Source organism: Vagococcus zengguangii (assembly GCF_005145005.1).
GTDB classification, from domain to species: Bacteria; Bacillota; Bacilli; order Lactobacillales; family Vagococcaceae; genus Vagococcus_A; species Vagococcus_A zengguangii.
On sequence record NZ_CP039712.1, the window covers coordinates 1 to 57671 of the forward strand.

Here is a 57671-nt window from a genome sequence, read left to right on the forward strand (position 1 = left end):
ATGCCAAATATTGATTATATTTGGAAAGAATTAGAGGAAAGTTACCGAAAAATTTTAACTGTTCCTAGTTTCAACGCTTGGATCGACCAGGCAACACCGATTAGTTTGGTTAATAATCAATTAACAATCGAAGTTCCTTCCTCATTACATAAAGAATATTGGGAAAAAAACTTATCCACAAAAATAGTCGAAACTGGCTTTAAATTAACGGGTGAAGAGATTACACCTGTTTTTGTCATCCAAAATAATGAACCTATTATGGAGGATAAACCTAAAGAAGAAACGACTATTTTACCTGAACAAGCGATGAAAAATGGCAAAAAAGCGTATTTAAATCCTAAATACACTTTCGATACGTTTGTTATTGGAAAAGGAAATCAAATGGCACATGCTGCTGCGTTAGTAGTAGCCGAAGATCCAGGTGCTACATATAATCCTTTATTCTTTTATGGAGGCGTTGGGTTAGGAAAAACCCATTTAATGCATGCCATCGGTCACCAAATGTTAATGAATAACCCGGAAGCAAAAGTTAAATATGTCAGTAGCGAAAGTTTTGCCAATGACTTTATTAATTCCATTAAAAACGGAACATCAGAACAATTTAGACAAGATTATCGTAATGTTGATCTTCTATTAGTTGATGATATTCAATTTTTTGCGGAAAAAGAGGGAACACAGGAAGAATTTTTCCATACCTTTAATACTTTATACAATGAAGGTCGTCAGATTGTTCTGACCAGTGATCGTTTGCCAAATGAAATTCCTAAATTGCAAGAACGTTTAGTTTCACGCTTTGCTTGGGGACTTTCAGTCGACATTACACCACCTGATTTGGAAACCAGAATTGCGATTTTAAGGAAAAAAGCTGACGCAGAGCGTTTAGAAATTCCTGAAGATACGTTAAGTTACATTGCTGGACAAATTGATTCCAACATTCGTGAGTTAGAAGGAGCCTTAGTGCGAGTTCAAGCTTTTGCAACGATGAATAGCGAAGACATTACCACTAGTTTAGCAGCTGATTCGCTAAAAAGTTTGCGACCTATCTCACCTAAAAATCAATTATCGATTTTAGCGATTCAAGAAAAAGTTTGCGAATATTATCATATTGACTTGAAAGATTTGAAAGGTAAACGTCGTGTGAAATCAATTGTTTTACCACGCCAAATTGCGATGTATTTATCACGTGAACTAACGGATAATTCTCTACCAAAAATTGGCGCTGAATTTGGCGGCAAGGACCATACAACCGTGATTCATTCACATGAAAAGATCCAACAGCTACTAGAAACAGACATTAGTTTGCAAAAAGAAGTCAAAGACATCAAAGATTTATTAACAAATTAGTCGTGTGGAAAACACCCGCAAAAACCAAAAGTTATGCACAGGTTATTCACAAGTGGAAAACTCACGTCTGAAAAGATTTGAGAAAACTTTTCCACAGTATTAACAGCACCTACTACTACTATTATTTTTATTTATTATATATATTTATATATCAGAAAGGATTCATAAGCATATGAAATTTACAATGAATCGTGCAGTGTTTATCAATGAATTAAGCGTTGTGCAACGTGCTATTCCTTCAAAATCAACCATTCCCATTTTAAGTGGTTTAAAAATGGTCTTAACAGACGAAGGTTTAGCTTTAACAGGAAGCAATGGTGATATTTCAATTGAAACGTTCTTAAGTTCTCAAAATGAAAAAGCCGATATGACAATTGAATCAACGGGTTCTATCGTTTTACAAGCCAAATTCTTTGGTGAAATCGTTAGAAAATTACCTGATAACCACTTTAGTTTTGAAGTATTAGACAATTTACAAGTTAAAATTAATTCAGGAACAGCTGAATTCGTCGTGAATGGTTTAAGTTCTGATAATTATCCTCATTTACCAATTATTGAAGAACAAAACCAATTAAAATTACCAGCGCGTGTCTTAAATAAAATCATTAACGAAACAGTTTTCTCAGTTTCAATGCATGAAAGTCGCCCAATTTTAACTGGAGTACACTTCACTTTAGAAAATGGTGTCTTAACAGCTGTTGCAACCGATAGTCATCGTCTATCTCAACGTCAAATTATGATGCCAAGCTCTACTGAAAGCTTTGATATTGTGGTTCCTGGTAAGAGTTTGACTGAATTATCTAAATCATTTGCTGATGAAGAAGAGATGGTTGAAATTAATATCATGGAAAATCAAGTGTTATTCCGTACAGAAAACATGAATTTTTATTCACGTTTACTAGAAGGGAAATATCCTGATACTAAACGTTTGATTCCAACAGCTTTTGAAACAGAAGTCGAGTTCCATGTCCCGTCATTAATGGCTGCAATTGATCGTGCGTCATTATTGTCACATGAAGGTCGCAACAACATTGTTAAATTATCAGTTGAATCTGACAAAGTAACCATTTACGGTAACTCACCTGAAATCGGGAACGTTCAAGAAGACTTATCATTTAACAAGATTAGTGGTCAACCACTAGATATTTCATTCAATCCAGACTATATGAAAGCTGCGTTGAAAGCTTTTGGTGCGATTGATATTAATATTCGCTTTATTTCACCAATTCGTCCGTTCACGTTAGAACCAACGGATACAGAAATTTCATTTGTTCAACTGATTACACCAGTTCGTACAAGCTAATTGCGTCTTTTTAGAGAGTTCAGCCCCTAAAAATTGGAGGTTGAGCTCTTTTTTTGGGCCTATAATCGTTTTTTAGCCTTTTTAAGAGGAATAGATAAAAGACTTATTTTTTATATAAATCCCCTTAAATCTAATAATATGGGGGAATATTTCCTTTTATCTGAAAAAAATGGTATAATTAGGCTATTATCCACTAGGAAAAGAAGGTGAAGAGTTTGAAACAAAAGTTTCTTATTGATAAAGAATTTATTACGCTTGGACAATTTCTAAAAGAGGTTGATGAGATACCAAGTGGGGGTATGGCAAAGTGGTATTTACAAGAACATGTCGTACTTGTTGACGGTGAAGTTGAAAATCGTCGAGGGCGAAAATTACGTGCTGGCACAATGGTTGAGCTACCTGATGGGGGTATTTTTTTTATGGACCAAATGCCAGAGAAAAGCATCATTAATCAGGACGATTTAGATGAAACTGTCTAAGTTACAACTAGAAAACTATCGTAATTATCAAACGGTTGATTTAACATTTTCCCCTTCTTTGAATATTTTTTTGGGAGAGAACGCGCAAGGTAAGACGAATTTACTAGAAAGTATTTACGTCTTGGCCTTAACGCGCAGTCATCGCACGAATCAAGAAAAAGAATTTATTCGCTTTGGTAGTGAGTTTGCCAGATTAGTGGCCGAAGTTGAAAAAAATAACAGTACGTTCACGTTAGAGATGTCAATTTCATCTAAGGGCAAGAAAACCAAAATCAATCACTTAGAGCAACGCAAGCTAAGTGATTATATCGGCGAATTAAATGTGGTCTTGTTTGCGCCAGAAGATTTATTGTTGATTAAAGGTGCGCCGCAATTGCGTCGTCGCTTTATTGATATGGAATTAGGCCAGATAAATCCGCTCTATTTGTATCATCTAACGGTTTATCAAAAAGTCTTGAAACAGCGCAACAAGTATTTAAAAGAATTAGATAGTCAGCCTAACGAAGCGGCTTTAACTTTTTTAGATGTTTTAACAGATCAATTGGTTGAAGCGGGTAGTCAGGTGATTTTTATGCGCTTATCGTTTATTGAAAAATTAGAAAAATGGGCGCAAGAAACCCATCAAAAAATTAGTAATCATAAAGAATTATTGACGCTGACGTATGATGCGTCGTTTGAAATTGATTCAGGAGCCACCGTCCAAACAATTGGTCAACGTTTTAAAAACAGTTTAGACAAAAATAGAAAACGTGAATTGTTTAATCGTAGTACGAGTGTAGGACCGCATCGTGATGATTTGTTGTTTTTTATTAATGACAAAGAAGTCCAAACATTCGGTTCGCAAGGACAGCAACGAACAACCGCATTAAGTATTAAACTAGCGGAATTAGAGTTGATTCATGAGGAATTAAACGAGTATCCGATTTTGTTGCTAGATGATGTGATGAGTGAATTAGATGACGATCGTCAAATTCACTTATTAGAAACGATTGATGGCAAGGTTCAAACGTTTATTTCAACGACCACTTTAAAACATTTAAGTAATAAATTAACGACTGATCCTGAGATTTTTAAAGTCGATAATGGCACAGTCGCTCGTTCAGAACTGATTTAGTTCGATAGATAGTGAAAGGAATGGAAGAAACTATATGACGGAAGAAATAAATAATCAACAACATGAATATGATGCTAGTCAGATTCAAGTGTTGGAAGGTTTAGAAGCAGTTAGAAAACGTCCCGGAATGTACATTGGTTCAACAAGTGCACAAGGATTGCACCACTTAGTTTGGGAAATCGTCGATAACTCAATTGACGAAGCCTTAGCGGGTTATTGTGACGAAATTAATGTCATTATTGAAGCAGATGGTAGCTGTACGGTTGTCGATAACGGACGTGGTATACCAGTCGATATTCAAGCGAAAACAGGCCGTCCAGCGGTTGAGACAGTTTTTACCGTGCTACATGCAGGTGGTAAATTCGGCGGTGGCGGCTATAAAGTATCAGGAGGACTTCATGGCGTAGGTTCTTCAGTTGTTAATGCGTTATCAACGACGCTTGACGTAAAAGTTTATAAAGATGGTAAGATTCATTACCAAGAATTCCACCGTGGGAAAGTGCAAGATGACTTAAAAGTGATTGGCGAAACAGATCGTCGAGGAACAACGGTTCACTTTGTACCAGACCCAGAGATTTTCCAAGAAACAGTAGAATTTGAATTTGATAAATTAAGAACCCGTATGCGTGAATTAGCGTTCTTGAACCGTGGTCTTAAATTGACGATAGAGGACCTTAGAGAAGGCCAAGAGCAACGCAATGAATATCACTTCGAAGGTGGAATTCAAAGCTATGTCGAGTATTTAAACGCCACTAAGACGGTTTTATTTGATACACCGGTCTATATTGAAGGGGAACAAGACGATATCGTCATTGAAGTGGCTTTACAATATACAGATGGTTATCATTCAAATCTTTTAAGTTTTGCGAATAATATTCATACGTACGAAGGGGGAACCCATGAAGTTGGGTTCAAATCAGCGTTAACCCGTGCGATTAATGACTATGCGAAAAAACAAGGTACATTAAAAGAAAATGATGAAAAATTAACGGGTGAAGATGTACGTGAAGGGATTACGGCAGTTGTTTCCGTTAAACATCCAAATCCTCAGTTTGAAGGACAAACGAAAACCAAATTAGGTAACTCGGAAGTACGCGGGGTAACAGACCGTCTATTCTCTGAAGCCTTATCTAAATTCTTGATGGAAAACCCACCAGTTGCCCGTCAAATCGTTGAAAAAGGGATGTTAGCTTCCAAAGCTAGAATGGCTGCAAAACGAGCACGTGAGATGACACGTCGTAAAGGTGCGTTAGAAATCAGTAATTTACCTGGTAAATTAGCGGATTGCTCAAGTAAAGAACCTGAAAGATGTGAATTATTTATCGTCGAGGGAGATTCAGCCGGTGGTTCAGCTAAACAAGGACGTAGCCGTGAATTCCAAGCGATTTTACCAATTCGTGGGAAAATATTGAACGTTGAAAAAGCAACGATGGATAAAATTTTAGCCAACGAAGAAATTCGTTCATTATTTACTGCCATGGGAACTGGTTTTGGTTCAGAATTTGATGTAGCCAAAGCTCGCTATCATAAATTAGTTATCATGACTGATGCCGATGTCGATGGGGCGCATATTAGAACCTTACTGTTGACACTATTTTATCGTTACATGCGTCCACTTGTGGAAGCGGGTTACGTTTATATTGCGCAGCCACCACTTTACGGGGTAAAACAAGGCAAGAAAATTACCTATATCCAACCAGGTAAAGACGCTGACCAACGTTTAGCTGATACAATAGCCTCATTGCCAGCGACACCTAAACCATCAGTTCAGCGTTATAAAGGTCTGGGTGAGATGGACTTCCATCAACTATGGGAAACAACCATGGACCCAGAAAACCGTATGATGCTACGTGTAACAGTGGATGATGCGATTGCTGCTGATGCGATATTTGAAAGATTAATGGGTGACAAAGTGGAACCTCGTCGTGAATTTATCGAGAAAAATGCCCGTTACGTTGAAAACTTAGACGTTTAGAAATATAAAAAGTAGGGAGTAGAACTACATGTCAGAACAACAATTAAATGAAAACATCATAGACGTGAATTTGACTAGTGAGATGGAAAACTCATTCATCGATTACGCTATGAGTGTTATTGTAGCTCGTGCCTTACCTGATGTAAGAGATGGTTTAAAACCTGTACATCGCCGTATTTTATACGGGATGTATGATTTGGGTATTACACCAGATAAGCCACATAAAAAATCAGCCCGTATCGTTGGGGACGTTATGGGTAAATACCATCCCCATGGTGACAGTGCAATTTATGAATCAATGGTTCGTATGGCACAACCATTTAGCTATCGTCAAATGCTAGTGGATGGTCATGGTAACTTTGGTTCGGTCGATGGGGACGGTGCCGCTGCGATGCGTTACACCGAAGCCCGTATGAGTAAAATTGCGTTAGAATTATTGCGTGATTTAAACAAAAATACCGTCGATTTCCAAATGAACTACGACGAATCTGAAAAAGAACCAAGTGTTTTACCAGCGCGTTTCCCTAACCTATTAGTAAACGGAACAACTGGTATTGCGGTAGGGATGGCAACAAACATTCCGCCTCATAACTTAGAAGAGGTCATTGGTGCGATTAAAGTCTTGATGGACAATCCTGAAGCGACGACGATGGACTTGATGGAAGCTTTACCTGGTCCAGACTTCCCAACAGGTGGTTTAGTGATGGGGAAATCAGGTATTCGTAAAGCGTATGAAACGGGTAAAGGGTCAATCACTGTCCGTGCGCGTGTCGAAATTGAAAACATGCCAAACGGTAAAGAACGTATTATCGTAACTGAATTACCTTACATGGTGAATAAAGCGAAACTGATTGAACGTATTTCTGAGCTTCATCGTGACAAACGCGTGGAAGGAATTACCGACTTACGCGATGAGTCCAACCGCGAAGGGATGCGTATTGTGATTGAAGTTCGTCGTGACGTGAGTGCCTCAGTTATTTTAAATAACCTTTACAAGATGACAGCCTTACAAACATCATTTGGCTTCAACATGTTAGCGATTGTTAATGGCGAACCCAAAATCTTAAGCTTGAAACAAATTTTAGAGCATTACTTAGCCCATCAAGAAGACGTGATTCGTCGTCGTACCGCGTTTGATAAAAAACGTGCAGAAGACCGTGCACACATCTTAGAAGGGTTACGTATTGCCCTAGATCATATCGATGAAATCATTCGTATTATTCGTTCGTCTGATACAGATGACATTGCGAAAAACACGATGATGGAAAGATTTGCGTTATCAGATCGTCAAGCGCAAGCCATTTTAGACATGCGTCTACGCCGTTTAACTGGTTTGGAACGTGACAAGATTGAAAAAGAATATCAAGAATTGTTAGCAACGATTGAAGATTTAGCGGATATTTTAGCAAATCATCACCGTATTTTAGAAATTATTTCGACAGAATTAGAAGAAATTAAAGATAAATTTGGAGATGCACGTCGTACGGAATTATTAGTCGGTGAAGTCTTAAGTTTAGAAGATGAAGACTTAATCGAAGAAGAAGACGTGGTAATTACGTTAACTCACAACGGCTACATCAAACGTTTAGCAAGTACCGAATTCCGTAGTCAAAAACGTGGCGGTCGTGGCGTACAAGGTATGGGTGTCAACGACGATGACTTTGTCGAAACACTTGTGTCATGTTCAACGCATGATACGTTGTTATTCTTTACTAACACAGGTAAAGTTTACCGCGCGAAAGGTTACGAAATTCCTGAATACGGTCGTACGGCTAAGGGAATTCCAATTATTAACCTATTAGGTATTGATTCAGCTGAGAAAGTTCAAGCGATTATCAATGTTTCAGGTGGCGCTAAAGATGATGAATATCTATTCTTCACCACCCGTTTAGGTGTAGTGAAACGTACGAACTCTTCACACTTTGCGAACATCCGTAGTAATGGTTTAATAGCAATCGGTCTTAAAGATGGCGATGAGTTAATTAACGTGACGGTAACAAATGGTCAACAAAATATCATTATCGGAACGAATCAAGGTTACTCTGTCACATTTGATGAAAATACCGTGCGTGATATGGGTCGTACCGCAACGGGTGTCCGTGGTATTCGTTTACGTGATAAAGACTTCGTAGTTGGTATGGATGTGATTAACCCAGAAGATGAAGTCTTTATTATCACTGAGAACGGTTATGGTAAGCGTACAGCGGCTTCTGAATACCCAATCAAGGGTAGAGGAGGTAAAGGGATTAAAACGGCTAATATCACCTCTAAAAACGGTTCTCTGGTCGGCTTAACAACGGTCGATGGTTCAGAAGATATTTTAGTGATTACCAACCAAGGGGTTATCATCCGTTTTGCGGTCGAAACTGTTTCTCAAACCGGCCGTGCAACACAAGGAGTCCGTTTAATCCGTGTTGATGATGGTGCCAAAGTAGCCACAATGGCAAAAGTGGAAGCAGAATCTGAAGAAGATTTGGCAGAAAAACCCGAAACAACTGAATCAACAATTAATCAAGATATTAAAGTGACACCTCAAGCACCTGTTGAACCTAAGAGCGATTTAGTCGAAGTGGAAGACGGCATTCAAGTTTCAACTTTAGACGAGGAATACTTAGCCGAAGACGAAACGGAAGAAGAAGAAAACGACATTATCGATGATATCTTCGAAGACGTCTTGGACGAAGAAGAGGAATAAAAAGGTGATTGAGATGGCGATTAACTTTCGAGTAATAGACCTGGGGCGACGAAAATTATGTCACAATTTTTGAGAGTCACAATCTATTACCGAGAAAGTTGTCATCGAAATCCCGTAGATAAAAGTGATTGAGAGAGTGATAAACGTTCGAACAATCGATGTAATATATATTGAATTTGTTTAAAGTTTTTTCACTATTTTAATTAACAAAAGCGTAATTAAGAGGTAGGAGAGCTAATCAGCTTGTTCCTACCTTTTTTGTTGGATGAGACAGTACTTGCAAAAAAAACTAAAATGTTGTATTATACTTAGATGTGAGTAGTGTAAACTGCTCTTCCTTGCTCTAATGCATATTGGGGCCAGAGACCATAAGGAGGTGAAAATCAATGAACAAAGTTACGAATTATGAAATTACTTACATCATTCGTCCAAACATTGATGAAGAAGCTAAAGCTGCTTTAGTAGAACGTTTCGATGCTATTTTAAAAGACAACGGTACTGAGGTTTTAGAATCTAAAGATTGGGAAAAACGCCGTCTTGCTTACGAAATCAAAGATTTCCGCGAAGGCATTTACCGAATCGTTAAAGTTTCTTCTGAAAATGCTGACGGTATCAACGAGTTTGATCGTTTAGCGAAAATCAATGACGATATTTTACGTCATATGATTATCAAAGAAGAAAACTAAGAATGTTTCACGTGAAACATTTTTAAACGGAAGGGGCTGTAAATGTGATTAATAATGTTGTTCTTGTAGGACGATTAACGAAAGACCCTGACTTACGCTACACTAGTAGTGGACAAGCAACTGCCAACTTCACGTTAGCGGTGAACCGTTCATACAAAAATGCCAATGGTCAATATGACGCAGATTTCATTAATGTTGTTATTTGGCGTAAACCGGCTGAAACTTTAGCGCAATATGCGAAAAAAGGTACATTATTAGGTGTAACTGGACGTATCCAAACACGTAACTATGAAAATCAGCAAGGTCAACGCGTTTATGTAACAGAAGTTGTCTGTGAAAACTTCCAATTACTAGAGTCTCGTGCTTCTAGTGAAAGAAGACAAACTAATGATCAATCATTTGGTGGTGGCGGATTTAACGGTGGTCAATCATTTAATCAATCATTTAACCAATCTTCAACTCAAGCATCACAGAATTCGATGCCAGATTTTAGCCGAGATGCAGATCCGTTTGCATCATCAGCTCAAATTGACATTTCTGATGATGACTTACCATTCTAAGACTTAGGGAGGGAATACCATGGCTCAACAAAGAAGAGGCGGAAGAAAACCACGTCGTAAAGTGTGTTATTTCTGTGCTAACCATGTAGACCACGTTGATTACAAAAACGTTGATTTATTAAAAGCTAAATTTGTTTCTGAACGCGGTAAAATTTTACCACGTCGTGTAACAGGTACTTGTGCTAAACACCAACGTACTTTAACTGCAACAATCAAACGTGCTAGAATTATGGCTTTACTACCATTCGTAGCAGAAGACTAAAAAGTAAATTAAGAGGTCTGTCCTTTATGGGCAGACCTCTTTTTATGTTTTAAGACGGTTATGGTTATTTAGTTTATAGCCACTCGTATTTGTGTTAAAATAAAGAAATAAGAACTATATGAGAAAAGGTTGTGAATTTAAATGAAAGTAATTTTTTTATCAGATGTAAAAGGACAAGGTAAAAAAGGTGAAGTGAAAGAAGTCTCTTCAGGTTATGCTCAAAACTTTTTAATTAAGAAAGGTTTAGCAAAAGAGGCAACAAGCACTACCTTGTCTGAGTTGAAAGGGCAAGAAAAAGCTAAAGAAAAAGAAGAAGCAGCAAAAAAAGCTGAAGCAGAGGAGCTTAAAGCGACGTTTGAAGCAGAAGGATTTGTGGTTGAAATGAAAGCCAAAGCCGGTGAAGATAGCCGCTTGTTTGGTTCAATCACGTCTAAACAAATCGCAGAAGCCTTACAAAAACAGCATGGCTACAAAGTAGATAAACGAAAAATGGAATTAAATAATCCAATCCGTAATTTAGGCTACAAAAATGTGCCAATTAAATTACATCCAGAGGTAACCGCAACGTTACGTGTTCATGTCGTTAGCCAATAATTGGAATTAGAGGGAGTCAAATAATGAACGAGGTTTTACAAGAACGAATACCACCTCAAAATATCGAAGCGGAACAAGCCGTGTTAGGGTCGGTTTTCTTAGAAGCAGATGCGATTGTTGAAGCGATGGAGTATATTTCCGATCAGGATTTTTATCGTCGCAGTCATCAATTGATTTTCCAAACGATGTTAGCGTTGAATGAACGTAATGAAGCAATCGATGTCATTACCGTCAAAGACCAGTTGGAGTCGTTGAACTTATTAGAAGACATCGGTGGCCTAAATTATTTAACGGAGTTAGCCTTAGTTGTTCCGACGGCTGCTAATGTGGCGCACTATGCTAAAATTGTTGAGCAAAAGTCATTATTAAGAAACTTAATCACTACAGCAACCGATATCGTGACAAAAGGTTTTGAACAATCTGATAGTGTTGAAACGATTCTGGATGATGCAGAGAAACGTATCTTAGAAGTTTCAGAAAAACGTAATCGTTCTGGTTTCTTATCAATCTCAGATGTCTTAAATACATCCTTTGCTGAAATTGAGAGACTATCTCGAGTAGACGAAGCTATCACAGGTCTACCAACCGGCTATCATGCGCTTGATAAAATGACAGCTGGTTTACAACCTGAAGAGTTAATTATTTTAGCTGCTCGTCCTGCGGTAGGGAAAACAGCTTTTGCATTAAATATCGCGCAAAATGTTGGAACAAAAACCGATAAAGGTGTGGCTATCTTCAGTCTTGAAATGGGTGCCGAATCATTAGTGAACCGTATGTTGTGTGCGGAAGGAACGATTGAAGCAAGTCATTTAAGAACCGGACAATTAACCGAAGAAGAATGGTCGAATTTAATCATGGCGATGGGTAGCTTGTCAAAAGCGAACATTTACATTGATGACACCCCAGGGATTAAGATTACGGAGATTCGTGCGAAATGTCGTAAGTTAGCGCAAGAAAAAGGTAATTTAGGCTTAATCCTGATTGACTATTTACAGTTGATTGAAGGAACAGGCCGTGAGAACCGTCAACAAGAAGTGTCTGAAATCTCACGTCAATTGAAAAAACTGGCTAAAGAGTTAAAAGTTCCGGTTATCGCCTTGTCTCAGTTATCACGTGGAGTTGAACAGCGTCAAGACAAGCGTCCAGTTTTAAGTGATATTCGTGAATCTGGATCAATCGAGCAGGATGCTGATATTGTGGCTTTCTTATATCGTGATGATTATTATCAACGTGATAGTGATGAAGATGCCGATGAGCGTGAAGAAAATAATGTCATTGAAGTCATTATTGAAAAGAACCGTAGTGGGTCTCGTGGTACGGTAGAGCTGTTATTTATTAAAGAGTATAATAAGTTTTCTTCGATTACGAATCGCACGGAGTTTTAATTCGACTGAAGTCGCTATGATTAATGGATAATAAATGTTTTAATGTTCGTGTTTTATCTTTTTTATTTTTTTAAAAGAAATTAATGTTCGAATTTTATTGATTTATGAGTGGTAAATTGGTACTATAGTCAAGGATTTAAAATAATTTAAAGAGGTGTAATATTATGTCATCAGTAGTAGTAGTTGGTACACAATGGGGCGACGAAGGTAAAGGGAAAATCACGGACTTTTTAAGTGAGAACGCAGAAGTTATCGCTCGTTATCAAGGTGGCGATAATGCGGGGCATACCATTAAATTTGATGGTGTTACTTACAAGCTACATTTAATTCCTTCAGGTATTTTTTATAAAGAAAAAATCAGTGTTATCGGGAATGGTGTAGTCGTTAACCCTAAATCATTAGTTAAAGAACTTGCATACTTAGCAGAACATAATGTTTCAACTGACAACTTAAGAATTTCAGATCGTGCACATGTTATTTTACCTTACCACATCAAATTGGATCAATTACAAGAAGATGCTAAAGGTGAAAATAAAATCGGAACAACGATTAAAGGTATCGGACCAGCTTACATGGACAAAGCAGCACGTGTGGGAATCCGTATTGCCGACTTATTAGATAAAGAGATCTTTGCAGAACGTTTAAAAATTAATTTAGAAGAAAAAAATCGTCAATTCGTTAAAATGTTTGATGATACAGCGATTGAATTTGATGATATTTTTGAAGAGTACTATGAATATGGTCAACAAATCAAAAAATATGTTACCGATACTTCAGTTATCTTAAACGATGCATTAGATAACGGTAAACGCGTTTTATTTGAAGGTGCGCAAGGGGTTATGTTAGATATCGACCAAGGGACGTATCCATTTGTTACATCATCAAACCCTGTAGCTGGTGGGGTAACAATCGGTAGTGGTGTTGGTCCATCTAAAATCGATAAAGTTGTGGGTGTATGTAAAGCTTACACGTCTCGTGTAGGTGATGGTCCATTCCCAACTGAATTATTTGATGAAACAGGCGATCGCATTCGTGAAGTTGGCCGCGAGTACGGTACAACAACAGGTCGTCCACGTCGTGTGGGTTGGTTTGATACAGTAGTAATGCGTCATTCACGTCGCGTATCAGGTATCACAAACTTATCATTAAACTCAATTGACGTTTTAAGTGGTTTAGAAACCGTTAAAATTTGTACAGCTTACGACTTAGATGGTGAGAAAATTTACCACTACCCAGCAAGCTTAAAAGAATTATCAAGATGTAAACCAATCTATGAAGAATTACCAGGTTGGAGCGAAGACATCACAGGATGTAAAACATTAGCCGACTTACCAGAAAATGCTCGTAATTATGTTCACCGTATTTCAGAATTAGTCGGTGTACGCATTTCGACATTCTCAGTTGGTCCAGATCGCTCTCAAACAAATGTGTTAGAAAGTGTTTGGAGCCAAATCTAACTAAGAAAAGGGATGAAAGAATGAAATTTAGAATAGTAACAGAGTCATGTTGTGATTTACCTTATAGCGTATTAGAGAATGAGCATGTTCATGTGATTCCGATGGTCGTAACAGTTGATGGCAAAGAATATATAGACGATTCTGGCAAGACGTTTAATAGCCAGTGGTTAATGGAAGAGGTTCAAGCAGGGAAACCAGCTTCCACTTCTCAAGTTAATGTAGGAAGCTACTTAGAAATGTTTAAATCTTTAATCAAGGAAGATTCAACACCGGTTATCTATCTAGGTTTCTCATCTGGTTTAAGTGGTTCGTTCAATAATGCGATGACAGCTGTTAATATGTTAGAAGATGAATATATCAATGTACCTATCACGTTAGTCGATACGAAGCAAGCTAGTTTAGGTGAAGGGCTGTTAGTCGATAAATTAGTTAGCTTACGTAATGAAGGCAAAACGGTTGAAGAGGCTGTTGCAGTTATTAAACAGTTATCTAAACGTGTACAATCATGGGTAACCGTTGATGATTTAAAGCATCTAGAACGTGGTGGACGTGTGTCTAAAACAGCTGCAGCTGTGGGTACGTTAATTAATATTAAACCAATTTTAATTGTGACTGAAGAAGGTAAGTTAGAAAGTAACAGTAAAACACGTGGTCGTAAGAAAGCTATCACGAAAATTGCTGATGAAACACGTACTAATATTTCAGTCGCTGACACGGATAAAATTTTTATTGCTTACGCAGGTGATTTAGAGGCAGCTGAAGTGGTAAAAGAAAAATTAAGTGATTTAAATGTACCGATTGAAATGTATCCAATGGGTCCAACCATTGCTTGTCACACAGGTTTTGGTGGTTTAGCCGTCTTTTCAATCAGAAAATAAATAAAATTAAACGCTCAAGAATTGGCATCAGATACGGCTAATTCTTGAGCGTTTTTTCTTATCGTAAAAAAGCATTGAACCATTTAAGGCTCAATGCTTTTTGCTTGTTCTAATTAGTCAGCGTATAATTCTTGTACTTTTTCTTGTACGCGTTTGTTATTTAAGAACTCTTCATAAGTTGAATCTGGATGATCCACTACCCCTTTATCAGAAACAGCAATCACACGGTTTGCTAATGTTTCGATGAATTGGTGGTCATGAGAAGAGAATAAAATTGATCCTGTAAAGGCAATTAAGCCATCATTTAGGGCTGTAATTGATTCTAAGTCTAAGTGATTCGTTGGATCATCTAATACTAGGACGTTAGATTTAGATAACATCAATTTAGATAACATACAACGGACTTTTTCTCCCCCTGATAAGACGTTAACTGATTTCATTACATCTTCTCCAGAGAATAACATACGACCTAAGAAGCTACGTAAGAAGGTATTATCGTTTTCTTCTTTCGATGCATATTGACGTAACCAATCTAAGATTGAAATGTCAGTCGAGAATTCTTCAGAGTTATCTTTTGGTAAGTAAGCTTGTGATGTTGTCACACCCCAACGAACTGAACCAGTATCTGGCTCGATTTCGCCCATTAAGATTTTGAATAAAGTAGTGGTTGTAATATCGTTATTTGATAAGAACGCAACTTTGTCATCTTTAGATAAAGTGAATGACACGTTATCTAAAATTTTCTTACCGTCGATTGTTTTTGAGATATTCTCAACGTGCAATAAATCATTTCCAATTTCACGATCTGGTGAGAATCCTACGAATGGGTAACGACGAGAAGATGGTTGGATATCATCAAGCGTGATTTTATCTAACATTTTTTTACGAGACGTTGCTTGTTTTGATTTAGACGCGTTTGCGCTAAAACGAGCGATAAAGTCTTGTAATTCTTTGATTTTTTCTTCTTTTTTAGCATTTGAGTCAGCTTGTAACTTAGCAGCTAATTGACTTGATTCTAACCAGAAATCATAGTTACCAATGTATAATTGGATTTTTCCGAAGTCTAAGTCAGCCATATGTGTACATACTGTATTTAAGAAGTGACGGTCATGGGAAACAACGATGACTGTGTTTTCGAAGTTGATTAAGAATTCTTGTAACCACTCGATGGATACTGTATCAAGACCGTTAGTTGGCTCGTCTAGTAAAAGAACATCTGGTTTACCAAATAGGGCTTGGGCAAGTAAGACTTTCACCTTTTGTCCTTCTGGTAATTCGCTCATTTTAACATCTAATAAGCTATCAGGAATATTTAAACCTTGTAATAAAGTGGCAGCTTCTGGTTCAGCTTCCCAACCGTTTAATTCAGCGAATTCACCTTCAAGTTCAGCAGCTTTATTACCGTCTTCTTCAGTGAAATCTTCTTTCATATAGATAGCGTCTTTTTCTTTCATCACTTGGTATAAGCGTTCATGTCCCATAATAACTGTTTCTAAAACAGTGTACTCTTCAAAAGCAAAGTGATCTTGGGCTAAAGTCGTTAAGCGTTCGTCAGGTCCTAAAGAAACATTACCAGTTGTTGGTTCCAATGTTCCTGCTAAGATTTTTAAGAATGTTGATTTACCGGCACCGTTTGCACCAATAAGACCGTAGCAGTTACCTGGGGTGAATTTAATATTGACGTTGTCAAAAAGTTTACGATCTGAAAGTTGTAAACTAATGTCTGTTACTGTAAGCATGTGTTGCTCCTTTTCTATGTTTAAAATTTGTCCCTCTAAAGCATTATAACGATTAAAAATGCCTTTAGCAAGTTAAGGGCTAAGTCTAGAAAAAAACTGCCTGTGACAGAGTCAAAAGCAGTTTTTTATTAATGTGAGCGTTTAAGTAGTGAGTGTGTCAACTGACTTAAAATCTCTTTTGTTTGTTCATTGTTTTTTGGTAATTTATTAATAGCTTTTAAAGCTTTTTCGGTATAATCATGTGCTAATTGACGTGCTTGTTCAACCGCGTTGGCTTGTTGAATGATGTCATAGACCATTTGCGTGTCAATTGAGGTCATCGCGTGTCGGTTATCCAATAAAGGGACAAGTTGTTCGCGATGTGTTTCTAAGGCACATAACAGTGGTAATGAATAAACCCCCTGTTTCATATCCTCTAAAACAGGTTTGCCAATCGTTGTTTCTGATTGTGAATAGTCGAGAATGTCATCTAGAATTTGAAAGGCCATGCCGATATCATGCCCAATTTCTTTGGCAGATTTAGCGACAAGAGTTGAAGCACCCGCTTCAAATGCGCCTAAAAAACAACTTAATGAGAATAATTCAGCGGTTTTTCCAGAAATATTATCTAAATATTGGTTGACACTCACGTCGTAGTTGTAGCGCTGATCCATTTGTCCTAGCTCACCGTTTAAGACTTTTTCCATACTATCCACGTTTAGTTGGACGCTTTTTAAAGAAGACGCGTATTTAGCAACTAATTTAAAACAGCTCACAAAAAGATAGTCACCTGCGTAAACTGCGACATCTTTACCGAATGTAGCCTGAACAGTTGGTGAATTACGACGTGTATCGGCTTCATCTATGATGTCATCATGAATTAATGTAGCGGTATGTAAGGTTTCCATTGAAGCAGCCAGTGCCATCATTTTGTTTAGCTCACGCTTTTTTCCAAATTGGGAGAAAAGTAATAAATAAGCGGGTCGTAAAAGCTTGCCACCAGAATTAATCATATCTAAGATAGCTGCTTCAACTTCTTTATTAGACAAGTTAATGGAAGAGGCCATAAGCTCTAACGTTTGTTCCAATTCTTTTTTGAGTGAGGGATATTGATTCCATAGAGGATGTACGTTCACATGGTTCACTCCTTAATTTTTTAATACGTAATTGTTGGATTAATGACGTTGAAAATATTTAAACACATTGACGTGTTCTAATAAGTAGTTTGCCGCAATCCCTACGGCAATTCCCGCAAGAATACCAATTAAGGAAAGGACGGGGAGATACATCATCACGGTCCAAGAACGAGCAATTAGACTGGCGACGACGAGCTGACCAACATTATGAAGGAAGCCGCCTGTGGAACTAATTCCAATCACGCTGACACGTTTTGGTCCTAGTTGTTTTACCAATAACATACCGAAATAACTTAAAAAGGCTCCGGCAGCACTATAGAGGAAAGTTGAAATCGTTCCTCCTAATAATGTTGTTAAGATTAGTCTCATACAAACTAAGGCAAAACTTTCCTTAGTAGAGAGGGTGAACAAGGCGATAATGGTGATAAGATTAGCTAATCCAAGCTTCGCTCCAGGAGCAAAGGCAAATGGAAAAGGAATCATATTTTCTAATAAGCCAATAATCACACCTTGAGCTACTAGCAAGGAAATATAGATGAGTTTTTTATTTTTACTTTGCATAAAACTCCTCCTTAAAAGTTAATCTAGTCTAGCTCATTTTATTAAAGGTTGCAAGCATAAAAAATAAAGTTCTAGGAAAAGCATTCCCTAGAACTTTATTGAAATATTGGGTTTGCTACTATTTAGCTTGGCCGTAGCGAGACTTAACGTCACCGTACCACCATTTGCTTAATTTACGTTGTACCCAAGGTTGTACCCATTTGTCTAAACCTAATGCACGACCTGAACCGTTCATTAAAGCAAAGGCAACTGGAATGAACCAGATATTTACCCAGTAGAACATACCTGATAAACAGAATGTTGCAACTAAAGCAATAGTGACACCATTTGCTAACCAAGTGAATAATCCGAAGATGATTGCTAGGGCTAATAAGACTTCAAAAATTGACATGAATTTTTGGAAGAATAGAGCAACTTCTTGGTTAGGCATCATGAATTTCATCACTGATTCAAACCATTTAGGCATGTGATCAAAGACCATCATTGGTTCGTTACCGTAAGCATAGCTTAAACCAAATGCTTGATGAGCTGCTTCAGCCGTTGCTTCAGCACCATCACCTGCAGCAGAAGCACCAGTTGTTGCTTCTTGTAACCATTCAAATGGGAACGCAACTGCGTTAGTGAACCAAGAACCTTCACCAAACCAAGTTGATGGTTTTAACCATTCGCCGTTACCAACGATTTTGTGCATTGCTTCGATTAACCAAGTTAAACCGTAGAAAATACGTAATGGCACGCTCCAAAGAACGTTGCTGTTACGAGAAGAGTGTCCACGTAACACGTTTCTTTCGTCTTTAACATGGAAGAATTCATGCATGATGTATTGGAACATGTAATGTCCTGAACGAATATCAAAGAAATATTTCAAGTTAACGATGTGTTTCATGATGATTGACATAGCACCACTTAAGTGGATTTTGTCGAATAAGCAAGCAACACCGTATTTAGCACCGATTGAAACCATGAAACCTTGGTAGTTTCCTTTATAAGGTTTTTTCTCAGTACCGTTAATTTCAGCGATAATGTTTTCAGCGGCGTAATGACCAGTTCCTTCAGCTGCTTGTACGATTTGAGGGGTTGGTGTGTTAGGTGTTTCTTCGTAATAAACTAAGTCACCTACAACATAAATCCCTTTATCTTCGTAACCTTTAGCTTGTAAGAATTCGTTCGCTACTAAACGGTTAGCGCGAGCTGATTCCATTTCGAAGGCTTTAGCGTCACTGTTAGCTTGAACACCAGCTGTCCAAATTAATGTGTGAGTTGGGATTGTTTCGCCACTCTTAAGAGTGATTTCTTCCGCACCAACTTCAACGATTGGTGAAGCTTTGATAATTTCAACACCTTTTTTAACTAGGTAGCGCTCAGCGATATCAGCATCGTAGCGATCTAACATGTTCAAGATTGTTGGAGCAGCTTCTACTACTTTAATAGTAATTTCGTCTGGTGACAGTTTGTTTTTCTTCGCGATGTGTTCTTTTTGGTCTACTAATTCGCCGACCATTTCGATTCCTGTGAAACCAGAACCACAAACAACGAACGTTAACATCGCACGACGTTTTGCATCGTCAGCTTCTAAAGAAGCTGCTTTAACTGTGTTTTCGATGTGTTCGCGCAAACGAATCGCATCTTCCATTGACCATAAAGTGAAGCCATTTTCTTTAACACCTGGTGTACCAAAGTCATTTGGTTCACCACCCATTCCTAACATGACGTAATCAAATGGGTACTCACCGTTTTCAGTGATAACCACTTTGTTTTCTTTATCAATGTTTGTTACGTTATCCGTAACGATGTTCACATTTTTTCTGCGACAGAATAAACGTTGTAAGTCGTATTGAATCGCTTCAGGCTCAACACGGCCACCTGCAACTTCATGTAACTCAGTCATCATTGTTTGATATGAATGACGGTCGATCAGTGTGATTTCAACATCTGGGTTCTTTTTAAGTTTTTTAGATAAAAACTTAGTACCGAAGACACCAGCATAACCAGCTCCGACTACGACGATTTTTGTTTTAGCCATAGTTTGTTCTCTCCTTTACTTAGATACATAATAATGAATAAATGCAATACTTATGTTTGAATAAAATTACACATACACTTCATTATAGAGCTTTTTCTGAAAAAAGTCTATCCTTTAAAAGCTTTTTCATAGTAATTGGTTATTTTTTTCACAAAAAAATCAAAATAGATGTTGCAAGCGTTTTGAAGATGTTGTATGATGAGTATGTAATATTTTTCACAAACGTTTAAGTTTAATAAATAACTAAAAAAGGATGGAATTAACAATGAAAAAAACTAAATTATTATCAGGTATGGCAGTCGCTGCAATGGCAACATTATTATTGGCAGGTTGTTCAAGTGATCAAGATAAAGAAACATCAAAAGATAGTGCAGCTTCAACTGAACAAGTTGCTTCTTCATCTGAAGCTGGAACAGAAGAATCAGCAGTAGCTGAAAAAGTTGCAGGTGCAGATTTACAAGATGGCACATACAAATTAGAAGAGAAAAACGAATCTAACGGTTACCGTACAGTCTTCTCAATCGATGTTAAAGATGGCAAAATTACTGCATCAAACTTCGATTACTTAGATGCTGATGGCAACTCTAAAAAAGACAATAAAGAATACAATGATAACATGAAAGCTAAATCAGGCGTAGGCCCATCTGAATTCATTCCAGCTTTAAACGAAGCATTAGTAGCGTCTCAAAGCGCTGGTGTTGAAGTAGTAACAGGTGCCACTCACTCAAGCCACAGCTTCATCAACTATGCACAACAATTAATCCAAGCAGCACAAGCTGGTAACACTGAAACTATCGAAATTGACAATGGTGCTGACTTAGTTGACGGTACATACAAATTAGAAGAGAAAAACGAATCTAACGGTTACCGTACAGTCTTCTCAATCGACGTTAAAGATGGCAAAATCGCTACATCAAACTTCGATTACGTGAACGCTGAAGGCAACTCTAAAAAAGACGATGCTGAATATAATGAAATGATGAAAGAAAAAGCAGGCGTGAGCCCAGAAGAATTTATTCCAGCATTAAATGAAGCATTAGTTAAAGCTGAATCAGTTGGTGATGTTGAAGTAGTAACAGGCGCAACTCACTCAAGCCACAGCTTCCAAATGTACGCAGAACAATTAGTAAACGCTGCTGAAAAAGGCGATACTACTACAATTGAAGTTGACAACATTGTAATGGCAAAATAATTCTTAAGTGTTAGAAAAAGGGCGTGACAATTTAGTCGCGGCCCTTTTTTTATTGTTAGATTGAATTTTTTTCACAATAACAACAATAATAAGAATGTGAAAAAATAACGGGCTTAACCAGTTTTTCTAGCGATTAAACCTTTAATTAAATGGTAAAAAATAGTAGGATAGAAGAAACGAATTTGTGAAAGTGAGACGAAAGTATGAATTTCAATAAAAAAGTATGGGTGACCTTAGTTTTATTAATCAGTCTATTTGTAGTAGTTGGTTGCACTAACAAAGAACAAACATCTGATAATTCTTCCGGTAAAATTAATAAGGAAGCTTATAGTGAGCAACAATATTTAATGGGGACGTATGTTAGGGTTCAAATTTATGATGATGGTAAAGAAGCAGTATTGAAGAAAGCTTTTGATCGTGTCAAAGACTTAGCTGATATTGTAACAGTAAACGAGCCTGATGCGGCTGATTCTGAAGTAGAAGAAATTAATCGCCAAGCAGGGATTAAACCAGTTAAAGTCAGAGAAGATGTCTACAATTTAATCGAAAAAGCGTATGACTATACAGAAGATTCAGATGGTGGTTTTGACTTCACTATTGGGCCAATTACAAACCTATGGCGTATCGGTTTTGATGATGCTCGTAAACCATCACAAACTGAAATTGATGAGAAACTAAAATTAGTTGACTATCATAAGGTTAAGTTGAATAAAGAAGAACAGACTGTTTATTTAGAAGAAAAAGGTATGCAACTAGATTTAGGGGCGATTGCTAAAGGGTTTATTGCAGATGAAGTAGTCAAAGTCTTAAAAGATAATGGCGTGACCACTGCTATTGTTGATTTAGGTGGGAATGTCTATGTCTTAGGTAAGAGCCCTAATAAAAAAGATGGTGAATGGACAGTCGGTATTCAAGATCCTGATAAACAACGTAACCAAATCGTCGGCTCAACAACCGCTTCTAATCGTTCGTTAGTTACTTCAGGTATTTATGAACGTTTCCTAGAAGTAGATGGCGTGAAATATCATCATTTATTTAATGCGAAAACAGGTTATCCTTTTGACAATGAAATTGCGGGCGTTTCAATTATTTCAGATAAGTCAGTTGATGGTGATGGTTTGTCAACGGTAGTCTTCTCAATGGGCTTAGAAAAAGGCTTAGATTATGTGAATGGTCGTGATGATATAGAAGCTGTTTTCATTACGAAAGATCACAAAGTTTACATTAGTGAAGGCCTAAAAGGAAACTTCAATATGAATCTTGACTCGGGTTACGAATTAGCAAACTAAATATAGTAAGAACAAGATACAGGAGCGAAAAAATGAATTTAAATGTATTTTTTAAGTTGGTTGAAATTCAAACGAAACTAGCAAGTTTATTTCCATTTATTATCGGCGTGCTGTTTTCTCAGTATTATTTTGACCAAATTAAATGGTCTAACACGATTATTTTCTTCTTAGGAATGCTAGTGTTTGATATGTGTACAACGGCGATAAATAATTATATGGATTTCCGTAAAGCAAAAAATGAGACTTATAAATATGAAACTAATATTGTAGGGCAAGCAGGATTATCGGATAAGACAGTTCAAACGTTGATTTTTGCAATGATTGGTTTTGCGATGATTGTAGGGATTTATCTATCAGTAAAAACAGGTTGGTTGTTATTGGTGATGGGTGGTCTATGTTGTTTAATCGGAATTTTTTATACGTTTGGTCCGGTACCATTATCCCGCATGCCACTAGGTGAGTTATTTAGTGGGGTGACTATGGGCTTAGGGATTTTCTTGATTACGGTTTATATTAATACGTATGATTTAGGTTTTTTCTTCTTAAGTTTAAAAGATTGGCAATTTAATCTAGTTGGGGATTTAAGAAAGTTAATTCCGGTAGGTTTAGCTTCGTTACCAATGATTTTTACCATTGCTAACATTATGCTAGCCAATAATTTATGTGACTTAGATGAAGACATTACGAATCACCGTTACACGTTGCCTTATTATATAGGTAGAAAAAATGGGATTTTACTCTTTAATATTTTAATGTATAGCTGTTATTTGGTTATGATAGTAGGAGTTATTTTTAAAGTCTATCATCCGATTATGTTAATTGTGTTATTGACGTTGCCTTTAATTATGAAAAACGTCAAAGCGTTTAGTGCAAAGCAAGTCAAACGCGAAACCTTTGTCATTTCGATTAAGAATTTAGTGATTTTTAATTCCGCACAAATTATCGGCTTAATCGCTAGTATTTTATTAAAATAAACAAACGAAAAGAGCAGGAAAAACAACAATATTGTTTTTCCTGCTCTTTTTTGGGAGAAGAAGATCACTTTTATTTGGGAGAGAAGTGATCTCTTTTTTTACCCTTCTAAGCTGGTGTAATAGTTGAAAGGATAAAGGGGTTTAGATATTCATTCGAAATTAGGTACGAATCATAATTAGATTATACAAAATATAATAAAAAAAAAAGTTCAATCAACGGAATGATTAAGCCAATTTTTGCAAAAAAAATGACAAAATTAGTTTAATAACTAGTAGTATTTTCTAAATGTTTTCAGGAAAATATCAATTTATTCATAAAACTAATTTTATTTTGATAAAAAATAAGCCAGCAGCGTAATTTAAAAGGGATGATAAATAAAAAGGATTCTACAAACTTTTGATTATTAATAGAATTGAACGTTTTAGCAACAAGGACGAAAGTGGCTGAAAAAAACAATTAAAATTGTGAAAAAAAAAAGAATTTTTTGAGAATAAAAAATGAAATGATGATTTATGATGTGTTTATCTACTAGGTCCATTAGCAGGTGAAAGTCAGGAGGGGGAAGTAGTGAGAAAGAATAGTTTGTTCTTTTTGTTTATCTTAGGCGTACTTTTTACAACTAGTGGTTTTTATTATGCAGAGTCTCAAAATTATCAGTCAAACGGACAAACGAGTTTTTATGGTCACTATGAACAACAGGCACCACCCGTTATTGACGAAGACCATCAGCTAACGAATAGTGAAACGAAGCAACAGTCTACAGAGCCTGTAAGCACCACTCAAAATAAAGTACGGGCTATTTTACCGATTGCTGGCGATTATTTGAATCCCATATATCAACAGTTAGGTTGTGTGGTTTTAGTATTCGCTTCATTTATGTTAGTTAGGCTAAAAAGAAGAGGAGTTGAAGCCAATGAAAAAAATCTCTAGTTGCTTGGCTGTTATTATCCTCACAGTGAGTGCATTTTCAACTACTCAGGAAGGAATTGCTGAAGAGAACACAGAAGTTTTTCCAAAACAATCTGAAACTAAGAGTGACCTCACGTTTGAAGCAGGTGAAGGGCCCAACAAGCCCGTTGATCCGGAAAGCCCCGATCCAACAGAACCTGTTGAACCTAAAAATCCACCAGGTCCTGGTACTAGTGGCGCACTTTCAATCGATTATGGTTCACCGTTAATGTTTGGCTCTCAACACATTTTACCGACAGATCAAACCTATTACGCCTATCCGGATGAAATGGAAGGAGATAGTCAAAAACCGACATACGTTCAAGTGACAGACAAACGTGGAACACTAGCTGGCTGGAAATTATTTGTAAAGCAAGTGACGCCCTTCATGACATTAGCTCATGAAGAATTGGTTGGAGCAGAGCTGAGCTTGACTAAAGCCAGTATTGCTTCAAATGTTGATCTTAAGTATCAACCAACGATTGTTGAGGAGCGTGTTGATTTAGTAGTTGGTGAAGAATTACCAGTCGTTGAAGCAGAACCCGGAACAGGACTTGGGACATGGGTTTACCGTTTCGGTTCAAATTTAAGTGAAAATGCGGAGGCTGTGCAACTTTTTGTCCCTGGTAAGTCAGTAAAATTGGCCAAAGTATACAAGACTGATTTAATTTGGTCATTACAAGATACACCACAAAATAATCGTCTTAATTAGGAGGAACAATGTATGAAATTTAAAGTTATCACAATGTTATCACTAGCAACTTTAGGCGTATTAGCTAGTCAGAAGGTAGTTAACGCAGAAGAATTGAAGACGTATCAATCAAATGGTTCAGTAAAATTTATTCCCAACTTGGATCCAACTGATCCAGTTGATCCAGAAAAACCTGATCCAGAAAATCCGGTAAAACCGATTGATCCGACTGATCCTGAAGGACCAAACCCAGGAACGCAAGGCCCATTATCGATTGATTATGCGTCTAGTTTAGATTTCGGTACTAATCGAATTTCTAACAAAGATCAAATTTATTATGCGAGAGCGCAGTCTTATGAAGGGGATCAACAAGACACGCCTAACTTCGTTCAAATTTCTGATCACCGTGGTACAAATAGTGGTTGGACGTTAAAGGTTAAGCAAGAAGGGGAATTCACTGCAACTAGTGAGACATTAAACAACGTTTTAACAGGGGCTCAAATTACATTTAAAGAGCCAAAAGTTAATAGTAACGCTAAAAATGTTGAAGAACCCATTCCTTCAGAAATTATTACATTAAAAGTTGGTGAAGAATCGCTTGTTACATCGGCTAAAGCAGGAACAGGAGCAGGGACATGGGCAACTTACTGGGGGAATGTGGAAACTGTTGAAGAACACCTTGAAAGTGGTGAAACCAAGATGGTAAATGTCACGAAAGCTGTAAAACTGTCTGTTCCGGGTGCGACCCCTAAAGATGCAGTGACTTATCAAACCAAATTAGTATGGAGTTTAACTGATACCCCTGGGCAATAATCAGAGGAGGGAAAGAGATTGAATAATAAAATATTAAGCTTTCTATTGAGTAGCTGCTTGATAACGAGTATCTTTCCCGTTTTTACTCAAGCGACCACTTCATCAGAACAACATATAGAAACAACTATGACAGATAATCAACTATCAAGTTCTCAGATAGAAATAGTTGGTGAAGAAGCAACTGATGATATGTCAGAAGTTACCGAAACTACTGCATCATCTTCTTTAGAATCAATTACATCAGAAAGTAAAGAAACTGACACTAGTTTGAGTGATTTAAATGATGATAGGAATCATGAAAGCATCATAGAACAAACAACAGAGACAACAGAATTAGTGACCAAATTGAGCTCAAAACGAGCACTTTACGCGGCTACTTTGCCAAATGATCCCAATATCATTGCAATTGACAAGGTGTTTCAACCGCCGATTGGCGTAGGGCCTAATATTTTGAATGACGGTAAGTTGTTACAAATAAATCCAGATAAAAAAAATCAATATGGTGCTATTTGGTCTAGAAAGCAGATTAGTTTGCTATCAGACTTTACTTTTAAAAGTTATTTATATCTAGGTGATAATAAGTCATTAGCTGCTGATGGTATGACATTTACTCTGACCAACGATCCAAGGATGACTAGTTCTCCATCTCAAGTAATAGGATCTTCAGGTAAGGGACTAGGCGCCTATTCTGAAAATGTGGGTCAATCATATATTCGAAATGCTTTATCGATAGAATTTGATACATACTACAATGGTGACTGGATGGATTCTGAAATAGGTAGGAATAGTGATTATGGTCATGTTGGGTTTGTGACACCTAAATATTACAATGGTAGCTATCGTGGTGAACATTCAGGAGTGATAAAACCTAATACGCATCTTTCTAATGGTAATTGGCGCCTTTTAACAGTTAAATGGAATGCCGTTAACCAGCAATTAAGTTATGAATTAGAAGGAATAGGGACGGCATCGTATACGGTTCAAGATATTAATAAACAATTTGGCGGTAGTTCAGTATACTGGGGATTTACATCATCAACAGGTGAACGATCACAAGAAAATGCCTTAGCTATTACACAAATCCCTTCAGAAGTATCATCAAAAGCGACGATGAGTATTGATCAAGGTAACTATGTGACTGAAGGAGAAGCAGAACATTTAGCGAATATTAAATTCAAGAACATATTAAATGTGACAAACTACTTTATGGTTGACGTTGAAAAAAGAGTAACGATTGATCTACCAAGTGAATTAGCATATGTTGATGGATCGGTTAAATTGAATGGTCAATCCATTCAATCTTCAGAATTAATCGTCGAAAATAATCGTCTAATGATTGATGTTGATCGCTTGCTAGTTGCTAAAGAGGATTTAACGATAGAATTTGAAGCGAGTGTAGTGGCTCAGATGACAGACAAATTATTGACGTTAAACTTTCAATATCTAGAAGACGAGGTTCTCATTAAGAAATCAAATGATATTGCTTTACATATTATAAAACCAAAAGAAAAAACGCTGAACGTATACTATAAAAACTTTTTTAACCAGAGTCAAGATGTTGCAGAACCTAAAAAAATTACAGGGAAAATTGGTGCATCATATCAAGAACAACCAAAAAATCTTCCCGGTTATGTCTTTAAATCTGACTCGGGTAATACAGCAGGAATCTTTGAACATGAGTCGAAAGATATTTATTTCTACTATCGTGTGGGAGAACTATACTTAGCTGAAGTACCAGAAGCGATTCAATTTGGGCAACATAAAATTTCAAACACAGACTTGAGAATCTACGGTCAAGCGAAAGGTCGCCTAGCGGTTGTAGATGAACGAGCCTCTAGTGGCTGGCGGTTACAGTTATCAGAAAGTCAACCGTTAAATAATAACGGCCATGAATTAATGGGAGTACTATCGTTTGTGAATGATAGTAGTTCACGTCTAATTAGTGATCAAAAAATAACGGTTTTTGAAAGTGATGACAAAGGACAAACAGATTTAACAAGTATATTAGAAAACAAGGATCATAAAGGAATTCGTGCAGATATTCCCGTTGAAGAGCAACGACTCGGCGCTTATGAAGGAAGATTACTATGGTCATTAGAAAATGTACCCGCTAATTAATTAAAACAAGGAGAATGATGAGAATGAAAAAAAATCTAACACTTACTTTAGCTGCAACCTTACTAGGAGCAACAGCTTTACCAATGATTCAACTAGCAGAAACAACCCCTGATGGTGGAGAATATGTATCAAATGGTGTGATTGAATTTACTCCTAATACTGACCCGACTGATCCGGTTGACCCAACTGACCCAACCGATCCAGTTGACCCAGTTGACCCAACGGATCCAGAGGGACCAACTGAAGGGACAAATGGTCCATTGTCGATTGATTATGCATCAAGTTTTTACTTTGGTGAGAATAAAATCACCTCTAAAGATCAGACTTATTATGCATTGCCACAGACTTATCATAAAACCGATAAGGATGGAAAAGTAACAGAACACGTGGGACCTAACTACGTACAGGTGACGGATAATCGTGGAACAGAAACAGGTTGGAGCTTACAAGTTACGCAAGATGACCAATTTAAAACAGCCAAAGATCAATATTTAACAGGTGCTATTTTGACATTGGAAAATGGCGTAGTCGTAAGTAAATCTGAATCAAAATTCCCAACAGGTTATGAGACTATCACTTTGAAGGGAACAGGAGAAGCTGAAGATGTGATGACTGCAACTGATGGGGCAGGAGCAGGAACATATTTATTAACTTGGGGAACTGACGCGGATAGCGGCGCTAAGAGTGTTTCACTATTTGTTCCAGGTTCAACAACTAAGTATGCTGCAACTTATCATACTAAATTAACATGGTCGCTTACAGACGTACCAAAAGGATAAAAATAAAGTAAGATGAGAGGTTTGCAATAACCTTCTCATCTTTCGTGTTTTATAAGGGAGATAGAAATAATAATGAAAAACATATGGAATATTAGGTGGATTATCATGATATTGGTAGTTAGTGCACTACCAATCAGTCACGTGCAGGCGAGTGAATTTAATTTTGCTGTGACAACAATACCTTCAGAAAATCAATTAGACACACGTAATACGTATTTTGACTTATTACTGAAACCAAACCAAGAAGATAATTTGAAAGTTTCGTTAAGAAATGATACGAATCAGGACGTTACAGTCGATGTCTCAGTCAACAGTGCAACCACTAACTCTAATTTAGTCGTTGAATATGGGAAAAATAACATTGAAAAAGATGCTAGTTTATCTATACCGATAGAAACGTTAGTAGATTATCCAGAAGAGGTTTTGTTAAAAGCTCATTCAGAACAGATAGTTGAGTTCAAGGTTAAGATGACAGAGGAGGCATTTAAAGGAGTTCTTGCTGGTGGAATTACTTTTAAAGAGCGCGAAGAAGAGACCGCTGTTAATGATGATGCCAAAGGACTATCTATTAAAAATGAATATTCCTATGTAGTCGCGTTACTGATGCGCCAAAACAAGGAAGAAGTTATGCCAAACTTGAATTTAATAAGTGTGGTTCCAGATCAAATAAATGCGCGTAATGTTATTACTGCTAATATTCAAAATGATCAAAAGGCGTATATTAATCGCGTTTATGTAGAAACTAAAATTACAAAAGCAGGTAGTGATCAGGTCCTTTATCAAGAAACTAAAGAGCGTGGCCAAATTGCCCCTAATACAACGTTTAAGTTTCCAACTCCATTGAACGGTGAAAAATTAGCCGGTGGTAAGTATCATATTACGATTGATGTTTATGGTAATGAAGCATCTGATGGAAAATTTTCACGAAAAAGTGAAGATCAAGTAATTACTTATCAAAATCATTGGCAATTATCAGGGGATTTCGAAATTGCTTCAGAAGTCGCTAAAGAATTAAATAGTAAAGACGTCTCGATTAAAAAGGATTATACTTGGCTATTTGTTTTAATAGGTGCATTACTATTACTACTGGTTTTATTACTAATCTTGTGGTTAGTACGAAGAAAGAAAAAAAATGAACAAGAAGCGGGATAAATGCTTGATTATTTTTTTGATGATTATAGGGGTTTTGCTCGTTAGTTTTCCAGTTATCAAGCATACGGTAACCCTTGTTAAATTTCAAACGACCTCGTTATCATATGCAAAGCAACTCCCTGAAGTAACACCAAATGATGCAATTGTTTTGCCAACCCTTACGGATTATTGGCAGAGTTCAGCTGATGAAGTTGGGGAAGCTGTAGGTCAAATTATTATCCCAGATATAGAACTAGAAGTGCCGTTATTTTATGGACTGAAACAAGAGGAGTTATTATATGGTGCGGGATTGATGTATCCGCAAAGGAATTTTGAAACGGATAATATAGTCATTGTAGGCCATCATTTAACAATAGCTAATGTTTTGTTTGGAAAATTACAGGAGCTCAAACAAGACAGTCTAATAATGGTGGAATTCATGGGAGAAAATTTCTTGTACCGAGTAAAGATGAAACACCTAGTTTCGGAGAAGGAACTAGCTGTTTTGGAAAATCAATCAGAGCCTCAGCTAACCTTGATTACATGTGATAAGCCTGAACGAACAGAGCAACGTCTTGTGGTTGTGGGGGAATTGTTAGAGGAAGAAAAGGATGACATCAGGCACGTAGTACAATCACCAATGAACAAAAGCACCTATCAATATACAGACACATTTATTCGTTATAGTGTGTTACCATTGGTCATTATTTTGTCAACAATCCTCATGTTTAGTTGGCTGATTTGGCGCTATATTTGAAAAGAGTTCAACGTTTAATCTAAATGTTGAACTCTTTTTTTTGTATTTAATTGTTACGTTTCAATTGTTTCATCGATAAATCGTGCTAATCTTTCCAATTCTCTGTTTCGAGGGAAAGGTGTGATGTAGTAGATAGGAACCTCATCGTTTTCATAATAATAGTCTGTAATGATTAAATCAGGTTTATGTTGCAATAACTGGATAAATTCAACCGAATGATGAAGAAAAGATGTGATTTTTTTCTGTAGAAGCTTGATATTTTCAAACCCATAGCGGCTCATTAATAACACTTTGATCATTGATTGATTTTCAGATATTAATGGGTAGTAGAGTATGAACAATTGTTCAGTTGAAATCGCATCTTGTTCTAACACAGAGGGTGGTAATTTTTGCATAAAGGCATCGTATTCATCAGTATTAGTAAAATTGCCGCGCAAATCAACAAGTGAACCAAAGACAGCTTGTTTTCTAAGCATTAAGATCATATTGGCAATTAAGTAGAAGTAACTTTCTGGGTTGAGATTAATTTGATGCGCATTGCCAACCTCAAATAAAATATTGTTACAAATCGTGAAATCTTTTTGGGAAATGATCTTAGGTGTTAAGTAAGTACTAGCACTCGCAACTACTTTGTGTTCAAGAATGCTCCATGTATTAATAAAAAAATATAAAAAATTAATTTCGGTTTCGAGCCTGTCAACAGGCAATTTTTTGGCGTAAAATGGTGCGAAAATTTCATAAAATGCCTCTTCATTAGTTAATTTATTCATAATATAGAAGAAATCCATTTCTTTCTCAATGAATTTTTCTTTGCGTATTCTGGTTAGAGCGATATTAAGCATTAAGTTAAGGTTGTCAATTTTCATTTGAGTAGCAGGAATTGCTTTAGAATCGTTAACATAGTCTAGATGGTAGCGCTGGACAAGACTGGGCACTTTTTTGCCACTATCTTTAAATAATGTGAAAAAAAGGTAGCGAATCTTTTCTTCAGGTCCATCCATCATGAAAATTCCCTCTCTTTTGATAATTCGAATATCAAATTCTAAAAATACATCCTTTAAATAGCGCCATAAACGCATGATAGTTGAGATACTACGATTATGTTTAGCAGCATATTTTTCAAAAGAAATATCACGTTCATAAAATAAATCACGTGCCAGCTGATACAAGATACTACGTTGAATGAATAGTTTAAAAAACGGCTCGACTGAATAATTAGGACCTTTAATGACCTCATTGAAGTTGTTACGAAACAGTTGTTCATTTGCTTGTAATTCAGGCCAATTACTACTGAAATCATTAATTAAATCATCTACCAGTTCAGAGATTTTTACTTCAGATAAATTTAATTTTTCGGTTAATTCCGCTGTTGGAAAGAGCTGCTTCTCAGAACTCTGTAAGTATTTTAATAGTCGGTATTTATCGCGATCCTTTTTCTCCATCAATTTATACACTGTCAATCCCCCCAATACAAACCTAACAAAAAAACAATTAAAAAATATGTGAATTATCTACTCTATTATATCAAAAAAAGGCCATTAAGTTATTAATCGTTGTTAAATGTACGTTTATTGTATGTGAAACATGTCATTTTCCTTTTTATTTTATGTTAATGTTCGACAAAAATAACGATTTAATTGGTTGTATTTTGTCCATTATAGTGACTTGTATAAGAAAGATTATCAAAAATGTTCAAAAGTGTCTAAAATCTTGTGTTGAAATGAGCTCTTTTAGTTGCAATGTTTGTTTAAAGGGGTCTTATTACGTTCGTGATAAGCTTTTTTTCAGGATTTCCGGTATTTTTGTCTATTTTTACTCTAAAAAATTTTAATTTTGATAATAAAGAGAGAAATATTGTAAAATCGTCATTTTTTTTCACAAAAAAAGCTTTTTTTGACAAATTAATCGCCTGTAAAATGATCCCAAAAATACTTTTAGCTGCTTTAAACTTAATATGAAAAGACTATCCGCTCTAAAGCGGTTAGGCCCTTAGTAATTGTGCGGCAGAGGGGGGATTTATTTATTGAAGTTAGATGATTTTCATAAAACGTTAATTAAATTAGGAAAAGGAGGGAGATGGTTTGATGTGAAAATTAATAAAAAAGTAATCGGAGTACTGGTGAGCCTATTGGCTTTAATTTCAATGATTATTGTTTTTGATATTAAAACCACCAATGCCGATCGAGTGGGATTCGATCGAAATTCGATGGGTGTGTATTTAAAAGACATGACGGATGCAAAGAACATCGCTGTGGTTCCTAATCCAGAAACGCAATCGGGGATTAAAGAATATAAGGGCAGTATTGCTGGAATGAAAGAGGCGCTGTTTGATATTTATCAATACGGTGATGGCGGAAATTATGGTATTTATGTTGGAACAACTGTGAGTTTTGATACTTCAATAGCTAGTGATACAATACCTGCTAATCCTTCAGCGACAGATATTACGTTTAAGGCATTGGAAAGTAAAGCTTCTACGTTGATTTTTACAAGTACACAAGTTGATGAAATTAATAATAACACAGTTGCACCAACAGGAGCTAAAACCTTAACAATGAGAACTGATGTCTATTGGGGAACGGACATAGTATTGAGAAATATTAGCTATAGTGTCACTAACATGTACTTAAATGGACATAATGCATTATTTGGAGGCGGTTCTCGTAGTACAGTAATCTCAAATATTTACGGTGGATCAAAAAATCAAGATGTTACGGGTAATCCAACTATCGAGATTAACGCTACGGGTGCCTATACTTGGTCAATATATGGTGGTAATGAATCAGGTGGTACTTTAACAGGTAATCCATCAATTATTGTCAATAATACATCCGGAGCCATTTCAACTTTAAGTGGTGGTGCTAAAGTCGGAACCGTCACAGGAGATACCTCGTTAGAAATCAACAAGACAACTGGTGGAATAACAAGTGTCTACGGTGGTGGTGAGGGCACATCAGGAACTGCGACTGCCAACGTAACGGGTAACACCTCAGTTGTGATTAATAACACTGGTGCTGGTATTACAACATTAAGTGGCGGTGTTAAAGTCGGAACCGTTGATGGTAATACTTCATTAATAGTTAATGATGCTGGTGGGACAATAGCTAATGTGTATGGAGCAGGTCAAGGCACCTCCGCAACTGTAACAGCCAATGTAAAGGGTAATGTTACAACGTCTATCAATAGTACAAATACTGCTTCGAAATTAAGGTTAACGAATTACTATGGTGGAACGGCTTATGGTGATATCACAGGTAATGTGAATAACACTATCAAAGGTTATGGTGGTTGGTCAGGATCTGCTGATTTAACAGGTGGGCCACATTATTATGGTGGATCACGCAGTGGGAATATCGGTGGAGACACGACAGAAGTTTCGATTACCAATAATTTTGACACCAGCCTCTTTTCTACTGGTCGAGCAATATACAGTGGAGGAAACTCACATACTGGTGTAATGAGAGGGGATATAAAAAATACGATTAAAGCAGGTCGTAAATTAAATAAAGGTGAACTTACCCGAATTAATGGCGCGGGTGATTTTGATGCAGCTGCTCCATCCTCTACTAAATTATCAAGTGCTAATATTGATAAATACACTTCTGATGAAACTTATGTTGCGGCGCTTGAAAGCAGCAACTATCAAGTCTATGGTGATATTTATACAGATGTATTAGATGGTTCAGTTTCGTATGGAGCGGATGACTACGCTTATATAAGAGGCTTTGGTGTAAAAGGATTTCTGGAAGGGAATACTTATGTCACAGTAGGTGTTAAAAATAATCAGTATAATAGCTTTGGTGGTGATGGCTTTGTATTTAAAGCCCAGACTATAGGTAGCTTTATGGGGACAACAGGTGTGAAGGATTACTATGTAACAAAAGAATCTAATTCTGATGCAACTACTTATGGATCTGCTTTTGATATTGTCGGTGGTGGAGGCAGGATTACTGGTTGGTCACAAGACGTCTATATTAAAGGTAATACCAATGTTGTGTTGAATAACGTGTTAGCACGTTGGACATATGGAGCGGGATTTTCTGGCACAACATATGGTGATACTTCCATTACGTTAAATGGCGGATTAGTAGACACGCTAGAAGGTGCGGGTTTTTGGGATAATCGCATTGATGGTAACACAACCGCAACTGTTAATAACGGCCAAATCAACTGGTTTTTGTCAGGAGGCGGTTGGCATTCACGTAAAATTAATGGAAACCCTTCTGTTACTGTTAATGATGGGGTGATTAATGCTTCTATGGGTGGCACTTATGGTGAAGCGACTACGCACGATATTTATGGTGATAGCAACATGCTGATTAAAGGTGGTAATTTTTCAGGTGTTCCTCGTACAGGACTCAATGCAATCTCAGGTGGTGCCACTAACCAAGGAACGCTATACGGTGATAGTAATGTCACGATTGATTTGCGAAATTTCAAAAATGAACGTCAATTTGCTTTACCAAAAAACACCTATATTTCAGCAGGAAAACCTTATAACGCTTTTGATGGCTCAAAATTAGGAACTGATAGTAGTAATTCAACAAATCTTAATATTTTTTCTGATGAATCGAGTGGCGATATTTTAAATGGTGCGATTATTTATGGAGATGGTGGCAGAGGAACTGCGGGTCAAAATAACACTAAGGCAGGTAGTATTAATATCAATATTGACGCGCCAGGTTCTAGTATAGGTAGTTTGTATGCAACACAATATAAGAATGTTTCAAGCAATAAATTATTGAGAAACGTTAATATTAATATCGAACGAGCGGGTTCAATTGGAGGTATTTCAGGAGGAAGTGCAGAAAGTGATGATAATATCACGAATCAAGTAGCCGCCAATAGCGCTGTTAATAATAAGTTTGCTAAATTTAACATTGGTGTGCCAGTTGGTGGCGCAACCACTGCTGAAAAACAAACAGAGCCACTTGATATCACGGGATTAGGTTTAGTTAATTTTACTGAACTTAATATCGAAAATGGTCTTCAGCTAAGAGCCAATGGCGGAAATATCACGAATGGTCTTAGTGCGACCGCTGCTGATCACGCTAGCACATACAACGAATTTGGTCATATATATATTAAAGACGGCGCTGGTTTAGGTGTTGTAAAAGATGGCAACATTATTTCTGGTGGTGAATTAAATGTTTCAGGCTCAGCTAATATTGCGTCATTACCAGGCACAGGCAAGATCAATTTATCAGCAGTTAATTTTGAAGATGACAAAGCGAAACTGAATTGGATAAAAGTTGGGACAACTGGTAGCTTAGTTAAAAGTAACGGAACATATTGGGGCACGCAAGACGCTTATCAAGTGTTGACCATTAATCCAACTGTAGCCAATGCAGGAACAATTACGCCATTTAACTTTACCGGTATTGAAAAAGAAACCGGTAAGACATTTATCGGTGACAATGATGTAACTGGTTCAAAAAACGGTTATGGCATTATGATACCCGGGTCAACGATTGATTATCGAGTTGTCAAAGGAGAAGTAGCGGATATCTATAAAGGTGACGGTAATATGTTCCACGATGTTGAAGTGGAAACAGGTAAAGAACCACCATTTGCCCACCCTGCTTGGGGTAGTTCAGCCAAAGGGGTGATAGCTAAAGACGGGATTTTGTATATTCTTTCAAGTTCAGGTATTTTGCCAACTATTAGTGCCACACCGGATGAAACAAGCGGTTCATGGGTCAACCAGATGACGATTCAATCTACTAAGGTTGGTGAAAAAGCAATTGAGCGACCGGAAAGAAAAGACTATCAAGATGAAGCTTGGACGTCAACAGATGGTGATTATAGTTATACGATTACTTCGATGTTTTCAAATAAGGCAGAGTTAACCTCACGAAATATTATCTTAACAAGTGAAGAAGCGCAACAAATTAATGATAAGGCTGATTTAGATAAATGGACTGAAGTGTTTGGTCGTCCTTTCTTAAAAACAGAAGATTTAACGACAGAGGAGTTAGACCAACTTCATCAAGAACTTAAACCGGATGAGTATCGTGTTATTCCAATTGATTATTCAGTCGGAAATAACGATGCTGAAAATACAAAAGCTATGACGGTTAATGTCATTGTTGTTGGGGCCGACTATGCTATCTCTGAAGATAAACATGTAAGTATTCATACCAATAAGGAAGTTGAAATTAAACAAGCCGCGTTGGCAACGATCATCAACAATGGCACTTACAATGAGTTTTATAAAAATAAAGAACAAATTAATGGCTTTACGATTACAAGTGATGGTCAAAAAGTGAATAATATTGTGCCAATCAATGGTACGCAACATTTATCAGAATTGGCATCTGCGACAACATTACCAACGTCAACAGATGAGCCATACGGCATCGTCGATTTTAATTATAATGGGGAAACCTATCAGTTAGATCGGATGGTAAAAATTACTGTAAAAGCTAATACAGTTATTTTGACAGTGAACTTTTTAGATGAAGCAAAAGAACCATTACATGATAAATACGAGATGGAGTTGGAGCCAGGAACAACGTTAGATTTGTCAGCAGATACTAAAATTCAAGAGGATATTTTTAATCAAATTGCGACAGATTTCAAATACTATATCAAAGAGCGACCTAAAGATGAAACAGCATTAACGGTTAATGATGATATGAGCGTTGATTACATTTTTAACGGTATTCTGTATTTTGCTTCAGCGCCAGATGTGATTGATTTTGGTAGCAACAGTTTATCGCTAGGATTGAATCAATTTGGTGTTAATCAGACGGGACTTTCAGCGTCACTTATTTTGAAAGATTCTAGACGACACGATTCCGATACGCCATGGTCATTAAACGTTCGCGTGACTCAACCATTATCTAATTTGCTACAAAATCACGTGTTGGATGATGCGTTGAAATATCGTAATGACCAAGAACTATTGACTTTAACCGATACGAACACACCGATTATTACTGATAATGCTCGTATTACAGCGGCCGATGGTTTAAATGTGACGAATTCATGGGGGAAAAATTTTACAGAACCAGGAATGAAAGTAGCACTAAGTCCAGCTGAGTACGCACGTATAGGTGATTATAGTGGTGAAGTTCAATGGACAATTGGCTTCACGTCAGAATAATCACGCTAGATTAAAAGTGAGAAAGGATGGTGTCGACGGTTGAAAAGAATAACAAACAGGCTCGTGCGATTTTTGTTGCTGATGCTGATGTTAGGGTCGTTTCAAGTAAAGGCCTCAGCTGAAAAATTAGGTGGATCAGCTGGCAATACAGCAGAAGTTGGTTTCTATGAAGCGAAGCCTGATCCACCTATTATCGGCGGATCAAAAACACCTCCTACCGGAAAAACGGGCGCTACTAGTATTTTTCCAAAAACAGGGGAGGAAATGACCGCTTGGGGAATAGGTGCGTTGGGTATTGTATTAGTTTACATCGCAGTAAAAAAACTGGCATCTAAGGGCGGTGATTCACATGGTTAGAAATTTAAATAAACTAGGGTTGTTTATTACGTTAAGTTTCGCGATAACCAGTAGCACGTGGATTTCTGCCGTTAGTGCTGATAGTCTTTCAGGAGATGCTTCAGTTAGATTTAATGCGAGTGATAATCCGTCGCCACCAGTTGATCCAGACAATCCAGACAAAGTGATTGATCCTGGTGAAGTGGTGAAAACGGAAGGGCCTTTAAGACTTGATTTTGTGCCGAAGTTATCATTTGGATATCGGGTCATCTCCGATCAAGACCAACGCTATAATGTGAAAGCACAACAATTTGTCAGTGACACACCAGCTAGGCCTAATTATATCCAACTAACAGATAACCGTTGGAATATGGGGGGATGGCGATTAACACTTCAGCAAGAAAAGCAATTTTATAGTGCCGAAGCAAAAGAAGCAAAAGAGTTAAAAGGTGCAGTGATAACCTTTAATCAACAATCTATTCACTCAGCCTATGATTTAGATGGCTATGTTCCAGAAATCGTTAAAGAAGATATTGCTCTTAACGAAATGGGAGCAAGCTATACTATTGTCGAAGCAAGTGAAAATAAAGGACCAGGAACTTGGGTTATTAAATTTGGTGCCTCAGACACCGATGATGATAAAGAAACATCGTTAATTCCAGTACTGCATGACAATGGTAAGCCTCTTATAGATGATTACTATCAAAAACCAGTCTATGAAAATACTGGTATCCGCTTGTCAGTACCCGGATCAATTAACAAAGAAGCAGTGAAATACAGTACGGTACTAGTTTGGACGTTGTCTGAATTAACATAAAACTTAGGAGGAAGAAAGAATGAAGTATACTAAATTATTATCTACAGCTGTTTTAGGAGCAATGACATTAGGAATGGTAACACCAGCTTTTGCAGAAGTGGAACCTGCTGTTGGTGAAGGTCGTATTGAATTTACAGCAGATACAAGTCCTGAAGGTGTTATTGACCCAGAAAACCCAGGAACTGGTGTTACACCAGAAGAACCAGGTGAGGGTGTTAAACCTGGAAAAGAAGGTCCTTTACAAATTGTTTGGGTGTCTAATTTGAAATTTGGTTCTATGCCAGCTAGTTTAACTGGTATTGATGTAGATGCGGCAGCTACGAATGTTGGAACAAAAACAGAGCCTATTTTAAGAGGGAACTTTGTTCAAATCGCAGATAAACGTTTTGATAAAGACCCAGGCCAAGGTTGGACTTTATCAGCTCAAATGACGAAACAATTTACAGAAGTAGTAAGTGAAACAGAAGACGTTACTAACTATGGCAATTCAGTTTTAAACGGTTCAACCATTACTTATAAAAATGCGAATATTGAAAAATCAAGTAATCAAGACGTTATTGAAATGCCAACGACTGCATCTGAAGATCCTGTTTTATCTTTAGAAGGTGGTTCAAAAGAAATGATGTCAGCTGCACAAGGCCAAGGTTTTGGTAACTGGGCGGTTGAATATGGGGATAGTCGTGCCAATACAGAAGCAACATCCGTTCACTTAAATGTTCCAACTCGTGTCGCAATGAAAGCAACTAACTATAAAGCTGAAATTACTTGGACACTAAGTGAACTAGATACACCATTAGAACCATAATAGATGATTAAATAAATATAACAAAAGTGCTAGTTTTGAACTAGTGCTTTTGTTGTCTATAGGAGTGAGTATGATGAACAAAAAAAAAACATTTTTTGTCAGATATTGCTTAGGGTTATTGGCAATGGCTATGACCATTTTCGTATTCAACGAGAAGCCATTAGCTGTAGATGAAGTGAAGAGCGAGATTGGCTATTATTATGAAATCGCTCATCCTGAAAATCAAGTAACGAAAGGCAACGCGATCAATCTAAAAATGGCTCCGGGTCAAGAACAAAAAGTTCCGATTACCGTAGTGAGCACCTCAGATCAAGATATCGTGGTGGATCTTTCTTTAAATGGTGCCCGAACAAATGGTTCGGGTGGTTTAGAATATGGCCCAACAGAATTTGCTAAAGATGACTCAATGGTGGATGATTTACCAGATATCGCGAAGGTGCCTGAATTTGTTGAGATTCCTGCAAAAAGTAAAGTAACCTTTGATTTAGAGATAACTATGCCTAAAGAAAAGTATTCAGGGATTGTAACAGGTGGGTTACGCTTTATGGAGCGCGATCAAGAAAGTAAAGGAAATAATGAAGGCGCAGAAGTCGTTAATAAAATGGCAATGTTAGTAGGGGTGACATTGTTTATGGATGAAAGTCCTGTTGAGCCGTCGCTCGATATGTTAGCGGTAGAAGCAGGACTATTTAACTATCATAATAGTTTTAATTTAAAAATTGCTAACCAAGCTCCTAAAATTATGAGTAAATTAACCTTAAGCGCTGAAATTACTAGAAAAGGCCAAAAAGAAATTCTTTATAAATCATTCAAAAACTTAATTCAAATGACGCCTAATTCGATTATGAAATATCCGATTTTATTGGATGGTAACTTAATTGAATCAGGAGGTTATACAGCAAATGTTATCATGGAAGACGATAAAGACAACAAATGGGAATGGAATCAAGACTTTACGGTGACAAAAGAACAAGCGAAGAAATTAAATGACGAAAGTGTTGGCGTAACCGAGGAACCAACTGATTGGAAGTTAATTGCTTTAGGTGGAGCAGTAGCTGCCTTGTTATTAGTGATTGTATTTTTAATAGTAAAAAACAAGAAAAAAGCAACAAAATAAAGGGTGATGGAGATGAGCGTAACGTCATTAAAATATAAACACTTTGTAAGTTTGGTGCTGATAGTAATGTTTAGTTGTTTATCTAATATGAACGTTGTGGCAACTGAACAGCAACAAAATGAATTGCCTTTTAATTTTCAAACCGTAGCACCTGCAAATCAACGAACGCAAGGTAATTATTTTGATTTGGATGTTTCAGCAGGTGAAAAACAAGAGGTAACGGTTAATCTTAACAATCTGAGTGAGACCGATTTAATAATTAAGCCAACACTATTGAGAGCAGTCACCACTAAAGATGGGAAAATATCTTATGGAATGCATCAAGATGAGCTGATTGAGTCACCAAGCGTGGATATCACTCAAGTAATAGAACTGCCTGAAGCCGTTACAATTCCAAAAAATGGCTCGCAAGAACTACATGTGACTATTAATGTACCAAAAAGTTTTAATCAAGGAACGATATTAGCAGGTGTTGAATTAGCTAGTAAAGAAAAGCATTCTGCTACTACGAATCAAATTGATAATACATATGCGTATATGTTTTCGATTGCATTGCATCATAAAAAAGCAGTCGATCCCCTTGTTAAAATCGAAGATAGTCAGCTAAATTTTATTGGTAATCAGACCTATATCGAAACCCCCATTATTAATCCAGAAGTGGGGATTCAAAGAGACTTGAAAATAACCACTCAATTGATTGATACGAATACTGATTCAGAAATCGAGTCTAAGACAAAAAAAGAGTTGAAAATGGCACCCGAAAGTACGATGAACTATGAGGTCGGGATTAATAAACTAAGCCCAGGAACGTATTCAGTTCAAACGGTTGTTGAATTTTCAAATCAAAGAACAATCAAGCATGAAACACAGCTAACGGTAGATGAAAATGTAGAAGGCCCTCAAACAATTAGTGAAGAACTCCCTAAATCCACTACGAATAATCACGCACTATATAAATGGTTAACTACTATCATAGTCGTATTGATTGTGACTGCTATAGCTATTAAGATTTATCAGGATAGACAAAAGTAAGAAATACCAGACGATTAAACATGGAGTAAAATGTTTGATCGTCTGGTATTTCTTAAATTAGGATATTATCACGATTGATATATTTCGAAATCTCGAAAGATAATCTGTAGATTTCTTTTAATGTTGGATATGGTTTTATTAAAAAACACGGAGTATCTTTTGTATCAATAAAGATGTCACTTACGACAATGTCAGGTTGCTCTTCCATGAAATGAACAAAATTAATGTCATTTTGAATAAAACGTTGTAATTTATCTTGCAGGAGCATTTGACTTTCCGTGCCTAAACGACTGGCCACCAATATAGAAATCGGTTGTTTTCTTTTATCTAAAATGGGGTAAAATATCGCAAATAAATGTCGTGTATCAATTAGCGGATGTTGACGCAAGTTATTGCTCAAGCGTTCGACAAACTTAGGAAAGCCATTAAGTCCCGAAAAATCAATATCCAATTCAAGTACTGAACCGAAGACTTGTTTTTTTCTAATAACTTTAGATAAATTACTGATTAAGAAAAAATATTCAGTAGGCGTTATTTTGAAATTGAATATCCCCGTCATTTCATTAATAATAGGATTTATTTCTGGAAATAAGGAATCTTCAAAAAAATTGTTAGGGATGTTTGCCTCCATTTTAGATAAGGTGTCTATATTAATTAACGTAAGGATTGTGCTAAAAAAGAATAAAAAATTTAACTCTCGGGTCAATTGCTTGCTTGGTAACTTACAGCCTTTATAAAAAGAATTAAAACAATTGTGGAAAATTTCTTGAGAAGATAAGTCATCGGGAAAAAGATGTTTTTCAGCTTCATCTGACACAAGGTGCCCGTATTTGATGCGTATTAAGCTAGTGTAAAGCATAATATTTAAGAATCTTAATGACTGTTCATTGGCGTTATTAAGAATGGTATTATCATAAAATTGCAAATCCGCCCGTGTTAAATAATTAGGAATGGCATAATTGCTATAAAAAATTAGGACAAAGAATAAGTAACGCATATGTTCCTCATTCCCTTTTAATTTGAAAAATCCCTGTTCCTTTTCAATATAAATATCATGACGTGCTAGATTATCTTTTAACGAACGCCATTCTCTTTTTACTGTAGACAAGCTGATATTACGGTTGGCCGCATAAATATCGTGATTAATCGTCCGTTCATGCAGTAAATCCATCATGAATTCACAAAAAATACTACGACTTAATAGCATATTAGTAAATAAATCGATTGAAAATTTAGAGCCTTTTATTACTTGGTTAAAACTATTGCGATAAAATTGTTCTCGAACGTCATAGTCAGGAAAATAAAGAGAAAAATCGTGGGTTAATTCGGATAAAATTTCTGAAACTTTACCAATTGAGAGGTTTGTGTTAGTCGCAATTGCATCAACATCGGTGCCGTACTCTTGTTGATACAAAAAGTTGATGACGTCATAGGTTGTTTGTTCTTTCTTTTCTAAATAATAAATCATTCTTATTTCTCCTCAATGTGGTTGTTTAGTAAGACTGCAAACTAATTTCACCCGCTAATAAGGTGATAGTTGACAAATCAGGCAAGGTAACAAGTAGTCGGCCATCTTCAAAAATTTTTACGGCTTGTCCAGTAATAGTCTGTCCGTCCTTATGGAAACTAATGTCTTTACCTAAAATTAGCGAATGATCGCAATAAATTGGATAGTACTGCTTTGTTTTATCGTTTAGTAACAAAGAAAATTGGGTTAAATAGGCGTTAATTAATTGTTCACGTGTGATAGTCTCTTTACCGGGTTCAAACAAGGTGCCCATTTTATCACGTAATTCAGTCGGGATTTGTTCCGGGAACGCACTGATGTTGATGCCTGTTCCGACAATGACGCCATTTATTTGATTGGTTTCATAATCAGTCGTTGTTTCGGTCAAAATTCCTGCAACTTTTTTGCGGTTAAGATATAAATCATTGACCCACTTGATTTTAATGTCAAAATTATCCAAACTTTTTAATGCTTGGGTTAGTGCTGCGGCAGCTATCAACGTAAAAGGTGGCAAGTCGCCTGTTGTCAGCTTGAAGGGAATAAAAAGACTCATATAAAGTCCATTGTAACTATCTGATATAAACGAGCGTCCCAAACGTCCACGACCAGCTGTTTGCGCATCTGTAATTAGTAAGTGAGGTTCATTATTTGATAACACACCTGTTTGAATCTGTTCTTTCATCACAGTATTCGTTGAGGAGAGTGAGGCGTGCCACGTGACCGTAAGCGTTGGCCATGCACCAAGTAATTGTTCGGTTATACGCGCTACAGATAATGGGACTTCTGGATAAAAAATGACGCTACTTTCAGATTCTTTAAGATAATAATCGCGTTGTATATCAGCAAAAGATTGCTCAAAATTTTCTGGGAAAAGTGTGAGTAACTGTTGTTTTGAAATGATTTGTCTTGCGTGTTTCATTAAGTAATTGAGTAAGTTTTCTTTCATTAATGGTACCTTCATATGTTTTTAATTTAATTATACATTAAATAGAATAAAATAATAGAAATAGGGGCATAAAAGTAAAATATATGGTACTATTTGCTTATAAAATAGGACAGGAGTGTTTGATTAAAATCATGAAAGTAACAATCAAAGATATCGCTGAAGCGGCTGGTGTATCGACCACGACTGTTTCGCAAATTTTAAATAACAAAGGTGATCGTTTTAGTGAAGAAACACGAAAAAAAGTGATGAAGGTGGTCGAGGAATTTAATTATCAGCCAGACTTTTTCGCTCAAAACATGGTCATGAGAAAATCCAAGACAATTGGCATGATTGTACCAGACGTAACAGATTTCTTTTTCTCTAAGCTAATCGAAGGGATTGAAGAGCAATTAAATTCCTTAGGCTATATGATTTTATTATGTAATACCAATCATGATAAAAGACTGGAAACTAAGTATTTTAATGAATTAATGCGTCGTTCAGTCGAAGGGATTGTCATCGCAACGCCGAACTTCCTTGAAGATGAAATTTTGAAGAATCCTAAAGTAGTCAATCGTGAAGTGCCACTTATTTTGGTCGATCTAGGTAAAAATACACGTAATGAAGGCAAACTGTTGGTTGAAGAATATCAGGGCGTTTATGATGCGACGGAGTATTTACTAAAAAATGGTCATAGAGACATTGCGTTCTTGCGCGAAGTTGGTGATTATTACCAATTATCAGAACGTATTACGGGCTATTTGAACTGTTTAGAAGACCATGAAATCGAACATAATCCACGTCTAATTGAGAGTAGTTTTTTAACCATTCGCGGAGGGTATAACGGGACAAAACAATTACTAGAAAAAAATATTCCATTCACCGCTTTAATTTGTACGAATGATCAAATGGCAATTGGGGCGTATCAAGCCATTATGGAAGCGGGCAAGCGCGTACCAGATGATATTTCAGTCATTGGCTTTGATGGCTTGGAAATTAGTCGGTTTGCTTCACCTGCCTTAACAACTGTTCACCAGCCAGTCCTTGATTTAGGAAGAACTGCGGGTAAATTTATGCTACAGGCAATTAATGATCCAAAGAGTAAAATTCCGAACAAAATTTTCCCAACTAAATTAATTATAAGAGATTCAGTAAAACGATTGACCTAGCACTTTTAACGTGCTATTATAACAATTGTAAGCGGTTTAGATACGAACGAACCCGCAAGGTAAAACGATTTACAAATTTTCTTTTTTACCTTTATATACTAGTTAGCTATAATAGACATGTAGGAGGATGGATACAAATGAGAATGGTCGATTTAATAGAAAAAAAGCGTGATGGTGGTAGTCTGTCTAAGGAAGAAATTGAATTTATTGTTAGTGGTTACACTGATGGTTCAATTCCAGATTATCAGATGAGCGCTTTTTTAATGAGTACATTTTTCCAAGATATGTCTGATGAAGAAATTACTCATTTAACACTGGCAATGGCACATTCAGGCGATATGATTGACTTAGCTTCAATCGATGGTGTGAAGGTGGATAAACATTCAACCGGTGGTGTTGGTGATACAACAACAATCGTGTTAGCACCATTAGTGGCAGCAGTTGGCGTGCCAGTTGCAAAAATGTCTGGTCGTGGCTTAGGTCATACAGGTGGTACGATTGATAAGCTAGAATCGATTCCTAATTTTAAAGTTGAAATCCCTAGCGACGATTTTATCCGTTTGGTGAACGATACGAAAGTAGCCGTAACCGGTCAGTCAGCTGACTTGGCGCCAGCCGATAAAAAAATGTATGCCCTACGTGATGTAACAGCGACTGTTAATTCAATTCCATTGATTGCTAGCTCAATTATGAGTAAAAAAATCGCATCTGGTGCTGACGCAATTGTCCTTGATGTGACAACTGGTGATGGTGCCTTTATGAAGAACATTGATGATGCGAAACGTTTAGCGCATACTATGGTAAGAATTGGTAAATTAGCTGGTCGTCAAACAATGGCGGTTATTTCCAATATGTCTGAGCCATTAGGTAATGCGATTGGTAATTCGTTAGAAGTCATTGAAGCTATTGAGATGCTAAAAGGAACAGGTCCTAAAGATTTAGAAGAACTTGTTTATACGTTAGGTAGTCAAATGGTTGTTTTAGCTAAAAAAGCTGAAACACTTGAAGAAGCGCGTGCTTTATTAGAAGAAGCGTTACATTCAGGTAAAGCATTAGACAAGTTTAGAGAAATGATTATTAATCAAGGGGGCGACCCAAGTGTGATTGATGATTATACTAAATTTGGTGAAGCGAAATATGTTTACGAAGTACCAGCTAAACAAGCAGGATTCGTTAGCGATATCCAAGCAGAAAGTATTGGGGTAGCAGCGATGATGTTAGGAGCAGGTCGTAAAACAAAAGAAGAATCAATTGATTATACAGTTGGTTTAATCTTAAACAAAAAAGTCGGCGCTGAGGTAACAGAAGGTGATTCACTCGTAACCGTGTACTCAAACACAGAAAACGTTGAAGAAGTTATCCAAAAAATCTACGACAGCATCACAATTGGTGATTCAGCTGAAGAGCCAAAATTAATTCACGGCATTGTAACCGAGTAAGAGGCGAGGAGAAAAAATATGGGTGTAGACAAGAAAAATGAGTGGGTACAATTAGCGCAAGATGCTTATACCAATTCATATGTACCGTATTCACATTTTCCAGTAGGTGCTTGCTTAGTCGCTAAAGATGGCCAAGTGTTTACCGGTGTGAACGTTGAAAATGCGTCATTCGGTTTAACAAACTGTGCTGAAAGAACCGCCTTTTTTAAGGCTGTATCAGAAGGACAGACAGAATTTCAACATTTAGTGGTCGCAGCTAAATCAGATGATCCGGTTGCTCCATGTGGCGCTTGTCGTCAAGTAATGATTGAATTTTGTGAGCCAACAATGGGCGTGACGTTAGTCAGCAAAGACGGCCAACTTAAAGAAACAACAGTAGGAGAATTGTTACCTTATTCTTTTACTGATAAACAAATGGAAGGTAACTAACACCGATTTAACCTGCACGAGCAGTTAAATAATAAAATACTATTTTAGGGGGCTTTACAGAAATGAAAAAGGCAAAACTATTTAGTCTTGGAGCAGCAACATTAGCATTAGGACTTGGATTAACAGCATGTGGTGGTAACAATGACAAGACTGCAGATTCAGGTGCAGCAACTGGTGGCGACGTAGACAAAGCGCATACTGTAGCAATGGTTACGGATATCGGTGGTGTTGATGACCGTTCATTCAACCAATCAGCTTGGGAAGGTTTACAAGCTTGGGGTAAAGAACATGGCGCTGAAAAAGGTGTTAACGGATTCGACTACATCCAATCAAATGATGGATCTGAGTACACAACGAACATTGACTCAGCAGTAGCACAAGGCTTTAAAACAGTATTCGGTATTGGTTACTTATTACAACCAGGTATCGAAGCAGCAGCAGCTCAAAACCCAGATACTCAATTTGGTATCATTGATAGTGTAATTGAAGGATTTGACAATGTTGTATCTGCTACATTTAAAGATAACGAAGCAGCTTACTTAGCTGGTATCGCAGCAGCTTACACAACTAAAACTGACAAAGTAGGTTTCATCGGTGGTGAAGAAGGTGTTGTAATCGACCGTTTTGAAGCAGGTTTTGAAAAAGGTGTTGAAGATGGCGCAGCAGCATTAGGTAAGAAAATTGAAGTAACAGCTAAATATGCAGCATCATTTGGTGATCCAGCTAAAGGTAAAGCCTTAGCAGCTGATATGTACAAAAATGGCGCAGACATTATCTACCATGCATCAGGTGGTACTGGAGCAGGATTATTCCAAGAAGCAGCAGCTTTAAATAAAGACCGCTCAAGTGACGATAAAGTTTGGGTTATCGGTGTAGATAGCGATCAACAAGCTGAAGGTGTTTACAAAAACAAAGATGGTGAAGAAGATAACTTCACATTAACATCAACACTTAAAGGTGTAGGTGCAGCTGTACAAGATATTTCTACTCGTGCATTAAATGATGAATTCCCAGGTGGAGAAAGTTTAGTTTACGGTCTTAAAGACGGTGGGGTAGACTTAACAGATGGTTTCTTATCAGACGAAGCGAAAGCAGCAGTTAAAGAAGCTAAACAAAACGTTATTGATGGTAAAGTTGAAGTTCCAGAAACACCAGCTAAATAATTATCTTCAATAAAAATTGAACAATTAAAGACATAGCCTTGTCGCTTAGCGACAAGGCTATGATATAAATAAAAGGTTTCTTTTTCCGCTTTTACGTAAGTGAATAAGAACTATTTATTTACGTAAGAGGAGGTTTTTTCCTCAAAAGTTGTAGTAGTTACTCGGAAATTATAGATAGATTGACAGTAAGTACGTTGTTGCCTAAGTAAACAATAAATCGTTAGGAAGTGAAAATTGTGACAAAAGACTTAGTTATAGAAATGAGAAATATTACTAAGCAATTTGGCACCTTTAAAGCAAATGATAATATCAATTTGCAATTAGAAAAAGGTGAAATCCATGCGCTATTAGGTGAAAATGGTGCTGGTAAATCAACGTTGATGAACATTTTATCTGGTTTGTTAGAACCGACATCAGGTGAAATTTTATTAAACGGTGAAGTGGTGAATATTTCAGGACCTACAGCGGCTAATCGCATGGGTATCGGGATGGTTCACCAACATTTTATGTTAATTGATGCATTTACTGTTACCGAAAACATTGTATTAGGTAGCGAGTTGACTAAAAATGGTGTACTTGATCAAAAGAAAGCTCGCCAAGAAATTATTGATGTTTCAGAAAAATATGGTTTAGATGTTGATCCTGATGCTTATATCCGTGATATTTCAGTGGGAATGCAGCAACGTGTAGAGATACTTAAAACGCTTTACCGAGGCGCGGATATTTTAATTTTCGATGAACCTACAGCTGTTTTAACACCTCAAGAAATCGACGAATTAATCGATATTATGCACGGTTTAGTTAAAGAAGGTAAGTCAATTATCATCATCACACATAAATTGGATGAAATCAAAAAAGTTGCAGATCGTTGTACCGTTATCCGTCGTGGTAAGAGTATCGACACCGTAATGGTGAAAGATGTATCATCACAACAATTAGCGGACATGATGGTCGGACGTTCTGTTTCATTCAAAACAGATAAAAAAGAGCCTGAACCAAAAGAGGTCGTGTTAAGTATTGAAAACCTAGTCGTAAAAGAAGCGCGTGGTTTAGATGCTGTTAAAAACTTAAGCCTGGAAGTTAGAGCAGGTGAAGTGATGGGGATTGCCGGAATTGACGGTAATGGCCAAACAGAATTGATTCAAGCGTTAACGGGTCTTAAAAAAGTTGAAAGTGGCTCAATCAAAATCAAAGGGGAAGAAGTTAGTACTTGGAAACCTCGTAAGATTACTGAATTAGGTGTCGGTCATGTCCCAGAAGACCGTCATAAATATGGTTTAGTATTAGATATGTCACTAGCTGAAAACATCGGTTTGCAAAGCTATTACAAAGAGCCTTTAAGTAAAAATGGTGTTTTAAATTATAAAAACATTAATGAATATGCACGTCACTTAATTGATGAGTATGATGTGCGTACGGTTAATGAGTTAGTGCCTGCGAAAGCTTTATCAGGTGGTAACCAACAAAAAGCAATTATTGCCCGTGAAGTGGACCGTAATCCAGATTTATTAATCGTGTCACAACCAACACGTGGACTTGACGTTGGAGCGATTGAATACATTCATAAACGTTTAATCGATCAACGTGATAAAGACAAAGCCGTTTTAGTCGTAAGTTTTGAGTTAGACGAAATCTTAAACGTTTCAGATCGCATTGCTGTGTTGCATGCCGGTGAAATCGTGGGGATTGTTAATGCAAAAGAAACAACTGAAAACGAGCTAGGTTTAATGATGGCGGGCTATTCATTAGAAGAAGCACGCAAAGAACTACAAAATTCAGAAGCAGGTGATATCAATGGATAATAGTACGAGCAATTTGAAAAAAGTACTGGTACCCGTATTATCAGTGCTTCTAGGATTCCTTTTAGGAGCGATTATCATGTGGGTGTCAGGTTATGACGCTATCGCAGGATACAAAACAATGATCAACACAGCCTTCGTTAATCCACAAACAGGGGCAATTAATCCGAAGAGTATCGGTGAAATTTTTGTAACAGCGGGACCTCTAATCTTTACTGGTTTAGGGTTTGCGGTCGCTAATACAGCTGGTTTCTTCAATATCGGGTTATCAGGTCAAGCGTTATGTGGCTGGGTCGCAAGTATTTGGACAGTGTTAGCTATGCAAGGTATGCCTAAATTAGTCGTGGTACCTGTTGCAGTGATTGTAGGGGCATTAGCCGGTGCATTAGCTGCTGCAATTCCAGGGGCGTTACGTGCGTTCTTTGGGACAAGTGAAGTTATTGTAACTATTATGATGAACTATATTTTACTTTATATGAGTACTCACATTGTCAATAATGTGATGAGTGAGTCAATGATTCAAACAAAAGGTGTAACAAAAAATATTGGTCTAGAAGGATCACTACGTACGGAGTGGTTAGGTCAAATTTCAAATGGTTCTCGTTTGAACTTAGGGATTTTCTTAGCGATTGCGTTCTTAGTCTTAGTTTGGTTCTTATTAAAGAAAACAACATTAGGTTTAGAAATTCGCTCGGTAGGTTTGAACCCATTCGCCTCTGAGTATGCCGGTATGAGTAGCAAACGTACTATCATTATTTCAATGGTAATTTCAGGTGCGTTAGCTGGTTTAGGTGGGGTTGTTCAAGGTTTAGGAACATTTAACAACTTCTTCGTTCAAGGTTCTTCATTAAGTATTGGTTTTGATGGTATGGCCGTGTCATTATTAGGTTCAGGAACATCAGTCGGTATCTTAATTTCAGCTTTATTATTTAGTGTTTTAAAACTTGGTGGTCAAGGAATGCAGTTTGCTGGTATTCCACCAGAATTAGTTGACGTTGTGATTGCGTCAATCATCTTCTTCATCGGTATTAGCTTTATCATTAAGTTATTCATCGACAAAGTAATCAAAGATAAAAAAGCAGAAGAGATTGATTTAAAACCAACACCAAGCAATGAGAATAATGAAGGGGGAACTATCTAATGGACTTATCTACAATTGCTTCACTAGTGACGCAAACCCTAATTTATGCAACACCTTTAATTTTAACAGCGTTAGGTGGTGTCTTCTCAGAACGTGCTGGGGTTGTAAACGTCGGTCTTGAAGGTATCATGGTAATGGGCGCATTCAGCTCAATCGTGTTTAACTTAAGTTTCGCTGAACAACTAGGTGCTTGGACGCCTTGGGTGGGTGTGTTAGTCGGTGGTTTAACTGGTATGGTCTTTTCATTAATCCATGCGGTAGCAACCGTAAGTTTCCGTGCTGACCACATTATCTCTGGTACGGTGGTTAACTTAATGGCACCGTCACTAGCGATTTTCTTAGTTAAAGTTATTTATCAAAAAGGTCAAACAGATAACATTCGTGAAAGTTTTGGTTACTTCACATTTGAAGGTTTATCAAAAATTCCAGTCTTAGGGCCAATTTTCTTTGAAGGTACAAGTTTACCAGCTTACTTTGCAGTCGCGGTAGCGATTATTGCTTGGTTCGTGTTGAGTAAAACAAAGTTTGGTTTACGTTTACGTGCGGTTGGGGAAAATCCTCAAGCGGCGGATACATTAGGTATTAATGTTTATGCTATGCGTTATGCTGGTGTATTAATTTCTGGTTTCTTAGGTGGTATGGGTGGTGCCGTTTTCGCTCAACAAATTGCGGGACGCTTCGCCGTAACAACTATCTCAGGTCAAGGATTTATCGCGATGGCTGCGATGATCTTCGGTAAATGGAACCCGCTTGGTGCGATGGCTTCTGCGATCTTCTTCGGATTTGCGCAAAACATCAGTATCTCAGGTTCAAACTTACCAGTGATTTCATCAATTCCAGCTGTTTATTTACAAGCAGCACCATACGTCCTAACTATTTTAGTCCTAGTTATTTTCTTAGGAAAAGCATCTGGACCTAAAGCAAACGGGAAGAACTATATCAAATCTAAATAAGCGTTTTGTTTAAAGGGCGGGGCTAGGGAGAATGTTTCTTAGCTACGCCCTTTTGTGTTAACATATAATTATCAAGATAGAGAGGAAAGTGGGAAAAATGTTTAAACGTATGCATTTAATCGTCATGGATTCAGTAGGGATTGGAGAAGCACCTGATGCTGAGAAATTTGGCGATGTTGGTAGTCACACTTTAGGTCATATCGCGAAAGAAGTAGGTTTAAAAGTTCCTAATATGGAACAATTAGGTTTAGGAACAATTGAACCATTAACTGGCGTGGCGGCTGTTGCTGATCACAAAGGTTACGCAACAAAATTAGAAGAAGTGTCAGTCGGAAAAGACACCATGACAGGTCACTGGGAGATTGCGGGATTAAATATTCAAACACCATTCCGTGTGTTCCCAGAAGGTTTTCCGCAAGACTTATTAGATAAAATTTCAGAATTTTCAGGTCGTGGCATTATTATGGGTGCCAACAAGCCTTATAGTGGTACGGCAGTAATTGATGATTTTGGTGCTGAACAAATGGAGACAGGTGATTTAATTATTTACACATCAGCTGATCCAGTATTACAAATCGCAGCCCACGAAGAGGTGATTCCATTAGAAGAATTATATCGCATTTGTGAATACACACGTGACATTACTAAAGATGATCCTTACATGATTGGTCGTATTATTGCACGTCCATACGTTGGTGAACCAGGTAACTTTACACGTACACCAAACCGTCATGACTATGCGTTAGATCCATTTGGTAAAACGGTTTTAAATAGTTTAGAAGACGCTGGTAAAGATGTGATTGCAGTTGGTAAAATCAACGATATCTTCAATGGTAAAGGGATTACTGACTACGTTCGTACCGCTTCAAACATGGACGGTGTGGACAAATTATTAGACGTGATGGCGCGTGACTTTGAAGGATTGAGCTTCACTAACTTAGTAGACTTTGATGCGTTATTCGGTCATCGTCGTGACACACCAGGTTATGCCAAAGCGTTAGAAGAATTCGATGCACGTCTTCCTGAAATTATCGAGGCAATGGGTGAAGATGATTTATTAATGATCACTGCTGACCACGGAAATGATCCAACGTTCCCAGGAACAGATCATACCCGTGAATTTGTGCCATTGATGTTATTCAGCAAAAAAATGACGGGCCAAGGCAACTTACCGGTTGGACATTTTTCAGATATTGCCGCTACTATTGCGGAAAACTTTGGCGTTCAAGCTACTGAGAATGGTACAAGTTTCTTACAAAATTTAAAATAAAACATTAATGATAAAAAAGATAAATGATAAGGGAGTTTGACATGAGCAGAAAACTAAGTGAATTATTACAAGAAACAGCAGCATTTATTCAAGGTAAAGGCGTAGGCGAAATTGATTTTGGGATGATTTTAGGTTCAGGTTTAGGTGAATTAGCTGACGAAATCGAAAACCCAATTGTGATTCCTTACGAAGAAATTCCTAACTTCCCAGTGTCAACGGTTGTTGGTCATGCGGGACAATTAGTTTACGGAACACTTTCAGGCAAAAAAGTATTAGCGATGCAAGGGCGTTTCCACTATTACGAAGGTCATTCTATGAAAACTGTGACTTTCCCAGTACGTGTCATGAACGCTTTAGGCGCTCATTCAATGATCGTAACGAACGCAGCAGGTGGTTGTAACACATCATTTACAGCCGGTAACTTAATGTTAATCCAAGACCATATCAACTTTACTGGTGATAATCCATTAATGGGTGAAAACGAAGAAGACTTAGGTCCACGTTTCCCTGATATGTCAGAAGCGTATGACAAAGCTTATGGTAAAGTAGTGCGTGAAGTGGCAACTGAATTGAAAATCATGTTACAACAAGGGGTTTATATGGGCTTCTCTGGTCCAACTTACGAAACGCCAGCTGAAGTTAAAATGGCTCGCATTTTAGGTGCTGATGCTGTCGGTATGTCAACAGTTCCTGAAGTAATTGTCGCTCGTCACATGGGAATGCGCGTGTTAGGTATTAGCTGTATCACTAACTTAGCAGCAGGCATGCAAGCAAACCTAAACCATGATGAAGTAGTAGAAACAACTGAACGCGTTAAAGAAGAATTCAAATCATTAGTGAAATTAAGTTTAGAAAAACTATAATTCGATAATTTTAGGGGGTTGCAACATTGAGTATTCATATTGAAGCAAAAGCAGGCGAAATCGCTGATAAAGTCTTATTACCAGGAGATCCATTACGTGCGAAATATATCGCCGAGAAGTTTTTAGACAATCCTAAACAATACAACAACGTGCGTGGAATGTTAGGTTTTACAGGAACGTATAAAGGTGTGCCAGTATCTGTTCAAGGTTCAGGGATGGGGATGCCATCGGCTGCGATTTATGCCACTGAGTTAATTCGCGAATATGGCGTGAAAAAATTAATCCGTGTCGGAACATGTGGGTCTATTCAAAAAGATGTACACGTTCGTGACTTAGTTTTAGCACAAGCAGCTGCGACATCTTCAGCAATTATTCGTAATGATTTTCCAAAACACGATTTCCCACAAATCGCAGACTTCAACTTATTATTAAAAGCTTACGAAACAGCCAAAGAAAAAGGCTTCAACATCCACGTTGGGAATGTCTTATCTGATGATATGTTTTACAAAGACAGCATGGACGAAGTTTTCCGTTTGGGTGAGCACGGTGTACTAGGAATTGAGATGGAAGCTGCGGTTCTTTACTACTTAGCGGCTAAATACCACATTCAAGCGTTAGCATTAATGACCGTTAGTGACCACATCTTAACCGGCGAAGAAACCACTTCAGAAGAACGCCAAAGCACCTTCGACGAAATGATGATCGTCGCGTTAGATACAATTATTGCATAAAGTGATTGAGAACGCGGACAGCTCCGATAAGCAGTTTAAATTTGAATAGTTTAGCAAAACAAAAAAACAGCCATCCAATTTAAAGGATGGCTGTTTATTTTAATGACAAAATATCTTTATTACTAATGATAATTCTATTGTTTAATACGTGGACGCGTTCTTTGTCATCTAAATTACATTCAGTGATTTCAATGGTACAACTATTAAGATTATGTTTGTAAATAGTTCCTGTTGCATCATGTCGTAATAGTGTGGAATGAAACTGAACGAGCTGTCCTATTTTTAGAAATGTCATGTTATTCCTCCTAAAAAAAGAGACTATCAAACAGATAGTCTCTTTCGTAATGTTAATGATTAAGCTTTAACGATGTTGATTGCTTGTAATCCGCGTTGACCTTCTTCAGTGTCAAAGTTAACACGTTGGCCTTCGTCTAATGTTTTGAATCCGTCACCTTGGATAGCTGAAAAATGAGCAAATACGTCATTTCCGTCTTCCATTGTGATGAAACCAAATCCTTTAGCTTCGTTAAACCATTTTACTGTACCGTTATTCATATATATCTTCCTCCTATTGGGTGTTTGTGTTGCAAAAAATATCAAGGTAATAGGAGTTAAAATAAAAGGTACTATCTTTTTCTCAGATTACAATTAAAATTAATTACATTCTTAGTGTAACACACAAATACCTTTTCTCCTAATTTTAATTTAATATTTAATATTGGGAAAGTTTTCTTACCAAGTAATAATGGCTTAAACTGATGATAAAACAAACAGTGAAAATTAAAATTAAGCCTGGTGCATCGTCCTTTTCAGCTAGGACATAACTGTAAAAAATTAAGGCTAGTTGTATTAGCGTTTGTACGATGGTTAAGGGTGAAATCAATAATAGTGCTGATTGTTGTTGCTTTCGCTTAAGTCTAATTAATTGATTAAGTGCTAAATAAGCGAGCAACATAATATTGATTAACAAGACGGATGCCACCCCAATTAGTATGAGGGTGTGTTGTTCAAAAAAATAATAGGTCAAACTAAATAGGAGTGGGTGTGTAAATAAGCTAATCATTAATAGTAGTAAAGGTGAAAGAGCTAGTGCTTTATTTTTCATCATTAATCCTCGTTTTTATTTTTAGTGTAACGCAATAACTATAGTTACGTGTGTTTCTTTGTTATTTTTTATAAAATCTTATTAAAAGAACCGTCTTGATTGTTTAATGAGCGTATAATCGACTGTTTGTATGGTTTAGAGCCGTATCTTTTGCGCAGATTATAGCGAGTTGCTATAGTTTAATTAGTAAAAAGTTTTGTGTTATACAATTATCTATAGGGAGATGGTAATATGGCCGGTGGCGGTATGGGTATGGGCGGTATGCGCAGTTTTACTCAAGACACGGACAAGATTAAAGGTGCCAAAATTAACAAAGACACTTTAATGCGTGTGTTGAAATATGCGAAGCCGTACAAATGGTTTTTAGCTTTATTTTTAGTTTTTATTATTATTGATGCCTTGATAGGTGCTTGGACTCCGTTATTATTTAAAGCAATTATTGATAAATGGATTCCTAACAAAGATACAGGGAATGTTATTTTTTATGCAGGATTAACAGCATTATTATCAATCATTAGTGCACTTCTGTCGATTGCACAGCGTTGGGTATCAACGAAAATTGGACAAGGGGTTATTTTTGACTTACAAAACCAATTATTCGAACATATTCAAAAGCAATCACTAGCGTTCTTTTCAAGAACCAAAACAGGAGCATTAGTACAACGTATTAATGGCGATGTAATGGGCGCGCAAGCAGTGTTTACTAATACATTAAGCAGTATTTTTAGTAACACGTTGTCGGTTGTCTTCACTTTAGCAGCGATGTTAAGTATGAGTTGGCAATTAACCTTAATTGCCTTATTACTAATTCCAGCGTTTATTTTCCCAGCCAAATTAGTTGGACCGAAGTTATCACAATTAATGCGTGAGTCATATGACTTAAAAGCAGATGCAACGCAATTATCTAATGAACGTTTCAACGTTTCGGGGGCACTTTTAGCTAAAAGTTATGGCGATCCCAAGGTTGACGCACAATTATATGCAGAACAAATTGGTAAAGTTCGCGACTTAAGTATTAAACAAGCATTAACGGGTTCATTCATGCGAGTAATGATTGGCACAGTTTCAGCGATTGCCTTAGCGGTTGTTTATGGTTTTG

The 57671-nt window shown here is 37.1% G+C and carries 50 protein-coding genes (1 of these 50 running past the window's edge); 40 read left to right on the forward strand and 10 right to left on the reverse strand.

Annotation, left to right across the window (positions count from 1 at the left end):
• The 13 genes from dnaA (at position 1) to FA707_RS00065 (ending at position 14732) form a co-directional block, all read left to right on the forward strand.
• A complete protein-coding gene (dnaA, locus tag FA707_RS00005; RefSeq protein WP_136952305.1) occupies positions 1 to 1344 on the forward strand; it encodes a chromosomal replication initiator protein DnaA in 1344 nt (447 codons plus the stop codon).
• Positions 1345 to 1516: 172 nt separating this feature from the next.
• Positions 1517 to 2647 carry a DNA polymerase III subunit beta gene (gene dnaN, locus FA707_RS00010; RefSeq protein ID WP_136952306.1) on the forward strand — a complete coding sequence of 377 codons (1131 nt, stop codon included), beginning with the start codon at positions 1517 to 1519 and terminating at the stop codon, positions 2645 to 2647.
• Positions 2648 to 2862: 215 nt separating this feature from the next.
• Positions 2863 to 3126, forward strand: coding sequence for a S4 domain-containing protein YaaA (yaaA, locus tag FA707_RS00015; protein ID WP_136952307.1), 264 nt, complete (start codon positions 2863 to 2865; stop codon positions 3124 to 3126).
• Positions 3113 to 4240 carry a DNA replication/repair protein RecF gene (gene recF, locus FA707_RS00020; RefSeq protein ID WP_136952308.1) on the forward strand — a complete coding sequence of 376 codons (1128 nt, stop codon included), beginning with the start codon at positions 3113 to 3115 and terminating at the stop codon, positions 4238 to 4240. The genes yaaA and recF overlap by 14 nt, the downstream gene beginning before the upstream one ends.
• A 34-nt stretch (positions 4241 to 4274) precedes the next feature.
• Positions 4275 to 6215, forward strand: coding sequence for a DNA topoisomerase (ATP-hydrolyzing) subunit B (gyrB, locus tag FA707_RS00025; protein WP_136952309.1), 1941 nt, complete (start codon positions 4275 to 4277; stop codon positions 6213 to 6215).
• Between the two features lie 28 nt (positions 6216 to 6243).
• Positions 6244 to 8910, forward strand: a complete 2667-nt coding sequence (gyrA, locus tag FA707_RS00030; RefSeq protein WP_136952310.1) for a DNA gyrase subunit A — start codon at positions 6244 to 6246, stop codon at positions 8908 to 8910.
• A 386-nt stretch (positions 8911 to 9296) separates the two neighbouring features.
• A complete protein-coding gene (gene rpsF, locus FA707_RS00035; protein ID WP_136952311.1) occupies positions 9297 to 9596 on the forward strand; it encodes a 30S ribosomal protein S6 in 300 nt (99 codons plus the stop codon).
• Positions 9597 to 9640: 44 nt separating this feature from the next.
• Positions 9641 to 10156, forward strand: a complete 516-nt coding sequence (gene ssb, locus FA707_RS00040) for a single-stranded DNA-binding protein (RefSeq protein WP_136952312.1) — start codon at positions 9641 to 9643, stop codon at positions 10154 to 10156.
• Between the two features lie 19 nt (positions 10157 to 10175).
• Positions 10176 to 10418: a 30S ribosomal protein S18 gene (rpsR, locus tag FA707_RS00045; protein ID WP_135253853.1), complete on the forward strand. Its 243-nt coding sequence runs from the start codon at positions 10176 to 10178 to the stop codon at positions 10416 to 10418.
• Positions 10419 to 10559: 141 nt separating this feature from the next.
• Positions 10560 to 11012 carry a 50S ribosomal protein L9 gene (rplI, locus tag FA707_RS00050; protein ID WP_136952313.1) on the forward strand — a complete coding sequence of 151 codons (453 nt, stop codon included), beginning with the start codon at positions 10560 to 10562 and terminating at the stop codon, positions 11010 to 11012.
• A 23-nt stretch (positions 11013 to 11035) separates the two neighbouring features.
• A complete protein-coding gene (gene dnaB / locus FA707_RS00055; RefSeq protein WP_136952314.1) occupies positions 11036 to 12397 on the forward strand; it encodes a replicative DNA helicase in 1362 nt (453 codons plus the stop codon).
• A gap of 164 nt (positions 12398 to 12561) precedes the next feature.
• Positions 12562 to 13854 (forward strand): adenylosuccinate synthase, encoded by a 1293-nt coding sequence (locus FA707_RS00060; protein ID WP_136952315.1) that lies wholly within the window; start codon positions 12562 to 12564, stop codon positions 13852 to 13854.
• 20 nt (positions 13855 to 13874) lie between these two features.
• Complete coding sequence (locus tag FA707_RS00065) at positions 13875 to 14732, forward strand: DegV family protein (protein ID WP_136952316.1); 858 nt, start codon at positions 13875 to 13877, stop codon at positions 14730 to 14732.
• A 113-nt stretch (positions 14733 to 14845) separates the two neighbouring features.
• Here FA707_RS00065 and FA707_RS00070 read toward each other — a convergent pair whose 3' ends face one another.
• The 4 genes from FA707_RS00070 to FA707_RS00085 form a co-directional block, all read right to left on the reverse strand.
• On the reverse strand, positions 14846 to 16471 hold the full coding sequence (locus FA707_RS00070; RefSeq protein WP_136952317.1) for an ABC-F family ATP-binding cassette domain-containing protein: 1626 nt from the start codon (positions 16469 to 16471) through the stop codon (positions 14846 to 14848).
• A gap of 128 nt (positions 16472 to 16599) precedes the next feature.
• Complete coding sequence (locus FA707_RS00075; protein ID WP_136952318.1) at positions 16600 to 17586, reverse strand: polyprenyl synthetase family protein; 987 nt, start codon at positions 17584 to 17586, stop codon at positions 16600 to 16602.
• Between the two features lie 39 nt (positions 17587 to 17625).
• Positions 17626 to 18147, reverse strand: a complete 522-nt coding sequence (locus FA707_RS00080) for a Gx transporter family protein (RefSeq protein ID WP_136952319.1) — start codon at positions 18145 to 18147, stop codon at positions 17626 to 17628.
• 118 nt (positions 18148 to 18265) lie between these two features.
• Positions 18266 to 20170: an NAD(P)/FAD-dependent oxidoreductase gene (locus FA707_RS00085; protein ID WP_136952320.1), complete on the reverse strand. Its 1905-nt coding sequence runs from the start codon at positions 20168 to 20170 to the stop codon at positions 18266 to 18268.
• A gap of 265 nt (positions 20171 to 20435) precedes the next feature.
• On the opposite strand from FA707_RS00085, the gene pplA reads away from it, so the two are divergent.
• The 10 genes from pplA (at position 20436) to FA707_RS00135 (ending at position 30863) form a co-directional block, all read left to right on the forward strand.
• Positions 20436 to 21362 (forward strand): extracellular electron transfer flavoprotein PplA, encoded by a 927-nt coding sequence (gene pplA, locus FA707_RS00090; protein WP_136952321.1) that lies wholly within the window; start codon positions 20436 to 20438, stop codon positions 21360 to 21362.
• A 203-nt stretch (positions 21363 to 21565) separates the two neighbouring features.
• Positions 21566 to 22651 (forward strand): FAD:protein FMN transferase, encoded by a 1086-nt coding sequence (locus FA707_RS00095; RefSeq protein WP_136952322.1) that lies wholly within the window; start codon positions 21566 to 21568, stop codon positions 22649 to 22651.
• Positions 22652 to 22683: 32 nt separating this feature from the next.
• Complete coding sequence (gene menA, locus FA707_RS00100) at positions 22684 to 23625, forward strand: 1,4-dihydroxy-2-naphthoate polyprenyltransferase (RefSeq protein WP_136952323.1); 942 nt, start codon at positions 22684 to 22686, stop codon at positions 23623 to 23625.
• A gap of 568 nt (positions 23626 to 24193) precedes the next feature.
• A complete protein-coding gene (locus FA707_RS00105; protein ID WP_136952324.1) occupies positions 24194 to 24556 on the forward strand; it encodes an EF2685/EF0750 family sortase-dependent surface protein in 363 nt (120 codons plus the stop codon).
• A complete protein-coding gene (locus FA707_RS00110) occupies positions 24540 to 25286 on the forward strand; it encodes a WxL domain-containing protein (RefSeq protein WP_136952325.1) in 747 nt (248 codons plus the stop codon). The genes FA707_RS00105 and FA707_RS00110 overlap by 17 nt, the downstream gene beginning before the upstream one ends.
• Positions 25287 to 25298: 12 nt before the next feature.
• Entirely contained in the window at positions 25299 to 26078 is a 780-nt protein-coding gene (locus FA707_RS00115) for a WxL domain-containing protein (RefSeq protein ID WP_136952326.1), read from the forward strand.
• An 18-nt stretch (positions 26079 to 26096) separates the two neighbouring features.
• On the forward strand, positions 26097 to 28196 hold the full coding sequence (locus FA707_RS00120) for a lectin-like domain-containing protein (RefSeq protein ID WP_246032324.1): 2100 nt from the start codon (positions 26097 to 26099) through the stop codon (positions 28194 to 28196).
• A 23-nt stretch (positions 28197 to 28219) separates the two neighbouring features.
• Positions 28220 to 28975: a WxL domain-containing protein gene (locus tag FA707_RS00125; RefSeq protein WP_136952327.1), complete on the forward strand. Its 756-nt coding sequence runs from the start codon at positions 28220 to 28222 to the stop codon at positions 28973 to 28975.
• Between the two features lie 105 nt (positions 28976 to 29080).
• Complete coding sequence (locus FA707_RS00130) at positions 29081 to 30127, forward strand: WxLIP family cell surface protein (protein ID WP_246032325.1); 1047 nt, start codon at positions 29081 to 29083, stop codon at positions 30125 to 30127.
• A complete protein-coding gene (locus FA707_RS00135; RefSeq protein WP_136952329.1) occupies positions 30108 to 30863 on the forward strand; it encodes a class A sortase in 756 nt (251 codons plus the stop codon). Before FA707_RS00130 ends, FA707_RS00135 begins: the two co-directional genes overlap by 20 nt.
• A gap of 53 nt (positions 30864 to 30916) precedes the next feature.
• Here the strand turns inward: FA707_RS00135 and FA707_RS00140 are convergent, their stop codons facing one another.
• Positions 30917 to 32317: a helix-turn-helix domain-containing protein gene (locus tag FA707_RS00140; RefSeq protein ID WP_136952330.1), complete on the reverse strand. Its 1401-nt coding sequence runs from the start codon at positions 32315 to 32317 to the stop codon at positions 30917 to 30919.
• Positions 32318 to 32949: 632 nt separating this feature from the next.
• Here FA707_RS00140 and FA707_RS00145 point away from each other — a divergent pair.
• The 6 genes from FA707_RS00145 to FA707_RS00170 all read left to right on the forward strand — a co-directional run bounded on the left by FA707_RS00145 (position 32950) and on the right by FA707_RS00170 (position 42078).
• Positions 32950 to 37971 (forward strand): beta strand repeat-containing protein, encoded by a 5022-nt coding sequence (locus FA707_RS00145; protein WP_210409621.1) that lies wholly within the window; start codon positions 32950 to 32952, stop codon positions 37969 to 37971.
• An 87-nt stretch (positions 37972 to 38058) separates the two neighbouring features.
• Positions 38059 to 38328: a hypothetical protein gene (locus FA707_RS00150; RefSeq protein ID WP_136952332.1), complete on the forward strand. Its 270-nt coding sequence runs from the start codon at positions 38059 to 38061 to the stop codon at positions 38326 to 38328.
• The gene (locus FA707_RS00155) at positions 38321 to 39124 is read left to right on the forward strand and encodes a WxL domain-containing protein (protein ID WP_136952333.1); all 804 of its coding nucleotides are present in this window, start codon (positions 38321 to 38323) and stop codon (positions 39122 to 39124) included. The genes FA707_RS00150 and FA707_RS00155 overlap by 8 nt, the downstream gene beginning before the upstream one ends.
• A 19-nt stretch (positions 39125 to 39143) precedes the next feature.
• The gene (locus FA707_RS00160) at positions 39144 to 39929 is read left to right on the forward strand and encodes a WxL domain-containing protein (RefSeq protein ID WP_136952334.1); all 786 of its coding nucleotides are present in this window, start codon (positions 39144 to 39146) and stop codon (positions 39927 to 39929) included.
• 70 nt (positions 39930 to 39999) lie between these two features.
• Positions 40000 to 41046, forward strand: a complete 1047-nt coding sequence (locus FA707_RS00165; RefSeq protein ID WP_136952335.1) for a WxLIP family cell surface protein — start codon at positions 40000 to 40002, stop codon at positions 41044 to 41046.
• 12 nt (positions 41047 to 41058) lie between these two features.
• Entirely contained in the window at positions 41059 to 42078 is a 1020-nt protein-coding gene (locus FA707_RS00170; protein WP_168177316.1) for a WxL protein peptidoglycan domain-containing protein, read from the forward strand.
• 52 nt (positions 42079 to 42130) lie between these two features.
• On the opposite strand, the gene FA707_RS00175 is transcribed toward FA707_RS00170, so the two are convergent.
• Positions 42131 to 43546, reverse strand: a complete 1416-nt coding sequence (locus tag FA707_RS00175) for a helix-turn-helix domain-containing protein (RefSeq protein WP_136952337.1) — start codon at positions 43544 to 43546, stop codon at positions 42131 to 42133.
• 25 nt (positions 43547 to 43571) lie between these two features.
• Positions 43572 to 44531 carry a biotin--[acetyl-CoA-carboxylase] ligase gene (locus FA707_RS00180; RefSeq protein WP_168177317.1) on the reverse strand — a complete coding sequence of 320 codons (960 nt, stop codon included), beginning with the start codon at positions 44529 to 44531 and terminating at the stop codon, positions 43572 to 43574.
• 131 nt (positions 44532 to 44662) lie between these two features.
• Here FA707_RS00180 and FA707_RS00185 point away from each other — a divergent pair, with 131 nt between their 5' ends.
• From FA707_RS00185 to deoD, 10 genes are all read left to right on the forward strand, one after another.
• Positions 44663 to 45679, forward strand: coding sequence for a LacI family DNA-binding transcriptional regulator (locus tag FA707_RS00185; protein ID WP_136952339.1), 1017 nt, complete (start codon positions 44663 to 44665; stop codon positions 45677 to 45679).
• 137 nt (positions 45680 to 45816) lie between these two features.
• Entirely contained in the window at positions 45817 to 47118 is a 1302-nt protein-coding gene (locus FA707_RS00190) for a pyrimidine-nucleoside phosphorylase (RefSeq protein ID WP_136952340.1), read from the forward strand.
• 18 nt (positions 47119 to 47136) lie between these two features.
• The gene (gene cdd / locus FA707_RS00195) at positions 47137 to 47547 is read left to right on the forward strand and encodes a cytidine deaminase (protein WP_136952341.1); all 411 of its coding nucleotides are present in this window, start codon (positions 47137 to 47139) and stop codon (positions 47545 to 47547) included.
• Between the two features lie 62 nt (positions 47548 to 47609).
• Complete coding sequence (locus tag FA707_RS00200; protein ID WP_136952342.1) at positions 47610 to 48710, forward strand: BMP family lipoprotein; 1101 nt, start codon at positions 47610 to 47612, stop codon at positions 48708 to 48710.
• 260 nt (positions 48711 to 48970) lie between these two features.
• Entirely contained in the window at positions 48971 to 50512 is a 1542-nt protein-coding gene (locus tag FA707_RS00205; protein ID WP_154299939.1) for an ABC transporter ATP-binding protein, read from the forward strand.
• Positions 50505 to 51650, forward strand: coding sequence for an ABC transporter permease (locus FA707_RS00210; protein ID WP_136952343.1), 1146 nt, complete (start codon positions 50505 to 50507; stop codon positions 51648 to 51650). The genes FA707_RS00205 and FA707_RS00210 overlap by 8 nt, the downstream gene beginning before the upstream one ends.
• Positions 51650 to 52603, forward strand: a complete 954-nt coding sequence (locus FA707_RS00215; RefSeq protein WP_136952344.1) for an ABC transporter permease — start codon at positions 51650 to 51652, stop codon at positions 52601 to 52603. Before FA707_RS00210 ends, FA707_RS00215 begins: the two co-directional genes overlap by 1 nt.
• Positions 52604 to 52700: 97 nt before the next feature.
• Entirely contained in the window at positions 52701 to 53873 is a 1173-nt protein-coding gene (deoB, locus tag FA707_RS00220; RefSeq protein ID WP_136952345.1) for a phosphopentomutase, read from the forward strand.
• A 41-nt stretch (positions 53874 to 53914) separates the two neighbouring features.
• Positions 53915 to 54736 carry a purine-nucleoside phosphorylase gene (locus FA707_RS00225; protein ID WP_136952346.1) on the forward strand — a complete coding sequence of 274 codons (822 nt, stop codon included), beginning with the start codon at positions 53915 to 53917 and terminating at the stop codon, positions 54734 to 54736.
• A gap of 26 nt (positions 54737 to 54762) precedes the next feature.
• On the forward strand, positions 54763 to 55467 hold the full coding sequence (gene deoD, locus FA707_RS00230; RefSeq protein ID WP_135253826.1) for a purine-nucleoside phosphorylase: 705 nt from the start codon (positions 54763 to 54765) through the stop codon (positions 55465 to 55467).
• Positions 55468 to 55561: 94 nt separating this feature from the next.
• Here deoD and FA707_RS00235 read toward each other — a convergent pair whose 3' ends face one another.
• The 3 genes from FA707_RS00235 to FA707_RS00245 form a co-directional block, all read right to left on the reverse strand.
• A complete protein-coding gene (locus FA707_RS00235; RefSeq protein ID WP_136952347.1) occupies positions 55562 to 55762 on the reverse strand; it encodes a hypothetical protein in 201 nt (66 codons plus the stop codon).
• 59 nt (positions 55763 to 55821) lie between these two features.
• Positions 55822 to 56022 (reverse strand): cold-shock protein, encoded by a 201-nt coding sequence (locus FA707_RS00240; protein WP_136952348.1) that lies wholly within the window; start codon positions 56020 to 56022, stop codon positions 55822 to 55824.
• Between the two features lie 157 nt (positions 56023 to 56179).
• Complete coding sequence (locus FA707_RS00245) at positions 56180 to 56575, reverse strand: hypothetical protein (RefSeq protein ID WP_136952349.1); 396 nt, start codon at positions 56573 to 56575, stop codon at positions 56180 to 56182.
• A gap of 228 nt (positions 56576 to 56803) precedes the next feature.
• On the opposite strand from FA707_RS00245, the gene FA707_RS00250 reads away from it, so the two are divergent.
• On the forward strand, positions 56804 to 57671 hold the start of the coding sequence (locus tag FA707_RS00250) for an ABC transporter ATP-binding protein (protein ID WP_210409622.1). The gene runs 1016 nt beyond the window's last position; the window shows 868 of its 1884 coding nt (coding positions 1–868); its start codon is at positions 56804 to 56806; the stop codon falls past the right edge of the window.

Bases quoted from the DNA above. Each gene is read 5' to 3' on its own strand.
- FA707_RS00060 (WP_136952315.1), top strand. From the start codon at position 12,562: ATGTCATCAGTAGTAGTAGTTGGTACACAATGGGGCGACGAAGGTAAA.
- rpsF (WP_136952311.1), top strand. From the start codon at position 9,297: ATGAACAAAGTTACGAATTATGAAATTACTTACATCATTCGTCCAAAC.
- recF (WP_136952308.1), top strand. From the start codon at position 3,113: ATGAAACTGTCTAAGTTACAACTAGAAAACTATCGTAATTATCAAACG.
- FA707_RS00180 (WP_168177317.1), bottom strand. From the start codon at position 44,531: ATGAAAGAAAACTTACTCAATTACTTAATGAAACACGCAAGACAAATC.
- FA707_RS00135 (WP_136952329.1), top strand. From the start codon at position 30,108: ATGAACAAGAAGCGGGATAAATGCTTGATTATTTTTTTGATGATTATA.
- FA707_RS00165 (WP_136952335.1), top strand. From the start codon at position 40,000: ATGATGAACAAAAAAAAAACATTTTTTGTCAGATATTGCTTAGGGTTA.
- FA707_RS00070 (WP_136952317.1), bottom strand. From the start codon at position 16,471: ATGCTTACAGTAACAGACATTAGTTTACAACTTTCAGATCGTAAACTT.
- FA707_RS00155 (WP_136952333.1), top strand. From the start codon at position 38,321: ATGGTTAGAAATTTAAATAAACTAGGGTTGTTTATTACGTTAAGTTTC.
- FA707_RS00150 (WP_136952332.1), top strand. From the start codon at position 38,059: ATGTTAGGGTCGTTTCAAGTAAAGGCCTCAGCTGAAAAATTAGGTGGA.
- rplI (WP_136952313.1), top strand. From the start codon at position 10,560: ATGAAAGTAATTTTTTTATCAGATGTAAAAGGACAAGGTAAAAAAGGT.
- FA707_RS00200 (WP_136952342.1), top strand. From the start codon at position 47,610: ATGAAAAAGGCAAAACTATTTAGTCTTGGAGCAGCAACATTAGCATTA.
- FA707_RS00175 (WP_136952337.1), bottom strand. From the start codon at position 43,546: ATGATTTATTATTTAGAAAAGAAAGAACAAACAACCTATGACGTCATC.
- dnaB (WP_136952314.1), top strand. From the start codon at position 11,036: ATGAACGAGGTTTTACAAGAACGAATACCACCTCAAAATATCGAAGCG.
- FA707_RS00160 (WP_136952334.1), top strand. From the start codon at position 39,144: ATGAAGTATACTAAATTATTATCTACAGCTGTTTTAGGAGCAATGACA.
- FA707_RS00170 (WP_168177316.1), top strand. From the start codon at position 41,059: ATGAGCGTAACGTCATTAAAATATAAACACTTTGTAAGTTTGGTGCTG.
- FA707_RS00115 (WP_136952326.1), top strand. From the start codon at position 25,299: ATGAAATTTAAAGTTATCACAATGTTATCACTAGCAACTTTAGGCGTA.
- FA707_RS00190 (WP_136952340.1), top strand. From the start codon at position 45,817: ATGAGAATGGTCGATTTAATAGAAAAAAAGCGTGATGGTGGTAGTCTG.
- FA707_RS00185 (WP_136952339.1), top strand. From the start codon at position 44,663: ATGAAAGTAACAATCAAAGATATCGCTGAAGCGGCTGGTGTATCGACC.
- FA707_RS00085 (WP_136952320.1), bottom strand. From the start codon at position 20,170: ATGGCTAAAACAAAAATCGTCGTAGTCGGAGCTGGTTATGCTGGTGTC.
- FA707_RS00205 (WP_154299939.1), top strand. From the start codon at position 48,971: ATGAGAAATATTACTAAGCAATTTGGCACCTTTAAAGCAAATGATAAT.
- menA (WP_136952323.1), top strand. From the start codon at position 22,684: ATGAATTTAAATGTATTTTTTAAGTTGGTTGAAATTCAAACGAAACTA.
- FA707_RS00225 (WP_136952346.1), top strand. From the start codon at position 53,915: ATGAGCAGAAAACTAAGTGAATTATTACAAGAAACAGCAGCATTTATT.
- FA707_RS00095 (WP_136952322.1), top strand. From the start codon at position 21,566: ATGAATTTCAATAAAAAAGTATGGGTGACCTTAGTTTTATTAATCAGT.
- FA707_RS00215 (WP_136952344.1), top strand. From the start codon at position 51,650: ATGGACTTATCTACAATTGCTTCACTAGTGACGCAAACCCTAATTTAT.
- FA707_RS00210 (WP_136952343.1), top strand. From the start codon at position 50,505: ATGGATAATAGTACGAGCAATTTGAAAAAAGTACTGGTACCCGTATTA.
- dnaN (WP_136952306.1), top strand. From the start codon at position 1,517: ATGAAATTTACAATGAATCGTGCAGTGTTTATCAATGAATTAAGCGTT.
- FA707_RS00080 (WP_136952319.1), bottom strand. From the start codon at position 18,147: ATGCAAAGTAAAAATAAAAAACTCATCTATATTTCCTTGCTAGTAGCT.
- FA707_RS00240 (WP_136952348.1), bottom strand. From the start codon at position 56,022: ATGAATAACGGTACAGTAAAATGGTTTAACGAAGCTAAAGGATTTGGT.
- dnaA (WP_136952305.1), top strand. From the start codon at position 1: ATGCCAAATATTGATTATATTTGGAAAGAATTAGAGGAAAGTTACCGA.
- FA707_RS00235 (WP_136952347.1), bottom strand. From the start codon at position 55,762: ATGACATTTCTAAAAATAGGACAGCTCGTTCAGTTTCATTCCACACTA.
- gyrB (WP_136952309.1), top strand. From the start codon at position 4,275: ATGACGGAAGAAATAAATAATCAACAACATGAATATGATGCTAGTCAG.
- FA707_RS00130 (WP_246032325.1), top strand. From the start codon at position 29,081: ATGATATTGGTAGTTAGTGCACTACCAATCAGTCACGTGCAGGCGAGT.
- FA707_RS00110 (WP_136952325.1), top strand. From the start codon at position 24,540: ATGAAAAAAATCTCTAGTTGCTTGGCTGTTATTATCCTCACAGTGAGT.
- deoB (WP_136952345.1), top strand. From the start codon at position 52,701: ATGTTTAAACGTATGCATTTAATCGTCATGGATTCAGTAGGGATTGGA.
- pplA (WP_136952321.1), top strand. From the start codon at position 20,436: ATGAAAAAAACTAAATTATTATCAGGTATGGCAGTCGCTGCAATGGCA.
- FA707_RS00125 (WP_136952327.1), top strand. From the start codon at position 28,220: ATGAAAAAAAATCTAACACTTACTTTAGCTGCAACCTTACTAGGAGCA.
- cdd (WP_136952341.1), top strand. From the start codon at position 47,137: ATGGGTGTAGACAAGAAAAATGAGTGGGTACAATTAGCGCAAGATGCT.
- FA707_RS00245 (WP_136952349.1), bottom strand. From the start codon at position 56,575: ATGATGAAAAATAAAGCACTAGCTCTTTCACCTTTACTACTATTAATG.
- gyrA (WP_136952310.1), top strand. From the start codon at position 6,244: ATGTCAGAACAACAATTAAATGAAAACATCATAGACGTGAATTTGACT.
- rpsR (WP_135253853.1), top strand. From the start codon at position 10,176: ATGGCTCAACAAAGAAGAGGCGGAAGAAAACCACGTCGTAAAGTGTGT.
- FA707_RS00065 (WP_136952316.1), top strand. From the start codon at position 13,875: ATGAAATTTAGAATAGTAACAGAGTCATGTTGTGATTTACCTTATAGC.